The organism is Pseudomonas sp. BN411, from assembly GCF_029871235.1.
Taxonomy (GTDB): Bacteria; Pseudomonadota; Gammaproteobacteria; order Pseudomonadales; family Pseudomonadaceae; genus Metapseudomonas.
The window spans coordinates 1-56,094 of record NZ_SSOM01000027.1 but is presented as its reverse complement, the minus strand read 5'-3'; the positions used below and the strand labels follow the sequence as shown (position 1 = coordinate 56,094).

The window sequence follows — 56,094 nt, the reverse complement described above, 5'->3', positions numbered from 1 at the left end:
AGGGCGTTGACGGTCTTGATGGCCATCATCGGGCCTTCGAAGGTGGACATGCCGTAGAAGGCCAGGGAAACCACCAGGAAGCGCAGGATGGGGTCGGAACGCAGCTTATGCCAGGCGCCGGACAGGCTCATCATGCCGTTGATCATGCCACCCCAGCTCGGAGCCAGCAGGATCAGGGACATGGCCATGCCGAGGGACTGGGCCCAGTCCGGCAGAGCGGTGTAGTGCAGGTGGTGCGGACCGGCCCAGATGTACAGGGTGATCAGCGCCCAGAAGTGCACGATGGACAGCCGGTAGGAATACACCGGTCGCTCGGCTTGCTTCGGAACGAAGTAGTACATCATCCCGAGGAAGCCGGCGGTGAGGAAGAAACCGACCGCGTTGTGGCCGTACCACCATTGGATCATGGCGTCGGTGGCGCCGGAGTAGAGGGAATAGGACTTGGTCAGGGTGACCGGGATCTCCAGGTTGTTCACCAGGTGGAGGATCGCAACGGTCAGGATGAAGCCACCGAAGAACCAGTTGCCCACATAGATGTGCTTGGTCTTGCGCTTGGCCACTGTCCCAAAGAAGACGATGGCGTAGCTAACCCAGACAATGGTGATCAGTATGTCGATCGGCCACTCCAGCTCGGCGTATTCTTTCGAACTGGTCCAGCCCATGGGCAGGCTGATGGCGGCCAGCACGATGACCAGCTGCCAGCCCCAGAAAGTGAAGGCCGCGAGCTTGTCGGAGATCAGGCGGGTCTGGCAGGTGCGCTGCACTGCGTAGTAGCTGGTGGCGAACAGTGCGCATCCGCCGAAGGCGAAGATCACTGCGTTGGTGTGCAGCGGGCGAAGTCGGCCGAAGCTCGTCCAGGGAAGGTTGAAGTTGAGTTCCGGCCAGGCCAGTTGTGCGGCAATGAGAACGCCGAGCCCCATCCCGACGATTCCCCACACCACCGTCATGATGGCGAACTGGCGGACCACCTTGTAGTTATAGGCGGTACTGCTTGCTGTGCTCATGTTATGGGCTTCCGTCCACGGTTTTTAGATAGCGCGGCAAGCATGGTGAAAGCCCATTTGGTGGCTATTGATCTGGATCAATCGCCCACTATCGACGGAGAAGTCTGAATGCTGCTGTGGAGTAGGCCTGTAGGCCCGGTTTCGTACACCCTCATCCTCGCCCATGGTGCGGGTGCGCCGATGGATAGCCCCTTCATGGACGACATCGCGCAAAGGCTCGCCGCTCGTGGCATTGCCGTGGCTCGTTTCGAGTTCCCTTACATGGCTGCCCGTCGGGAGGATGGTCGTCGCCGTCCACCCAATCCCCAAGCCCAGTTGCTGGGCTGCTGGCGGGAGATTCATGCCCTGGTGCGACAGCAGGTCACAGGACCGTTGGCCATCGGTGGCAAGTCCATGGGCGGGCGCATGGCCAGCCTGCTGGCCGATGAGCTGGGCGCTGATGCGCTGGTCTGCCTGGGATATCCCTTCCACGCCGTGGGCAAGGCGGACAAGCCTCGGGTCGCTCACCTGGCGGACCTGAAGACACCGACCCTGATCGTCCAGGGCGAGCGCGATCCCATGGGGGACCGCCTGACGGTGGTGGGTTACAGCCTGTCGGATGCCATTCGCGTGCAATGGCTGGTGGCGGGGGACCACGACCTGAAACCGCTCAAGGCATCAGGTTTCAGCCATGAACAGCACCTGGATGCCGCGGCGGACGCCGTGGCCGTATTTCTGGCGGGCTGAGTCCTGCCTACTTGCGGGCTACGAGCAGGTCCAGCACACCACCACCGTCCTTGATGGTCTGCAGGATGATCTCGGAGCGGATATCGGTGACGCCATTGGCGCGGTTCAGCCGGTTCACGATGAAATCGGAGAACTGCTTCAGGTTGCGCACCTGGACCCGCAGTACGTAGTTGCTGTGCCCGGTGACGATGTAGGCGGCAATCACTTCGGGCCAGCCCTGTACCTTCTGGACGAAGCGTTCATGCCAGCCTTCCTCGTCTTGACGCATGGAAACATGGACCAGCGCTTCCAGCTCGACACCCAGGCGCTCGGCATCCAGTACCGGGCGGTAGCCGCGGATGATGCCTTCGTCCTCCAGGTTGCGTAGCCGGCGCAGGCAGGCCGAAGGCGATAGCGCGACCTTCTCTGCAAGCTCCTGATTGCTGATGCGCCCGTTCTGCTGCAGGCAGAGCAGAATGCGCAGGTCGGTGGTGTCCAGGTTCAATTGAAGAATCTTCTGTTACTAATAGTTTTGGCAGAATTATCTGCGAATAAATGGTGTGAGTGGCGCAAAGATAGCACGAAAATTCGATAGACCTTGCAGCATGATTTTCTCGCTTGAAGAGGAGAACGAACATGCACGACGGCAAGGTCCTGTGGGACATCAGCCCGCCGCTGGACAGCAGTACCCCTACCTGGCCGGGCGACACGCCTTTCCAGGAGGAGCGCTGCTGGCGGATAGACGAACACTGCCCGGTCAATGTCGGGCGTATCACGTTGTCGCCCCACACAGGCGCCCATGCCGACGCGCCGCTGCACTACGACGCTTCTGGTGCGGCCATCGGAGCCGTGGATCTCGAGGTTTACCTCGGTCCTTGCCGGGTCATCCATTGCCTGGATGCCGGGCCGTACGTGCGGCCCGAACAGCTGGTAGCGCACCTTGACGGGGTGCCGCCCCGAGTACTGATCCGCACCTGGCGCCAGTCGCCCCTGGATGCCTGGCCTGAGCACTTCGCCGCCATCCACCCCGACTGCATCGAGCTCATGGCCCATCACGGCGTGATGCTGGTGGGCACTGACACGCCCTCCCTGGACCCGCAGGACAGCAAGAGCCTCGACGCCCACCGCGCGGTGGCACGTCAGCGCATGGCCATCCTCGAAGGCTTGTTGCTGGATGAGGTGCCACCCGGCGACTACGAACTGATCGCCCTCCCTCTCAAGTTCACCCATCTCGATGCCAGCCCGGTTCGTGCCGTGCTGCGTCGTCACTCGAATTAGGAAATGACCATGACAACAAGAGAAGACTGCCTGGCCCTCGATGCCCGCGATCCGCTGGCCGCGTTGCGCGAGGGCTTCGCCCTGCCCGAGGAGGTGATCTACCTGGATGGCAACTCCCTTGGCGCTCGCCCGGTGGCGGCCCTGGAGCGCGCCCGGCAAGTGCTGGCGCAGGAGTGGGGTGAAGATTTGATCGGTAGTTGGAACAGCGCCGGCTGGCGTGGCCTGCCAGAGCGCCTGGGCAACAAGCTGGCTCCGCTGATCGGCGCTGGCGAGGACGAAGTGGTGATCACCGATACCACGTCCATCAACCTCTTCAAGGTGCTGGTAGCCGCCCTGCGCGTGCAGGCCGGACGCGATCCGTCGCGCAAGGTAATCGTCACCGAGACCAGCAACTTCCCGACCGACATCTACATGGTCGAAGGCCTGGCCGACATGCTGCAGCAGGGTTACAGCCTGCGCCTCGTGGACCGTCCGGAGGACCTGCCGGCGGCCATCGGCAATGACACCGCCGTGGTGATGATCACCCAGGTGAACTACAAGACCGGCTACCTGCACGACATGGCCGCGCTCACCGCGCTGGCCCACGAGTGCGGCGCGCTGACCATCTGGGACCTCTGCCACTCTGCCGGCGCGGTTCCCGTCGACCTCAAGGCTGCAGGTGCCGACTACGCCATCGGCTGTACCTACAAGTACCTGAACGGCGGCCCCGGTTCGCCGGCATTCGTCTGGGTTTCCCCGGCGCTGAGGGAGCTTGTCTGGCAGCCGCTTTCCGGCTGGTGGGGGCATGCCCGCCAGTTCGGCATGGAGCCCCGTTACGAGCCGGCGCCCGGTATCGGCCGCTACCTTTGCGGGACCCAGCCCGTCACGTCCCTGGCCCTGGTCGAGTGCGGCCTGGATAGCTTCGCCAAGACCGATATGGCTGCCCTGAGGCAGAAGTCCCTGGCCCTGACCGATCTCTTCATCGAGCGAGTCCAGGCCCGCTGTGCAGGGCATCCGCTGACCCTGGTGACGCCGCTGGAACATGCCCGTCGCGGCAGCCACGTGAGCTTCGAGCACCCCGAGGGCTACGCGGTCATCCAGGCGCTGATCGACCGGGGCGTAATCGGTGACTACCGCGAGCCGCGAATCATGCGTTTCGGTTTCACGCCGCTCTACACCCGCTTCGTCGATGTCTGGGATGCCGCTGAAGTCCTCGGCGAAGTGCTCGACAGTGGCGTCTGGCGCGAAGAGCGCTTCATGACCCGCAAACAAGTGACCTGATCCAGAACCACAAGCCCCTTGCCCGGGCGCCATCCCCAGGGATGTCGCCCAGCCTCGACCCCATAAACACAAAAATAGGTTGAATCCATGAAGCTGAATCCGTCGTCGGCGTGCCTGCTGTTGCTCGGTGCCTTTAGCCCCCACCTGATGGCCGGGGAGGCCGAAGGTGGCTTTTTCGACGACAGTCGCCTGGTCCTTACCCAGCGCAACTTCTACTTCCATCGCAACATCCTGAATAACCCGGGTGGGCAGAACTACCGTGAGGAGTGGGCCCACGGAATGATCCTGGACTACAGCTCCGGCTTTACCCAGGGCACCGTCGGTTTCGGCATCGATGCCTACGCGAACCTCGGTCTGAAGCTCGACAGCAGCCGCGCTCGCACCGGCACCGACCTGCTTCCAGTGGATTCCGAAGGGCAACCCGAGGACGAGTACTCGGAAGTGGGCGCTGCGGTGAAAGTTCGCGCCTCACGCAGCGAGCTGAAGTACGGCAGCCAGGCCCCCATGAACCCGGTGTTTGGTACGGGCAACGCGCGTTTGTTCACTCCCATGGCCATCGGTATCTCCCTCAACAGTCGGGAGGTCGATGATCTGCTGGTGGATGCCGGCCACTTCACCGCGGGCAATGACGGCAATTCCACCAACTCCGACGGGGCGCTCAAGGCGCTCTATGCCCAAGTGGAAACGCGTCGGGTCGATTACGCAGGGCTCAACTGGACGCCCTCCAATGGCACCAGCCTCTCCGCCTACGCCTCGCGCTTCGAGGACATCTGGCGGCAGTACTACGCCAGTGCCAGTCAGCGCCTGGACCTCGACCAGGGCCGGGCCCTGACGTTCGACCTGAATCTCTACCGCACCCTCGACCAGGGCCAGCAGCGTGCAGGTGAGATCGACAACACCACCTGGTCCCTGTCCGGACGCTACAGCCAGGGCCCCCACGCATTGACCCTGGCCTACCAGCGGGTGCATGGCGACGAGCCATTCGACTACCTGGGCTTCGACCGCCAACCGGGCACCTCGATCTTCCTCGCCAACTCGGTGCAGGTGCTCGACTTCAATGCCCCCAACGAACGCTCCTGGCAGCTGCGCTACGACTTGGACCTGGCAGCCTTCGGCGTGCCCGGCCTCAGCTTCATGACCCGTTACATCCGTGGCGACCACATCGACGACAGCCATTACCGGGGCGGCCCGAACGGCGCTTATGGCCGCTATGGCGACGATGGCAAGCGCTGGGAGCGCGATATCGAGATGCGCTATGTGGTGCAGTCCGGTCCGGCGAAGGACCTCTCGCTCCGCCTGCGCCAGGCCAGTATCCGCTCCACCGAAGAGGTGGCCCGTGCCGATACCGCGGACAACAACGAAGTGCGGGTGATAGTCGAGTACCCGCTGCAACTGCTCTGACGCCTGCCACAACGACAAGACATACGAGGCACACATGACCAACAAGACTGGATTCGCCGCGATCGCGGCTCGTGAGCAGGGGCTCAAGCGCCAGCTCACTTCGGCGCAGATGAGCATGATCGCCATCGGTGGCGCCATCGGCACCGGGCTCTTCATGGGCAGCAGCTTCGCCATCGGCTTCGCCGGGCCGGGCGTGCTCATCAGCTATTCCATCGGTGCGCTCATCGCGTTGTTGCTGATGGGCTGCCTGGCGGAAATGACCGTGGCCCATCCCACCTCCGGCTCTTTCGGCGCCTACGCCGAGTACTACGTTGGCCCGATGGCCGGCTTCCTGGTGCGCTATGCCTACTGGGCGGCCATCGTCCTGGCGGTAGGCACCGAAGTCACCGCCATCGCCCTGTATATGAAGTACTGGTTCCCCGAGGTGGCGGGCTGGGTGTGGATCCTGCTGTTCTCCTCGGTGCTGATCCTGACCAACGCCATCAGCGTGAAGGCGTTCGGCCATTTCGAGTACTGGTTCTCGGCGATCAAGATCAGCGCCATCCTCGCCTTCATCCTGCTGGGCGCCTGGCTGGTGTTCGGTGGCCAGCACCCGGAGTACGGATTTCACCATTACGTCGAACATGGCGGCTTCCTGCCCCATGGTCTGTCGGGTGTCTGGGTTGCCGTCATCATCGCCATCTTCAGCTACCTGAGCATCGAGATGATCGCGGTGGCGGCCGGCGAGGCGGAGCAACCGGAGGTGGCGGTGAAGAATGCCTTCCGCGTGACCATGGTGAGGCTGGTGGTTTTCTACATCTTCACCCTGGCGCTGATCCTCGCCATGGTGCCCTGGGACCAGTCGGGGAAGGGCGCCCAGAGTCCCTTCGTCATCGTGATGGAGCAGGTGGGCATCCCCGGTGCCACGGGCCTGATCAACTTCGTGATCCTGGTGGCTGCGCTCTCGGCGATGAACAGCCAACTCTACACCACGACGCGGATGATGTTCAGCCTCTCCCGCGCGGGGCACGCGCCAAAGGCCATGGGCCGGCTGAGCAGTGCTGGCGTGCCGCTGAACGCCCTGGCGATGTCCTGTACCGGTATCGCCCTGGCGACCCTGGTCAACCTGGCGTTCCCCGAAGAGTCCTTCATGCTGATGATGGCCATTTCCATCTTCGGCGCGCTCTTCGCCTGGATGATGATCTTCTTCACCCACTATCGTTTCCGCCGCTACCACGAACGCCGCGGCAGTGCGCGACTGTCCTTCCGCATGTGGGGCTTCCCCTGGGCGACCCTGTTGGGTCTGGGGTTGATGCTGGCGATTCTGGTGACCACCGCCTTCGTACCGGCCTTCCGCATGACCCTGGTGTTCGGCGTGCCTTTCCTTGCATTGCTGGCGCTGGCCTACCAGCTGTATTTCCGCCAGGGCTCGGAAGTGGTCCGGGAAGGGCAGGAGGCGTAATGGTCGTTGTGGGCCCCCGGAGCGGTCCACACGCAGAAAGAAAAAGGGCGCCTCTCGGCGCCCTTTTTCATGGGTGGAGTCAGCGGTTGAACCGGTCCACCAGGGAATATTGCCCCTGAGCGGTGTGGGTCAGTTCTTCGCTAAGCAGTGCCGTGCGCTGGGCTTCGCCAGACGTCTGGTCTGCCAGGTGGGCGATGCTGCTGATGCTCTGGTTGATCTGCTCGGCCACCGCGCTCTGTTCTTCGGTTGCGGCGGCGATCTGGTCAGCCATGTCGGCGATGTTGGCCACCGCCTCGCTGATGCCCACCAGCGCCTGGTCGGCCTGGAGCACGCGCTCGACGCCTTCGTCCGCCTGGCGACGACCATGCTCCATGGTGTGCACGGCTTCCTCGGCGGTCTTCTGCAGTTGGGCGATCAACTGATGGATCTGCCCGGTGGATTCGGCCGTGCGCTGGGCGAGCTGGCGCACTTCGTCGGCGACCACGGCAAAGCCACGGCCCATTTCGCCTGCCCGAGCAGCCTCGATCGCGGCGTTGAGCGCCAGCAGGTTGGTCTGGTCGGCGATGCCTTTGATGACATCCACCACGCCGCCGATCTCGTTGCTGTCCTGGGCCAGGCGCGTGACGGTTTCGCCGGTCTCACCCACGGACTGGGAAAGGCGCTGGATGGCTTCGCGGGTTTCGGCGGCGATGTTGCGGCCCTGGCTGGTCAGGCGGTTGGCTTCCTGGGTGGCATCGGCAGTGCGCTGCACGTTGTTGGCCACTTCCTGGGTCGTGGCGGCCATCTGGTTCACCGCGGCAGCCACTTGTTCGGTTTCCACGCGTTGGCGCTCCAGGCCGTCGGAGCTGTTATGCGCCAGTACATCGGCCTGACGGGCCTGCTGGGTCAGGTGCTCAGCGGTGTCCTGCAGACGGGTCAGGCAGGTCTTCAGCCGCGCTTCCTGGCTGAGCATGGCCATTTCCAGGCGTGCCTGCACACCACGGCTGTCGGTGTACATCTGCGCGATAAGCGGATCGGAGGTGGTCTGCTCGGCCAGTCGCAGCAGGCGCTTGATGCCGCGGTTCTGCCAGGCCAGGCCGGTCAGTCCGAGCGGCACGGAAAGCACGGCGGCAAGGAGGAAGCCCCAGTGGGAGTTCAGCCAGGCACCGATGAGGAAACCGATCTGGCTGATGAGAATGAACGGCAGCCAGTCCTGCACCACCGGCAGCCACTTGTCGCGGCTGGGGATGGCAGCCTTGCCGGTATTGATGCGCTGGTAGAGGGCTTCGGCGCGGCGGATCTGCTCGGCGGTCGGCTTGACGCGCACCGACTCGTAGCCGGTGACCTGGCTGCCTTCGAAGATGGGCGTGACGTAGGCATTCACCCAGTAATGGTCGCCGTTCTTGCTGCGGTTTTTCACCACACCCATCCACGGACGGCCCTTCTTCAGGGTCGACCACATGTGGGCGAACACGGCGGGTGGTACGTCAGGGTGGCGGACCAGATTGTGGGGCGAACGAACCAGCTCGTCGCGGCTGTAGCCGCTGATGTCGATGAAGGCTTCGTTGGCGTAGGTGATGACGCCTTTGCTGTCCGTGGTAGAGATCAGGCGTTGCTCGGCGGGGAAGCTACGCTCCCGCTGGGTGACAGGTTGGTTGTTTCTCATTGGTATCCATCCGCAAGGCTTACAGCATCTATCGGCATCCAGGCGCCAAGGTTGAGCCTTTTTTTGGGGGCGCCAGTGTACTCGGATTTCAGCCTTGTCCGTTCGATGGCCCGCAGTGGAGTGGTTCGATTACCGGCCGGGCCGGGCCGGTGGCGTGACGGGCATCGGCGAGGGACTGCAGCGCCCCGAGTATCGATACACCCCGGGGCATTGCAGGCACGGCGCGCGCCGGGTGTGCTTTAGCCGGCCAGCAACTGCCGTAGCACGTAGTGGAGGATGCCGCCGGCCTTGAAGTACTCGACCTCGTTCTGGGTGTCGATTCGACACAGCAGCTCGGCCTTGTCCTTCGAGCCGTCCTCGCGGGTGATTTCCAGGTGCAGGGTCATCTGCGGACGCAGGCTGGCGCCATCCAGGCCGAGGATGCCCAGGGTTTCCCGGCCGGTCAGGTTGAGGCTCTTGCGGTCTTCGCCGTCCTTGAACTGCAGCGGCAACACGCCCATGCCGACCAGGTTGGAACGGTGGATGCGCTCGAAACTTTCGGCGATCACCGCCTTGACCCCCAGCAGGTTGGTGCCCTTGGCTGCCCAGTCGCGGGACGAGCCGGTGCCGTATTCCTTGCCGGCGATCACCACCAGCGGGGTGCCCTCGGCCTGGTAGCGCATGGCGGCGTCGTAGATGGCCAGCTTCTCACTGCTGGGAACATGCAGCGTGTTGCCGCCTTCCTCGCCGCCGAGCATCTCGTTGCGGATGCGGATGTTGGCGAAGGTGCCGCGCATCATCACTTCATGGTTGCCCCGCCGCGAGCCATAGGAGTTGAAGTCCGCCGGGGCCACGCCGTGTTCGCGCAGGTAGCGTCCGGCGGGGCTGTCGGCCTTGATGTTGCCGGCCGGGGAGATGTGGTCGGTGGTCACCGAATCGCCCAGCAGGGCCAGGATGCGTGCCTGGCGAACGTCCTCGACCTTGGGCGGTGCGCCGGTGATGTCGGCGAAGAAGGGCGGATGCTGGATATAGGTGGAGTCCGCCTGCCACTCATAGGTGTCCGATTCGGGCACCTTGATCGCGCGCCATTTCTCGTCGCCAGCGAAGACTTCGGCGTATTCCTTGCGGAACATCGCGGTGTCCACCTTCTGGATGGCCGCTGCGATTTCCTGCTGGCTCGGCCAGATGTCCTTGAGGTAGACCGGCTGGCCATCCTTGCCCTGGCCCAGGGGCTGGCTGCCGAGGTCCAGGCGCACGCTGCCGGCCAGGGCGTAGGCCACCACCAGGGGCGGGGATGCCAGCCAGTTGGCTTTGACCAGCGGATGCACCCGGCCTTCGAAATTGCGGTTGCCGGAGAGCACCGAGGCCACCGTCAGGTCCGTTTGCTGGATGGCTTTCTCGATGGGGTCGAGCAGGGGGCCGGAATTGCCGATGCAGGTGGTGCAGCCGTAGCCCACGAGGTTGAAGCCGAGCTGGTCCAGATAGGGCGTCAGTCCTGCCGCACGGAAGTACTCGGTCACCACCTTGGAGCCGGGCGCGAGGGAGGACTTCACCCAGGGCTTGCGGGTCAGGCCCTTTTCCACCGCTTTTTTCGCCAGCAGGCCGGCGGCCATCATCACGCTGGGGTTGGAGGTATTGGTGCAGGAGGTGATGGCGGCAATGACCACGGCCCCTTCATCGAGGTCGAAGCTCGCGCCGTCGTCCAGCTTCACTGCGGCACTGCCAGCGCCTGTCGCGCCAGCGGATTTGAGCTGCAGGCCCAGCAAGTCGTCGAAGGCCTTGGGCACCTGGGGCAGCGGCACGCGGTCCTGTGGGCGGCGGGGGCCGGCCAGGCTGGCTTCGACGCTGCCGAGGTCCAGGGACAGGGTGTCGGTGAACACCGGCTCATGGCCGGGCTCGCGCCACAGGCCCTGGACCTTGCTGTAGGCCTCCACCAGTTGCACGGTCTCGTCCGGGCGGCCGGAAAGGCGCAGGTAGCCCAGGGTGATGTCGTCTACCGGGAAGAAGCCGCAAGTAGCACCGTATTCCGGGGCCATATTGGCAATGGTGGCGCGGTCGGCCAGCGGCAGGTCAGCCAGGCCGTCGCCGTAGAACTCGACAAATTTCCCCACCACGCCTTTCTTGCGCAGCATCTGGGTGACGGTTAGCACCAGGTCGGTGGCGGTAATGCCTTCGCGCAGCTTGCCGGTGAGCTTGAAGCCGATGACCTCGGGAATCAGCATCGACACTGGCTGGCCGAGCATGGCGGCCTCCGCTTCGATACCGCCCACGCCCCAGCCAAGTACGCCGAGGCCGTTGATCATGGTGGTGTGGGAATCGGTGCCCACCAGGGTGTCGGGGAAGGCGTAGGTCAGGCCGTCTTCCTCACGGGTCCAGACGGTGCGGCCCAGGTATTCCAGGTTCACCTGGTGGCAGATTCCGGTGCCCGGCGGCACCACGCTGAAGTTGTCGAAGGCCCGCTGACCCCAGCGCAGGAAGGCGTAGCGCTCGCCATTGCGTTGCATCTCGATTTCGACGTTCTGTTCGAAGGCGGATTGGGAGGCGAAGCGATCCACCATCACCGAGTGGTCGATCACCAGGTCCACCGGTGACAGTGGGTTGATCCGCTGCGGGTCGCCGCCGGCTGCCGCAACGGCCGCGCGCATGGCGGCCAGGTCGACCACTGCCGGCACACCGGTGAAGTCCTGCATCAGCACACGGGCGGGACGGTACTGGATTTCGCGATCCGACCGGCGTGGGCCGAGCCAGTCAGCCATGGCCTTGAGGTCAGCGGCGCTGACGGTTTTGTTGTCCTCCCAGCGCAGCAGGTTCTCCAGCAGCACTTTCATCGACATGGGCAGTTTGTCGATCTCGCCCAGCCGCTTGGCGGCTTCGGGCAGGCTGAAGTAGTGGTAGGTGTTGCCGGCGACTTCGAGGCTGCGTCGGCAGTTCAGGCTATCCAGGGAAGGCATCGGGATTTCTCCTTGAGGCCCACACGGCATGGGCCGGCTGCTCGTACGGAAACTGAAAAGCTAGCTCTGGATGGAAGGTCTCGCCATTTCAACCGACCGGCAGGGTGGCGCCGGGTTCCCCTTTTCATGGTGTCCGGCTGTAGGAAATTCCCTTCCAAGCTGTGTGAAAACGGGCGTCGCGCAACTATAGTGCGCGCCCAGGAGGAGCCCATCCGATGAACACCATGCTGTTGCACTGCCGCCCCGGTTTCGAGGGGGAGGTCTGTGCCGAGATTTCCGACCTTGCTGCCCACCTCGATGTGGCCGGCTATGCCAAGGCCAAGCCGAACAGTGCCTGTGCCGAGTTCATTTGCAGCGAGCCCGGCGGCGCCGAGCGGATGATGCGCAAGCTGCGTTTCAACCAGTTGATCTTCCCGCGCCAGTGGGCTCGTGGCGAGTACGTGGAGTTGCCGGAAACCGACCGCATTGGCGTGCTGCTGGAGGCGCTGGCCGACTATCCGGTGTGCGGCAGCCTCTGGCTGGAGGTGCTGGACACCAACGAAGGCAAGGAACTCTCCACCTTCTGCCGCAAGTTCGAAAAGCCCCTGCGCGCCGCCCTGATCAAGGCCGGCAAGCTCAAGGACGACCCCAAGCTGCCGCGCTTGCTGCTGACCTTCCGCAGTGGCCGCGAGGCGTTCGTCGGCCTGGCCGAGTCGAACAACTCGGCGCTCTGGCCCATGGGCATCCCGCGCCTGAAGTTTCCCCGCGAGGCACCAAGCCGTTCCACCCTCAAGCTGGAGGAGGCCTGGCACCACTTCATTCCGCGGGCCGACTGGGACAAGCGCCTGGCGCCGGGCATGACCGCCGTGGACCTGGGCGCCGCGCCGGGCGGCTGGACCTGGCAGCTGGTGCAGCGTGAAATCAAGGTCACCGCCGTCGACAACGGCCCGATGGCCGAGAGCCTGATGTACTCCGGCTTCGTCGAGCACCAGCGTGCCGATGGCTTCACCTTCAAGCCGCGCCGGCCGGTGAACTGGATGGTCTGCGACATCGTCGAGAAGCCTGCGCGTACTGCCGCGATGATCGAAACCTGGCTGGGCGAGGGCTGGTGTCAGGAAGCGGTGGTCAACCTCAAGCTGCCGATGAAGCAGCGCCATGCCGAGGTGCAGAAGCTGCTGGCGCGTATCGATGCAGGGCTGAAGGCCAGGGGACTGAAGGTTTCCATCGCCTGCAAGCAGCTCTATCACGACCGTGAGGAAGTGACCTGCCACCTGCGCAGGTTGTAATCGCGGGAGCTGCAGATCGTTTTCTTGTAGGGGCGAATTCATTCGCCAAGCAGGCCGTAGGTCTGCCCTTCAAGACCTGACAGGGCAGCTGCGCTGCCCTTGGCGAATGAATTCGCCCCTACAGCGACATCCTCTCCACCCAATAGCTCTGTTTGTGCCCCCGCGCCTGGTACTCCGCCATCAGGCGTTCGGCTTCATCGCGGGTCAGCCGATCCCGCAGGACGAACACGTTTCCGTTGTCATCCAGCCGCTTGACGCACCAGCGCTGCACAGGGGAATCCGGCATGGTGTGCCCTCCGGGAAAGCCCCATGCTGCGCCGCATTTCACTGGCTGGCGAGCGGTGGCTCCAGTGACAGCAACGACGGCAGGCTGATCTGGCCCTTGAGTGTCGTCGAGCGTGGACTCCAGGAGCTGTTGAACAGGTACTGGCCACTGAACCCGCTGACCTGCAGGCCCAGTTCATCGCCGGGCTGGAGCAGGGCGCTGGCGGTGGCCAGGTCCACCTGGCGAGCGTTCAGCGGCGTGCTCTGCTCGCTGAGCACCTCGATGCCACCATTGGCGCGGCGTACCGCCAGCGACGCGAACAGCAGTGGCGCATCCTGATCACGGTCCAACTCAAGGCGCGTACTGCCGACCAGGCCGCTGGCCGCTTCGACTTTGCGCAGGGGGATGAAGCTGGACGGGCTGAGCCAGCCGCTGGTGAGCGGGCGGACGCGGGTTTCCGGCAGGGGCTGGGGTGCATCGTCCTGTGGCGGCTGCTGCAGTGCCAGGCCGTGGTCCAGATCGAGGCTGAGGCAGAGGTCCGGCACGCTGTCGGCGGCGCCGGGCCGGCCGCGAAGCTTGTCTTCATACCAGGCGACCACCGCCTGGTAGAGGTTGATGGCACGGTCGCCGCAATGCAGCACCGGCTCGTTGTTGAAGGGCGGCAGGCCGCTCCAACGCTGCAGCGGCGGCGGCAGGATGTGCCCACCCTGCATGCCCAGCAGGCGGACGTCGGCATCGCCCTGATCGAGGCAATCGCGGATGGCCAGGCCCTGGTCGAGGGGGAACAGGGTGTCGCGCAGGCCCTGGATCAGCAGGGCGTCGGCATGTGGCCGCTGCCCGCGCTGGCAGTAGCTGGCGAGGCTGTGGGCCTTGAGTTCGGTCTGTACTTCCGGCGTCATCTCGCCGCCCGCGCTCTTCAGGTAGGGCGCCTGGGTGAACTTGCCCAGGTCATAGCCGGTGGCGAGCCCCAAGCCCAGCAACACGCCGGTCCAGCCCACTTTCATGCGCCCGCCCGGTGCCAGGGCCTCGGACAGGTCATACCAGGTGGCAATGGGCACGATGGCATCAATGCGCGGGTCTTCGGCCGAGGCCAGCAACTGCACGGCGCCGCCGTAGCTCTCGCCGAGCATGCCGACGCGCGGATCGCCAGGGCCGTCCATGGTCAGACGGGGCAGGTGGTCGCCGGCCCAATCGATCACCGCCAGGGCGTCCTGCACTTCGTAGCGCGGGTCCATCATTTCGATATCGCCGTCGCTGCCACCCCAGCCCCGCTGGTCGTAGCTGATTACCCAGAAACCGGCACGCCAGGCCTTGAGCGCGGCACGCCCGGACATCATCTGCTGGCCGTAGAAGCCGTTCGGGCCGGTCACCCGCCAACCTCCCCAGCCGTGGGTGTGGACCACGACAGGAGCCTGCTCCCCTTGTTTGAGGGCGGGTTGGAAGACGGTGGCGGAAAGCCGCGTGCCGTCACGAGCGGTAATGACGGTTTCGAAATGGGTAGCAGGCAGCTCGCGATCGGCGAGGGTGCTGAAGTCGGGCAGCTGTTCGCGGGCGGCACAGCCGTTGAGCAAGAGGAGGGCGAGTAACAGGCTGACGAGGCGCATCGGAGGACCGCTGGCAGGAATGACCGCCTCAGCTTGCCCGAGCGGACGGCGGGAAAGAGCCCATCCAAGGTTGTGCGGCATTGTGGCCAGACGTCGCAGCAAGGGCGACAAGACTGTGCGTCTACCCGGCTTTGCGCCACAATAGCCGGCAGTTTTCGGAGTGCCCCATGTCCCAACAGCCTGATGCCATCCTCGACGCCACCGGCCTGAATTGCCCCGAACCGGTGATGATGCTCCACAACAAGGTGCGCGACCTGCCGGCCGGCGGCCTGCTCAAGGTGATCGCCACCGACCCCTCCACGCGCCGCGACATCCCCAAGTTCTGCGTCTTCCTCGGCCATGAACTGCTGGACCAGTCGGAAGAGGCCGGTACCTACTTCTACTGGATTCGCAAGAAGTCCGACTGATGCCCTTCTACTTCGCCTACGGTTCGAACATGAATCCGGCGCGGATGCGCCATCGTGGCCTGGCTTTCAGCGAAGCCCTCGCCGGGCGCCTGGAGGGTTACGCCCTGTGCTTCGACAAGCGTGCTCACGACCGTCCCGGCCGCTCATACGCCAACATCCGCTACCAGCGGGACGGTGTGGTGGAAGGCGTGCTGTATCGCCTGGCCCATGAAGACGAGATCAGGAAGATGGACCCCTTCGAGGGCACGCCTATCTTCTATAGCCGGGAGCGCATGCCGGTGATGACCGCGCAGGGCGTTCAGCCGGCCTGGGTCTATGTCGCCAATCCGGCTATGCGCGAGGAGGGCCTGTGGCCCACCCGTAGCTACCTGGAGCACCTGTTGGCCGGCCGTGAGTTCCTTTCTTCTGCCTATTGGGAATCCCTGGCGGCAGTGCCCGCCCACGCAGACGAATGAAGCGCAGACTTCGCCAATAAAAAGGGCCGCATCCAGCGGCCCTTTTCCGTTACATCCTGATCCTCGCCCGTGCGCTGCGCGTCAGGCGCACGCTGAGCAGCACCGCGGCGCAGGTCAGACCCACCACCAGGCCCTGCCAGAGCCCCTTGGGTCCGCTCGGTTCGCCCAGCCAGTTGGAGAGGCCCAGGGCGTAGCCCACCGGCAGGCCGATGCCCCAGTAGGCGAATAGCGTGATGATCATGGTCGCGCGGGTGTCCTGGTAGCCACGCAGGGCGCCGGCGGCGGCGACCTGGATGGCGTCGGAGAACTGGAACAGCGCCGAATAGACGATCAGCATGGCTGCCACGGCAATCACCGCAGGATCTGGCGAATACATCTTCGCGATCAGCTCACGGCACAGCAGCATCAGGCTGGCGGACAGGCAGGCATAGGCCAGTGCCACGCCAATGCCGACGCCGGCCGCGAAGCGCGCCGCGCGGGGCTCGCTACGTCCGAGGGCCTGACCAACGCGCACGGTGACGGCCATCGCCAGGGCGTAGGGGATCATGAACACCAGCGCACTGAAGTTCAGGGCGATCTGGTGACCAGCGACCACCGTGGCACCGAGGCCGCCGATCAGCAGGGCGATCACCGCGAAGATGCTCGACTCGGCAAACACCGCGATGCCAATGGGGCCGCCCACCGAGAGCAAACGCTTGATCACCGGCAGTTGCGGCTTGTCGAAGCGTTCGAACAACCGGCTCTGCTTGTAGGCCGGAGCACGGGACACCCAACTCAGCATGCCCAGCAGCATGAACCACATCACAGTGCCACTGGCCCAGCCGCAGCCGACGCCGCCCATGGCGGGCATGCCCAGGTGGCCGTAGATCAGGATGTAGTTCAGCGGAATGTTCAGCAGCAGGCCGCAGATGCCCAGCACCATGCTCGGCCGGGTGCGGCCCAGGCCATCACTGAAGCAGCGAAGCACATAGTAGAGAGCCACGGCGGGGAAGCCGAAGGCGATGCCCTGCAGGTAGCCCATGGCCGGATCGATGAGTTCCGGGTCGACGCCCATCAGCTGCAAAACCGGTCGTGCATTGAGCAGTACCAGCGCGCCGGCCAGGCCCACGACCAGGGCGAGCCACAGGGCCTGGCGAACCAGCGGGCCGATCTCTTCCTGACGGTTGCCGCCGAAGCGCTCGGCCACCTTGGCGGTGGTGGCCAGCAGGGTGCCGGTCATCAGCAGGAATACCGGAATCCAGATGGAGTTGCCGAGCGCTACGGCGGCCAGGTCGCGCGGGCTCACGCGGCCGGCCATCACGGCGTCGACGAATCCCATGGCGGTGTTGGAGAGCTGGGCGACCATGATGGGCATCGCCAGCTTGAGCAGTGCGCGCAGCTCCGCGCTGGCGCGGCTGAAGCGGGATTGAGCGTGGGACACTGAAAGTTCCATATCGATAAGTCATCCTCCGGGCGTACCGGTGGTGTCCATGCAAGAGGTGGCTGAAAGGAATTTGGGGCATTGCCTGGTCGCGACGTGCTCGCGACGGTGCACTGTCCCCGCCTTTGCAGAAGAGGCTGCCGGCGGAACGGGACGTGGAGGCTGAGGGATGGCTAGTCTACGCCCTGACGTAATGGTCAGAAAAGAGGGCGACGGCCCCGTGATGCGGGCGCCCGACGGGGGGATTGCGTAGAATGGCGATCTCTCTGCTGGAGCCTGCCATGCGAATAGTTGCCGACGAAAACATTCCTCTGGTCGATGCCTTTTTCGGCGGCCTGGGCGACATCCGCCGCCTGCCGGGACGCGCCATCGACGCTGCCTCCGTGGCCGACGCCGACCTGCTGCTGGTGCGCTCGGTGACCCGTGTCGATAGCACTCTCCTGGCGGGTACGCCGGTGCGCTTCGTCGGCACCTGCACCATCGGCACCGACCACCTTGATCTCGAATACTTCGCACAGGCCGGCATCGGCTGGTCCAGTGCGCCTGGCTGCAATGCACGCGGCGTGGTGGATTACGTGCTGGGGAGCCTGCTGGTGCTGGCCGAGGACGAGGGCGTGGACCTTGCCTCGCGCACCTTCGGTGTCGTGGGGGCCGGTCAGGTGGGCGGGCGCCTGGTGGATGTGCTGCGTGGCCTCGGCTGGCGGGTGCTGGTCTGCGATCCGCCGCGCCAGGCAGTTGAAGGCGGAGATTACGTCGATCTGGAAACCATTCTCCGCGAGTGCGATGCCATCAGCCTGCACACGCCGCTGGATGCCGGTGGTGACCATCCGACCCGTCACCTGCTGGATGCCAGCCGCCTGGAGCGTCTGCGGCCCGGTGCCTGGCTGGTCAATGCCAGTCGTGGCGCGGTGGTGGACAACCAGGCGCTGCGGGCAGTGCTGGAGCGTCGCACCGACCTGCGTGCGGTGCTGGATGTGTGGGAGGGCGAGCCTCAGGCCGACGTGGCGTTGGCGCACCTGTGCCGCATCGCCACTCCGCACATTGCCGGCTATAGCCTGGACGGCAAGCTGCGTGGTACCGCGCAGGTCTATCAGGCCTGGTGCCGTTTCAGCGGGCAGGCGGAAAGCGTGCAGCTGGACGAGTTGCTGCCCGCGCCCTGGCTGGATGAACTGACCCTGGATGCCGGCACTGACCCGAACTGGGCCCTGGCGACCCTGTGCCGCGCGGTGTATGACCCGCGCCGCGACGATGCGGATTTCCGTCGTAGCCTGCTAGGGGATGAAGGCCAGCGTCGCGCTGCCTTCGATGCCCTGCGCAAGCACTATCCGGTGCGGCGGGAAATCGACGGTCTGCGGGTACGTTTGAAGGGGGATGCGCCGCGCTTGGCGGGAATCGTCCGGGCGCTGGGGGCCGAACTGGTGTAGGAAGCAGCCCGGGATTGCCCCGGGCGCTGGCGTATCAGGCCTGTTTCAGCTCGGATTCCAGTTGCTTGTGCAGCTCCTGGCAGGCGCGCTGGATCATGGTTTCGGTAATCGGAATCTCACGGCCCTGGGCATCGATGATCGCGCCGCCAACCGGGCGGCGTTGCTGCAGCGGGATTACGCGGCGATCGGAAGTGCTGTCGTGCAAGCTCATGGCCTGTCTCCTCTTCAGGTGGTGCGCGCAGTCTAGGAAGGGTAGATGAATACGCGGTGACAGCCGGCGTCAGCATTACGCCGGAAAAACAAAAGACCAGGAAACACTAGCAGTGAATGTGCCAACCGCTAGCGTCCTGGTCCTGATGGGTGGACCCCCTGCGCGGGGCGAGAGTTCAGTTCGAGGTAAGCATGTCCTTGTTCCATATGGGTCTGATCATCAATCCCTTGGCCGGCCTGGGTGGCCCAGCTGCGCTGAAGGGCAGTGACGGTGTTGCCGCAGAGGCCCTTGCCAGAGGCGCTGAGCCTCGGGCGGCCGCCCGCACCCGACTGGCGCTGGAATGTCTGTTGCCGCTTGTCGGGCGTATCCAGTTCCTGACCTTCCCCGGTCCCATGGGCGCCGACTTGCTGACGGAGATGGGCTTCTCCCACAGGGTGCTGGGGCAGCTCGACGGCCCGCTGACGTGCGCCGATGACACCCGTCACGCCGTCGAGGCCCTGCAGGACGCCGGTGTTGCGCTGATTCTCTTCGCCGGTGGCGATGGCACGGCGCGGGATGTCAGTTCCGCCGTGCGTGAAGGGCAGCCGGTACTGGGAATTCCCGCCGGGGTGAAGATCCACTCCGGGGTTTACGCCATCAGTCCGCGCGCGGCCGGTGAACTGGCGCTGCGTCTGGTGGAAGGTGGGTTGGTGCGTCTTGCCAGCGGCGAGGTTCGCGACCTGGACGAAGCCGCCCTGCGCGATGGCAAGGTGGCGGCGCGCTGGTATGGCGAGCTGACGGTCCCCGTGGAAGGCCACTTCATGCAGCACGTCAAACAAGGCGGCATGGAGTCGGAAGAGCTGGTGCTGGTGGATCTGGCTGACTGGCTGAACGACAGCTGGGAAGAGGGCGTGCGTTACGTGTTCGGCCCCGGTTCCACCCTCCACGGGCTGGCGGCCAACCTGGGGCTGGAAACCACGCTGCTGGGGGTCGACGTGATCGAGAACGGCGCGGTGATCGCCCGTGACGTGACCGAGTCCCAGCTTTTCGAGCTGGTGGACGGCCACCCGGCGCGGCTGCTGGTCACCGCCATCGGTGGACAGGGCCACATCATCGGTCGCGGCAACCAGCAGATCAGCCCGCGGGTGTTGCGTGTCATAGGCCTGGATCACATCCGGGTAGTGGCCACCAAACGCAAGCTGGGCACCCTGGAAGGCCGTCCGCTGCTGGTGGACAGTGGCGACCCGGTCCTGGATGAAGCCTTTCCCGACGCAGTACGGGTCTGGGCCGGCTACAAGGAAGAGCTGCTCTATCCCCTGGGCTGGGGCGACCTGGGCTGAGGCCGTTCACCCGCTTGCGGGGAGATCGGCTACCATCGACGACAATTTCCCGAGGTTGCAGGAGCATCGCGATGGATGCCGAGCAATACCCTCCCCATGTCGGCCCCGGAGAGCGCGTCGTGCTCTTCGACGGGGTGTGCAAACTCTGCAATGGCTGGGCGAAGTTCCTGATCCGCCATGACCGGGCGCGAACCATCAAGCTCGCCTCGGTGCAATCGGCGGAAGGGCAGGCGATCCTGCACTGGTTCGGCTTGCCCACCGACAGCTTCGCGACCTTGCTCTATGTCGAGGGGGCCGAGCTGTTCGTCCGCTCCGAGGCCATTGCACGAATCCTGCGCCAGTTGCCGGCGCCCTGGCCGCTGCTGGCGATCTTCCGTTTCCTGCCGCTGGGGTTTCGCGACTGGTGCTATGACCGAGTCGCGCTGAATCGCTACCGTCTCTTCGGCCGATATGACGTCTGTCTGATGCCGTCCCCCGACCATGAGGGGCGCTTCCTGAATGCCGATCGCTGAGTTGCGTCGATTTGCCTTGCTGGCCCGCTGGGGGCTGGCGCTGCTGTTCCTCTACCACGGTCTCGTGCCCAAGCTGCTCTGGCTGAGTGCCGACGAGAAACTGATGATCGCGGCCCACGGGCTGGCCCACGTCGAGCTGGTGGCGACCCTCGCCGGGCTGGCCGAGATCGTCATGGCGCTGATCCTGCTCGTGGTTCGCCAGTCGCGCTGGCCGCTCGTCGTGTCGGCGCTGCTGCTGGCCGGTCTGCTGCTGGACGTGGCGCTGTTCACGCCGGGCCTGCTGATCCAGGCCTTCAATCCCCTGTCCACCAATCTGGTGGCGCTGTGCCTCTGCCTGGTGGGGTGGTGGGCGGAAGCTCCGGTGCGAGGTGGACAATCCCCTGGCCTAGCTGACTGAGACCTTCGATGGCATCTCTCCTTTCCTCTAGGCAGCGTAATGCGCTGCGCATGGCTGCGCGCTTTGTCGCGCCTTACCGCTGGCGAGTGATGGGTGCCCTGTTGGCGCTGCTGTTCACTGCCGCCATTACCCTGTCGATGGGGCAGGGCATCCGTCTACTGGTGGACCAGGGGCTAGCTACCCAGTCAGAAGCGTCGCTGCGGCATTCGATCATGTTGTTCTTCGGCCTGGTGCTGGCCCTGGCGCTGGGTACCTTCACGCGCTTCTACCTAGTCTCGTGGATTGGCGAGCGCTTCGTGGCGGATATCCGCAAGCGCGTGTTCGACCATCTGATCCAGTTGCATCCGGGTTTCTACGAAAGCAATCGCGCGTCGGAAATCCAGTCCAGGCTCACTGCCGACACCACCTTGCTGCAGTCGGTGATCGGCTCCTCGCTGTCCATGGCATTGCGCAACGGCATCATGCTGGTGGGCGGCATCGGCCTGCTGTTCGTCACCAACCCGAAACTGACCGGCATCGTCCTGCTGGCGCTGCCGCTGGTGCTGGCACCCATCCTCCTCTTCGGCCGGCGGGTGCGCCGCCTCTCGCGGCAAAGCCAGGACCGTATCGCCGACGTCGGCAGCTACGTCGGGGAAACCCTGGGGCAGATCAAGACGGTGCAGGCCTACAACCATCAGGCGCAGGATCGCCAGCGTTTTGCTCTTACGGTGGAGGGGGCCTTCGACACCGCGCGCCGGCGTATCACCCAGCGTGCCTGGCTGATCACCCTGGTCATCCTGCTGGTGCTGGGTGCGGTGGGTGTGATGCTCTGGGTCGGCGGTACGGATGTGATCGCCGGGCGCATATCGCCCGGCGACTTGGCGGCCTTCGTCTTCTACAGCCTGATCGTGGGGGCGGCCTTCGGCGCCATCAGCGAGGTGATTGGCGAGCTGCAGAGCGCCGCCGGTGCCGCGGAGCGAATCGCCGAGCTGCTGCAGGCACGAAACGACATTCATGCTCCCGCGCAGGGGCAGGTGTCGCTGCCGGAGCGGGTCAGCGGTCGCATCGAGCTGGACGCAGTGCGCTTCGCCTATCCCGGTCGGCCGGAAGTGAACGCGCTGGACGGAGTCAGCCTGGACGTTCGCCCTGGTGAGACGCTGGCGCTGGTGGGGCCTTCCGGGGCGGGCAAGTCGACGGTCTTCGAGCTGTTGTTGCGCTTCTTCGATCCTCAGGGGGGAAGCATCCAGGTGGAGGGCGTGGAGCTGAAGCAGTTGGAGCCGAGCGATCTTCGTCGCTGCTTTGCGCTGGTTTCGCAGAATCCTGCGCTGTTCTACGGCAGCGTCGAGGACAACATCCGCTACGGTCGTCCCGAGGCCTCTGACGCCGACGTCGAAGCGGCCGCCCGCGCCGCCCATGCCCACGAGTTCATCACCCGCCTGCCGAAGGGTTACCAGACCCATCTGGGAGAGGGTGGCATCGGACTCTCTGGCGGCCAGCGACAGCGCCTGGCCATCGCGCGTGCATTGCTGGTGGACGCGCCCATCCTGCTGCTGGATGAAGCGACCAGCGCCCTGGATGCGGAAAGCGAGCACCTGATCCAACAGGCTCTGCCGGCATTGATGAGTGGGCGCACAACGCTGGTGATCGCCCACCGTCTGGCCACGGTGCAGAACGCTGACCGCATTGCGGTGATGGAGCGGGGCAGGGTGGTGGCGGTCGGTCGTCACGTGCAGCTGGTGGCCAGCAGTCCGCTCTATGCGCGGCTGGCGGAACTGCAGTTCGCGACCCAGGTGGGAGACGAAGTGGAGTAGCGGGCTTCTATATTGCGGGCAAGAAAAAAGGGGATGCCAATGGCATCCCCTTTTTCATTCAGGGCTGGCTTCAGACGACCGGTTTGGTCTCGTCCTTGGCTTCGTCCTTCTCTTCTTCCTCAGCCTTGGTCTCGGCTTCGGCCGGCGCTTGGGCTTCGGTCGCTTCGGCTGCTACTTGCTCAGGCTGTTCAGCCGGAGCTTCCACAACTTGTTCAACAGCTTCCTCGACCTTCTGCTCGGCAGCGACCACTTCCTCTTCCACACCAGCAATAGCGTGGGCGGCAGCGGATACTGGCTCGGCGGCGGCTACGGCTTCAACAGCCTGGGCGGCGCTTGCTTCGGCTTCCTTGGCCAAGCGCTCGGCTTCGCGCTGACGACGACGCACTTCACGCGGGTCGTTGGCGGCGCGGCCAGCGCTGGACGGCGCTTGCGCGGCTTCCTGAGCCTCTGGTGCGGCAACCGGAGCTTCCTCAACAGGAGCTGCGGCAGGGGCCTCTACCACGACTTCGGCGGGTGCTGCTTCAACGACCGGAGCTTCCACCGCAGCCGGGGCTTGCTCTACCACCGGAGCTTGTTCGGCAACCGGGGCGGCTTCAACAACGGTCTCGGCAACCACTGCTTCTGCGGCCGGCACTTCAACGACGGCTTCGGCAGCCGGGGTTTCCACTTGGGCCGGAGCTTCAGCGGTGGCTTCGGCAACCACTTCAGCGGCAACAACAGCGGTGGCGGCTACGGAAGCGGCCTGGACTGCGTCGGCCGGAGCGGCCTGTTCAGCGCCTTCTTCATCCGCGTCCAGCTCTTCGCCATTGGCTTCGCGCTGACGCTCGCGACGGTTGCTGCGACGACGCTGGCCACGGGAGCGGCGACGGGGACGCTCACCATCGGCGCCTTCCTGATCGTCGTCCTGCAGCAGTTCTTCGTTGTTCAGCAGTTCTTCGTCGACCACTTCAGCCTGGGCCACTTCGGCGCGCGGCTGGCGCTCCTCGCGGGGCTGACGCTCTTCACGCGGCTGACGTTCTTCGCGGGCCGGACGCTCAGCGCGCTCGCCACGCTCGCGACGACCTTCCTGGCCTTCGCGGGCTTCACGCGGCTGACGTTCTTCACGCGGCTGGCGCTCTTCGCGGGGTTGACGCTCCTCACGGGGCTGGCGCTCTTCACGCGGTTGACGCTCTTCGCGCGGCTCGCGGGCCTGGCGTTCCTCGCGCGGTTGGCGCTCTTCACGCGGCTGGCGCTCTTCGCGGGCCGGACGCTCAGCGCGCTCGCCGCGTTCGCGACGAGCTTCCTGGCCTTCACGGGCTTCGCGCGGCTGGCGCTCTTCACGCGGCTTGCGATCTTCCTCGCGACGGCCTTCACGACCTTCGCGGCCATCACGGCGGCGGTTCTGCTGGCGGCCGTTGCGACGCTCGTCACCGCGCGGCTGACGCTCGGCGGCAGGCTTCTCGGCTTCGACCTTGGGCTCTTCCTTGCCGGCGAACAGACCCACCAGGGACTTCACCAGGCCTTTGAACAGGCTCGGCTCCGGAGTCGGTGCGGGCGGTGCCAGCGGGGCGGCAGGAATCGGGGCCGGTGCAGGGCGCTCGGGGGATACGGTCTTCACCGCGGCTTCCTGGCGGACCAGAGTGCGGGTGGAGCTGACCTGCTGGACTTCTTCAGCCTCGGCCGGGGTCATTTCGTAGCTGGACTGGTTGCTTTGCACTTCCGGGCTGTCGTCGCGCAGGCGCTGGACTTCGAAGTGCGGGGTTTCCAGGTGGTCGTTCGGCAGGATGACGATGCGCGAACGGCTACGCAGCTCGATCTTGGTGATGCTGTTGCGCTTCTCGTTGAGCAGGAAGGCGGCAACCGGGATCGGCACCTGGGCACGTACTTCGGCGGTGCGGTCCTTGAGGGCTTCTTCCTCGATCAGGCGCAGGATGGCCAGCGACAGGGACTCGACGTCACGGATGATGCCCTGGCCGTCGCAACGGGGGCAGACGATGCCGCTGGTCTCGCCCAGGGACGGACGCAGGCGCTGACGGGACATTTCCAGCAGGCCGAAGCGGGAGATACGGCCGATCTGCACACGGGCGCGGTCGGCTTCCAGGGCTTCGCGGACTTTCTCTTCCACGGCGCGCTGGTTCTTGGCCGGGGTCATGTCGATGAAGTCGATGACGATCAGGCCGCCGATGTCACGCAGGCGTAGCTGGCGGGCGATTTCCTCGGCCGCTTCCAGGTTGGTCTGCAGGGCGGTTTCTTCGATGTCGCCACCTTTGGTCGCGCGCGCCGAGTTGATGTCGATGGACACCAGGGCTTCGGTCGGGTCGATAACGATGGAGCCGCCAGACGGCAGCTTCACTTCACGCTGGAAGGCGGTTTCGATCTGGCTTTCGATCTGGAAGCGATTGAACAGCGGAACGCTGTCCTGGTAGAGCTTGATCTTGCTCTGGTACTGCGGCATCACCTGGCGAATGAAGCTCAGGGCTTCCTCGTGGGCTTCGATGCTGTCGACCAGCACTTCGCCGATGTCCTGGCGCAGGTAGTCGCGGATGGCGCGGATGATGACGTTGCTTTCCTGGTAGATCAGGAACGGGGCGCCACGTTCACCGGAGGCTTCCTTGATGGCGCTCCAGAGTTGCAGCAGGTAGTCCAGGTCCCACTGCAGCTCTTCGCTGGAGCGGCCGAGACCGGCGGTGCGGACGATCAGGCCCATGTCGGCCGGAGCGTTGAGACCGTTCAGCGCTTCGCGCAGTTCGTTGCGCTCTTCGCCTTCGATGCGACGGGAGATGCCGCCGGCGCGGGGGTTGTTCGGCATCAGCACCAGGTAACGACCGGCGAGGCTGATGAAGGTGGTCAGGGCTGCGCCCTTGTTGCCGCGCTCTTCTTTCTCGACCTGGACAATGACTTCCTGGCCTTCGCTGAGCACTTCCTTGATGTTGATGCGGCCTTCAGGGGACTTCTTGAAGTATTCGCGGGAGATTTCTTTCAGGGGCAGGAAGCCGTGGCGCTCAGCGCCGAAGTCGACGAAGGCTGCCTCGAGGCTGGGCTCGATGCGAGTAATTCGGCCTTTGTAGATGTTGGCTTTCTTCTGCTCGCGGGCACCCGATTCGATGTCCAGGTCATACAGGCGTTGGCCGTCGACCAGAGCAACACGCAACTCTTCGGGTTGAGTCGCGTTAATCAGCATTCTTTTCATGTGGTACCAATAGGTTTCCGGGCTGCCGGAAACGGCGATTGGCGCACACGACTCTCGCGGTCGGTGTCAGGTGCGTGTCAGGGGTGGAGGCCACCCCAGTGTCCAGCGATTCCAGCCAAAGGGGCCGGAATCGCGACTACGTCTCCTGCTTGCTGTGTCGTGACAGAAGCACTTGTTCAGGAGGAGGAATCAACGGTCGGTAGCGGACGAAATGAAGCGTCTTGAAACTACGCAGTCCGACGGTTATGCATCTCCACCCTACACTTATCCCTTGAAAATCGGGTGCCGCTCGCTGAATCCGTAGCGGGTTGCATTTACCGCAATCTCCCATTGAAAGGGGCGATCACGCGTCATGGCTCAAGGCTTTGATTTCGGAAAATTCGCGGCCATTGCGGCGAATTTTCTGTCGGACGGCCTTACGTCCTGAAAGGGTTGCAGCGGTTGGGGTGGCAGATATGGCGAACACCCCGAAACCAGGCCGCTTTTGGCGGCGTTCGCGACTATAGCAGTAATCATTAAGTGCTTCAAATCCATAAAAAATTGTTATGATGCCCAGATGAATACTCCCGCCTCTCCAACCTCCGGCGTCCAGCTGCTTGAGGTTGCGCCGGAATATGCCGGCCAACGAATCGACAATTTCCTACGCACCCAGCTGAAAGGTGCGCCCAAGACATTGATTTATCGCATCCTTCGCAAAGGCGAAGTTCGCGTGAACAAGGGGCGCATCAAGCCTGAGTACAAGCTTCAAGCGGGCGACATCGTGCGGGTTCCTCCGCTGCGCCTGTCCGAGCCGGACGAGCCGGCTCCGGTTGCCCAGGGGATGCTGGAACGGCTGGAGGCCGCCATCGTCTACGAGGACAAGGCGCTGATCGTGCTGAACAAGCCGGCTGGCATCGCAGTCCACGGTGGCAGCGGTCTCAGTTTCGGCGTGATCGAGGCCTTTCGTCAGCTGCGTCCCGAAGCCAAGGATCTGGAGCTGGTGCACCGCCTGGATCGCGACACCTCCGGCCTGCTGATGATCGCCAAGAAGCGCAGCATGCTGCGTCACCTTCACGAGGCGCTGCGTGGCGATGGTGTCGACAAGCGTTACCTCGCGCTGGTGCGCGGCAGTTGGCCGACCTCGAAGAAGAAAGTCAGTGCGCCGTTGTTGAAGAACAACCTGCGCTCCGGCGAGCGGATGGTCGAGGTGAATCCCGAGGGCAAGGAAGCGCTGACCGAGTTCCGCGTCGTGCGTCGTTTCGGCGAGTTCGCCACGCTGGTGGAAGCCAGTCCGATCACTGGGCGTACCCACCAGATTCGTGTGCACGCCAAGCATGCCGGCCATTCCATCGCTGGTGACCCCAAGTACGGTGATGAGGATTTCACTCGCGAGATTCGCGAGCTGGGCGGCAAGCGCCTGTTCCTGCACGCACATTCCCTGGCGATCAGTCTTCCCGATGGCGGCGAACTGAAGCTGGAGGCTCCGGTAGACGAGATGTGGGAGAAAACCCTGGAGCGTCTCGGTGCCTGATTACCAGCTGCTTATCTTTGACTGGGACGGCACGCTGGTTGACTCCATTGCCCGTATTGTCGAGTCCATGCGTGTGGCGGCCGACGTGTCCGGACTGCCCTGGCGTGATGATGTCGCAATCAAGGGCATCATTGGTCTCGGTTTGCCGGAAGCCATCGCCACTCTCTATCCAGAGCTCGAGGATTCGCGCTGCATAGATGCATTCCGCCAGCGTTACGGTGAGCACTACGGTGCCCTGGAGCGCCAGCCTTCGCCCCTGTTCGAGGGGGTGGCGGAGGCGTTGGAGGCGTTTCGTGAGGAGGGCTATCGTCTGGCGGTGGCCACCGGCAAGAGTCGTCGCGGCCTTGATCAGGTGTTGGCGGGGCGCGGATGGCTGGAGTATTTCGACGTTACTCGCTGCGCGGATGAAACCGCGAGCAAGCCTGATCCGCGCATGTTGCAGGAAATCCTGGCGCATTGCGGGGTGGTGGCAGAGCTGGCTGTGATGGTGGGGGATTCGCCCTTCGATCTGCGCATGGCGCATCGGGCTGGGATGGATTCCGTGGCAGTGGGCTATGGTGCCCAGCCGCTTGCAGAGTTGCTCAAGGAGTCGCCGAAGTTGGCGATCGAGCGTTTCGAGGAACTGCGACACTGGCTGAGCGGTGATCTGAGCCGGCAATCCCGAGAGGTGGAGACCTATGTCTGACGAATGGAAAGAACCGGCTGCCGAAAAGACTGAAGAGAAGAGCTGGAAGCTGCTGGAAAAGGCCGTTCTGGCCGGTGTTCAGGAACAGCGTCGTGCGCGGCGCTGGGGTATTTTCTTCAAGCTTTTGACCTTCATTTACCTGTTTGTCGCCCTGGTGATGCTATCGCCGGCCTTCGATCTGCAGAAAAGTGCGGCGCGCGGCCAGGAGCACACTGCCCTGGTGGAAGTTCGCGGCATGATCGCCGATCAAGAGGCGGCCAGTGCCGACAACATCGTGACCAGTCTGCGCGCGGCCTTCGAAGACCCGAAGACCAAGGGTGTGGTGCTGCGCATCAATAGTCCGGGCGGCAGTCCGGTGCAGTCCGGCTATGTCTACGACGAGATTCGCCGGCTGCGCGAGGCGCACAAGGACATCAAGGTTTACGCCGTGATCGCTGATCTGGGGGCATCTGGTGCCTACTACATCGCCAGTGCTGCGGATGAGATCTATGCCGACAAGGCCAGTCTTGTCGGGTCCATTGGTGTTACCGCGGCGAGCTTTGGATTCGTCGATGCCATGGGCAAGCTGGGTGTTGAGCGCCGTGTCTATACCTCGGGCGAGCACAAGGCGTTCCTGGATCCTTTCCAGCCGCAGAAGCAGGAAGAAACCGAGTTCTGGCAAAACGTCCTGGACACCACTCACCAGCAGTTCATCGAGAGCGTGAAGAAGGGGCGTGGTGATCGGCTCAAGGTCGATGGCCATCCCGAATTGTTCAGTGGTCTGGTCTGGTCCGGTGAGCAGGCGCTGGAGCTGGGGTTGGTGGATAAGCTCGGCAATACCAGCTTTGTTGCTCGCGAAGTCATTGGTGCGAAGGAGATCGTCGACTACACCGTCCAGGAGTCTCCCTTCGATCGCTTCTCGAAGAAGTTCGGTGCCAGCGTGGCTGAGCGTCTCGCGCTTTGGATGGGGTTCCAGGGACCGAGTCTGCGTTGACGCTGGTAGTTGTCCTTTTGAAGAAAGCCCGGCCAGTGTCGGGCTTTCCTTTATATAGGGATCAGGGAATCTGCACGCCTTCGGCGAGCAGCATATCCACCAGTCGAATCAGGGGGAGGCCGACCAGGCTGGTGGCGTCCGCGCCTTCGGTGGCGCGGAACAGGCTCACGCCAAGGCCTTCTGCCTTGAAGCTGCCGGCGCAGTCGTAGGGTTGTTCCGCTTCCAGGTAGCGGCTGATGCGCGCTTCGTCCAAGTTGCGGAAGTGCACGGTGAATGGCACGCAATCGACTTGGTGTTGTCCGGTTTCGCTGTTCAGCAGTGCGAGGCCGGTCAGGAAGCTGACGCTGGTGCCGCTCGCGGCCAGCAATTGGTCGCGGGCGCGTTCGAAGTCGTGAGGCTTGCCGAGGATCTGTTCGCCCAGCACGGCGACCTGGTCGGAGCCGACGATCAGGTGATTCGGGTGTTGGCTGGCGAGGGCTCGGGCCTTCCCCAGGGCGAGGCGGCGCACCAGTTGTTCGGCGGATTCCTCAGGTTGGCGGCTTTCGTCGATAGCTGGAGCGCTCCAGGTAAAGGGGAGGCGCAGGCGTTCGAGCAGTTCGCGGCGATAGGGGGAGCTGGATGCGAGCACCAGGGGCAGCATTGGCGATCTCCGGGCTTGTGGGGTGGGCGATTCTATAGATGCGCTCCGGCTGCGGACAATGCGGAAATTCCTTTGACAGGGGAGGGGGTCATCCCTAGAATGCTGCGCCTATGTTGAATGGGCCGATTCCACCTCATGTAGATCCGCGCAAGTTGGCGGACCGCGAAGTCACTCTAGAGGGTGAGATCGCGCTCGCCAGCCTGGAGCGACTCTGCGACCCCCTTGCGGACAATGCGGGCAGCATTCATGCACGCTTGGCGTTTGGCCGTGATGAGCGTCGCGCTGTGGTCATCCACAGTCGGATCGACGTTGAGGTCAAGATGGTTTGCCAGCGTTGTCTAGAGCTGGTCGCCCTGAACATCCACAGCGAATGTGATTACGCCGTGGTGAGGGAAGGGGCTGACAGTCAGTCGCTGCCGAAGGGCTATGACGTGCTGGAAGTGGGAGAAGATCCGCTGGATCTGATGACTCTGGTCGAGGATGAGCTGTTGCTCGCCCTCCCCATAGTTCCGGCCCATGACCCTGAAGATTGCCAGCAGCCGGCGGGTCTCGATGAGCCCGAGCCGAGCGAGAACGAGGTTTCGCGGTCCAACCCGTTCAGCGTACTGGCGCAGTTAAAGCGTGACCCAAACGTTTAGGAGTTAATTGATTATGGCTGTTCAGCAGAACAAAAAATCCCGCTCGGCACGCGATATGCGTCGTTCCCACGATGCCCTCGAAGCCAACGCACTGTCCGTAGAGAAGAGCACCGGTGAAGTTCACCTGCGCCACCACGTTTCTCCGGACGGTTTCTACCGCGGTCGCAAAGTGGTCGACAAGGGCGCTGCCGAGTAATCCTTGGCTGCCTCGATCGTCGCGATTGATGCAATGGGCGGGGACTTCGGTCCCCGCTGCATTGTTCCAGCCAGCATCGCCTGTCTGGCTGAATTCCCCTCGCTTCACCTGGTCCTCGTCGGCCAAGCTCCCCTTCTTGAAGAACTAGTCGCCCGCATTCCAGCGGTTGATCGCCAGCGCTTGCAAATCGAGCATGCCAGCGAAGTGATCGCCATGGATGAGCGCCCGGCGCAAGCCTTGCGTGGCAAACCGGATGCCTCGATGCGCGTCGCGCTCGATCTGGTGCGAAACGGTCGTGCCCAGGCCTGCGTCAGTGCCGGCAACACCGGCGCATTGATGGCGCTTTCCCGCTATGTTCTGAAAACCTTGCCCGGCATCGATCGTCCGGCCATGGTCAGCGCCATTCCCACGGCTCGTGGCCACTGCCACCTGCTGGATCTGGGTGCCAATGTCGATTGCAGTGCCGAACATCTCTATCAGTTTGCGGTGATGGGGGCGGTCGCTGCCGAGGCTTTGGGCACTGCTAGTCCTCGGGTGGCGCTGCTGAACGTCGGCACCGAAGACATCAAGGGCAACCAGCAGGTCAAGTTGGCGGCGAGCCTGCTGCAGCAGGCCGAGGGTCTTAACTACATCGGCTACATCGAGGGCGACGGCCTGTATCGTGGTGATGCAGACGTGGTGGTGTGTGACGGTTTCGTCGGCAACATCCTGCTGAAGTCCAGCGAGGGGTTGGCTTCGATGATCTCCTCGCGCATGGAGGCCTTGTTCAATGAGAGTCTCGGCTCGCGCATGGTGGGTGCATTGGCGCTGCCGTTGTTGCGCCGCCTGCGTACCGATCTGACGCCTGCGCGCCACAATGGAGCCAGCTTCCTCGGGTTGCAGGGCATCGTCATCAAGAGCCATGGCTCGGCTGGTTCGGATGGTTTCCAGAGTGCCATTCGTCGCGCGTTGATCGAGGTTCGGGAGAATCTGCCGCAGCGTCTTCACGGCCGTCTGGAGCATCTGTTGCTGTAGGATGTGACCACTATCGGCAGCTTGTCATCCAACTGTCAGTTTCCTGCGCTTGGCTATGCCGGGCGTCAATCTCCCTATACCGACAGATAAGGGACCTCACTTAATGTCCGCATCCCTCGCTTTCGTTTTTCCCGGTCAGGGCTCCCAGTCTCTGGGCATGCTGGCCGAGCAGGGGGGCCAGCAAAAGCTGGTCCTGGATACCTTTGCCGAAGCCTCCGAGGCACTCGGTTATGACCTCTGGGCGCTGACCCAGCAAGGTCCGGAAGAACAGCTCAATCAAACCGACAAGACCCAGCCCGCCATCCTCACCACCTCCATTGCCCTGTGGCGCCTGTGGCTGGCTGAAGGCGGTGCGCGTCCCGCCTACGTTGCTGGTCATAGCCTGGGCGAATACTCCGCCCTGGTAGCTGCGGGCAGCCTGGGCTTCGCCGATGCGGTGAAGCTGGTCGAGCGCCGCGGTCAGCTGATGCAGCAGGCCGTACCGGCAGGGCAGGGCGGCATGGCTGCCATTCTCGGCCTGGAAGATGCTGACGTGCTGGCCGCCTGTGCCGAAGCCGCCCAGGGCGAAGTGGTCAGTGCCGTGAACTTCAACGCGCCTGGTCAGGTGGTGATCGCTGGTTCCGCTGCCGCGGTCGAGCGTGCCATCGAGGCTTGCAAGGCTCGTGGCGCCAAGCGCGCCATGCCGCTGCCGGTGAGTGTCCCGTCCCATTGCGCGCTGATGAAGCCTGCTGCCGAACGCTTCGCCGAATCGGTCGAAGCCTTGGCCTGGCAATCTCCGCAGATTCCGCTGGTGCAGAACGTCAGCGCGGCAGTAGTGGCCGATCTTTCCGAGCTCAAGCGTGACCTGCTGGCCCAGCTGTACAGCCCGGTTCGCTGGGTCGAGTCGATGGTGAGCCTGTCCGAGCGTGGCGTTACCGACCTTGTCGAGTGCGGCCCGGGCAAGGTGCTGTCTGGCCTGAACAAGCGCTGCGTGAAGGGTGTCAACACCCACAACCTGGATACCCCTGATGCTTTCGCAGCCGCCCGTGCTGCGCTGGCCTGAACAAGGAGAAGACCTATGAGTCTGCAAGGTAAGGTGGCATTGGTCACCGGTGCGAGCCGTGGCATTGGCCAGGCTATCGCCCTCGAACTGGGCCGTCAGGGCGCCGTGGTAATCGGCACTGCGACCTCCGCTTCCGGCGCTGAGCGCATCGCCGAGTTCCTCAAGGAAAACGGCATCGAAGGTGCCGGTCTGGTACTCGACGTCAGCAGTGACGAATCGGTCGCCAGCACCCTGGAACACATTCAGCAGCACCTCGGTCAGCCGCTGATCGTGGTGAACAACGCCGGCATCACCCGCGACAACCTGATGCTGCGCATGAAAGACGACGAATGGTTCGACGTCATCAACACCAACCTCAACAGCCTGTACCGCCTGTCCAAGGCCGTCCTGCGTGGCATGACCAAGGCTCGTTGGGGGCGCATCATCAACATCGGTTCGGTGGTGGGTGCCATGGGTAACGCCGGCCAGACCAACTACGCCGCAGCCAAGGCCGGCCTGGAAGGTTTCAGCCGCGCTCTGGCGCGTGAAGTCGGCTCCCGCGCCATCACCGTCAACTCGGTGGCTCCGGGCTTCATCGACACCGACATGACCCGTGAGCTGCCAGAAGCCCAGCGCGATGCGCTGCTCACCCAGATTCCGCTGGGTCGTCTGGGCCAGGCCGAAGAGATCGCCAAGGTAGTGGGATTCCTCGCTTCCGACGGCGCTGCCTATGTCACCGGCGCTACCATTCCGGTGAACGGCGGCATGTACATGAGCTGAATGTGACGAATCCCTTCAGGAAGCTGTCATATGCCCTGTCTAGAATTCGCTATAAGAGTGCAGTCGGGTTATAGACATTTCGTTGCGGCGATCCTGAAAGGGTTCAGGCGTTCAGCTTGAAATGCGGAAAACCCTTTCTATACACTGCAGCCCCAGCTGCACGGATTTTTCCATAGGAGTGAAAACAAGGTATGAGCACCATCGAAGAACGCGTCAAGAAAATCGTCGCCGAGCAACTGGGCGTCAAAGAAGACGAAGTCACCAACAGCGCTTCCTTCGTTGAAGACCTGGGCGCCGACTCCCTTGACACCGTTGAGCTGGTGATGGCTCTGGAAGAGGAATTCGAGACCGAAATCCCGGACGAGCAAGCCGAGAAGATCACCACCGTTCAGGAAGCCATCGACTACATCAACGCCCACGCGCAGTAATGTAGTCGTCGGTTACCCGACGCGGAAAAGCCGCACGACCCGATTGGGCGTGCGGCTTTTCTTTAGCCGATTGTTGAAAAACCACGGATTGCGCGTTACCTGCCGGGCTTTTCAACAGTCTGTTAATCCGAATCAACCGCCGTGTAGAGATTGAAGAAGGAGATCGCTGTGTCGCGTAGACGCGTCGTGGTCACTGGCCTTGGCATGCTGTCGCCGCTGGGTACCGATGTATCGAGCAGCTGGCAGGGAATTCTGGCTGGCCGTAGTGGCATTGGCCTGATCGAGCATATGGACCTGTCTGCCTATTCCACCCGTTTCGGTGGTTCGGTGAAGGGGTTCAATGTCGAGGAGTATCTGTCGGCCAAGGAAGCGCGCAAGCTCGACTTGTTCATCCAGTATGGCCTCGCAGCGAGCTTCCAGGCTGTTCGTGATTCCGGTCTCGAAGTCACCGACGCCAATCGCGAGCGCATCGGTGTGGCCATGGGCTCCGGCATCGGCGGCCTGACCAACATCGAGAACAACTGCAAATCCCTGCACGAGCAAGGGCCGCGCCGGATCTCCCCGTTCTTCGTTCCGGGCTCGATCATCAACATGGTGTCCGGCTTCCTGTCGATCCACCTGGGCATCCAGGGACCGAACTACGCCATTGCCACCGCGTGCACCACAGGCACCCACTGCATCGGTATGGCCGCTCGCAACATCGCCTATGGCGAGGCGGACGTCATGGTCGCCGGTGGTTCCGAAATGGCCGCCTGCGGCCTCGGCCTCGGTGGCTTCGGCGCAGCCCGTGCGCTGTCGACCCGCAATGACGATCCGACCCGCGCCAGCCGTCCATGGGACAAGGGTCGCGACGGATTCGTGCTGTCCGACGGTGCCGGCGCGCTGGTCCTCGAGGAGCTGGAACACGCCAAGGCACGTGGCGCGACCATCTATGCCGAGCTCATTGGTTTCGGCATGAGTGGCGACGCCTACCACATGACTTCTCCGCCGGAAGATGGCGCCGGTGCCGCCCGTTGCATGAGCAATGCCCTGCGCGATGCCGGCCTGAATGCCGACCAGGTGCAATACGTCAACGCCCACGGAACCTCCACTCCGGCCGGCGACGTGGCTGAAGCCATGGCGCTCAAGTCGGTGTTCGGCGATCACGCCTACAAGTTCGCGGTCAGCTCCACCAAGTCCATGACCGGCCACCTGCTGGGTGCGGCGGGCGCGGTGGAGGCGATCTTCAGCGTGCTGGCCCTGCGCGACCAGGTTGCGCCGCCCACCATCAACCTGGAAGAGCCGGACGAAGGCTGCGATCTCGACTTCGTGCCTCACGAAGCGCGTTCCATGCCTATGGATATCGTGCTGTCCAACTCGTTCGGCTTCGGCGGCACCAACGGTTCCCTGGTATTCCGCCGGTTCATCGGCTGATGCCGAACTGGGTCGACGGTCACCCGGCCGAGTCTCTTTCCATCAAGGATCGCGGCCTGGCTTACGGCGATGGGCTTTTCGAGACCATCGCCGTGCGTGCCGGACGACCCCCGCTTCTCGAGTACCACATGGCCCGCCTGGCCGAAGGTTGCCGGCGCCTCGGTATTCCACTGGATCTCCAACTGATGCGCACCGAGCTGCTGGCTTTTTCAGCCGGGCTGGGTGAAGGCGTCGCCAAGTTGATGATCACCCGCGGCGAAGGCTTGCGCGGCTATGCGCCACCCCCTGTGGCGTTGCCTCGACGCATCCTGCAGAGCAGTCCGTTCCCGGCTTATCCGGACGGTAATGGGGAAGAGGGCGTCCAGCTCTTTCCCTGCACGACTCGTCTTGCCGAGCAGCCCCTGCTTGCCGGTCTCAAACACTTGAATCGACTGGAGCAGGTGTTGGCCCGGAACGAATGGCAGGGCAGCGAGTTTGCCGAGGGTCTGATGCGTGACCAGTCCGGTCGCGTAATCGAAGGTGTTTTCAGCAACCTGTTCATCGTGCGTGGTGGCGTGCTGGTCACTGCGGACCTTTCGCGCTGTGGCGTGGCCGGCGTGATGCGAGCAGCCTTGCTCGACAGCGCCAGGGCGGAAGGCCTGAAGGTCGAAGTACGTGATATCCCTTTCGAGGACTTCCTCCAGGCTGACGAGGTGTTCCTCTGCAACAGCCTCTTCGGCATTTGGCCGGTGCGTTCTGTAACAGGCCATCACTGGCCGGTCGGCCCGCTGACCCGTAAACTTCAGGCCATCGCCCGCGATCTACTGGACATCTGATTCGTGATACGCAAATTCCTGCTGATGCTGGAGGCAGGCCTGCTTCTGGCTGGCTTGCTCGTCGCCTTTGCCGGCTGGCAGCAGAGCGTCACCCTTGAGCAACCCCTGAACATCTCCGCCGAAAGGATGCTGGACGTGCCGGCCGGCGCCACGCCAGGCGGCCTGCTCAACCGTCTGGAAGAGGAGGGGGTGCTGAACAATGCCTTCTGGCTCCGCCAATACTGGCGCTTCAACCTGGCCAACGAGTCCTTGCACAGCGGTGAATACCGTCTGACTCCGGGAATGAGCGCCGGCGACCTGCTGGGGCTCTGGCAGCGCGGTGACGTGGTGCAGTACAGCCTTACCCTGGTTGAAGGCTGGAACTTCCGTCAGGTGCGTGCGGCCTTGGCCAAGCAGGCCAAGCTGGAGCAGACCCTGGCCGATGTCAGCGACGCCGAGCTGATGGCTCGTCTCGGCCGCCCGGGCGAGTACCCGGAAGGCCGCTTCTTCCCCGATACCTATCGCTTTGTGCGTGGCATGCGCGATATCGACCTGCTGAAGCAGGCGCGTGATCGTCTCGACCAGGTCCTCGCCGAGGAGTGGGGCAAGCGCGCGGATCGGCTGCCCTATAACGATTCCTACCAGGCGTTGATCATGGCTTCCCTGGTTGAGAAGGAAACCGGCGTCCCGGCCGAGCGCGGGCAGATCGCCGGTGTCTTCGTACGCCGCCTCAATACCGGGATGCTGCTGCAGACTGACCCGACTGTGATCTATGGTCTAGGTGAGCGCTACAACGGCAACCTGACTCGCGACCATCTGCGCGAGCCGACGCCTTACAACACCTACGTCATCAGTGGTCTGCCGCCGACTCCGATTGCCCTTGCCGGCCGCGAGGCCATCCACGCCGCATTGCATCCGGCTGCGGGCAAGAGCCTCTATTTCGTCGCCCGCGGCGACGGCAGCCATGTATTCTCCGAGACCCTGGGCGAGCACAACCAGGCCGTGCGTGACTTCCAGTTGAAGCGCCGCAACGGCTACCGCTCCAGCCCAACCCCGCAATGAAAAAGGACACCCAGTGAGCGGTCTGTTCATCACATTGGAAGGCCCGGAAGGTGCCGGTAAAAGCACCAATCGCGAATACCTCGCCGAGCGTCTGCGCAGTCACGGCATCGAGGTCGTGCTGACCCGCGAGCCGGGCGGTACGCCGCTGGCCGAGCGCATCCGCGAGCTGCTGCTGACCCCCAGCGACGAAACGATGGGTGTCGATACTGAATTGCTGCTGGTATTCGCCGCTCGCGCCCAGCACCTGGAAGGTGTGATCAAACCTGCGCTGGCCCGTGGTGCTGTGGTGCTCTGTGATCGTTTCACCGATGCCACCTACGCCTATCAGGGTGGTGGTCGTGGCTTGCCCAAGGAGCGCATCGCACTGCTGGAAAATTTCGTCCAGGGCGACCTTCGTCCCGATCTGACTCTGGTGTTCGATCTGCCCGTGGAGATCGGCCTGACCCGCGCGGCTGCTCGTGGCCGCCTCGATCGCTTTGAGCAGGAGAAACGCAGTTTCTTCGAGGCCGTGCGCCAGACCTACTTGCAGCGTGCACAGGCCGCCGCCGACCGCTACAAGGTGATCGACGCTTCGCTGCCGCTGGCCGAGGTGCAGGCCAATCTCGACAAATTGCTGCCTGAGTTGCTGGAGCGTTGCGATGGCTGAGGCCTATCCTTGGCAGGACGCACTTTGGCAGCAGCTGGCGGGCCGTCCGCGGCACGCCCATGCCTATCTGCTGCACGGTCCTTCCGGCATTGGCAAGCGCGCTCTGGCCGATCGTCTGATGGCGCGCCTGCTCTGCCAGAACCCGGCTGGGCTTGATGCCTGCGGCCAGTGCAAGGCCTGTCTGCTACTGGCAGCCAACACCCATCCGGACGCCTTCGTGTTGGAACCGGAGGAGGTCGACAAGGCCATTCGAGTCGACCAGGTGCGCGAACTGGTTGGGTTCGTGGTCCAGACCGCGCAGCTCGGTGGGCGCAAGGTGGTGCTGCTGGAACCGGCCGAGGCGATGAACATCAACGCTTCCAATGCCCTGCTCAAGAGTCTGGAAGAACCCTCGGGCGATACCGTGTTGCTGTTGATCAGCCACCAGCCCAGCCGCCTCCTTCCGACCATCAAGAGCCGTTGCGTGCAACAGGCTTGCCCATTGCCCAGCGCCGCCCAGAGCTTGGCCTGGCTGGGAAGCGCGTTGCCGGACGCATCCCCCGACGAACTGCGTGAATTGCTGGTGCTGGCCGGCGGCTCGCCGTTGTCGGCCCTGCGCCTGGAAGGGCAGGGTGTGCGGGCTCAGCGCGGCGAAGTGGTGGAGGGCGTGAAGAAGCTGCTCAAACAGCAAGTAGGCGCCAGCCAGTTGGCCGAGGGCTGGAATGCCGTGCCTCTGCCCCTGCTGTTCGACTGGTTCTGCGACTGGGCACAGCTGATGCTGCGCTTCCAGCTCACCCGTGATGAGGCGGGGCTGGGGTTGAACGATATGCGCAAGGTGGTGCAGTACCTCGCGGAGAAGGCCCCGCAGCACAAGGTCCTGGCCATGCAGGACTGGTTGCTGCAGCAGCGGCAGAAAGTCCTGAACAAGGCCAACCTCAATCGTGTGTTGCTTCTCGAAGCGCTACTGGTGCAGTGGGCAAGCCTGCCCGGGCCGGGCTAGAATCGTTGGCTGAACCAGCTTTCCAGGAAAACCGCATGAGCCTGCCGCCGAATCTGGGCCCGCGTAACGGGATCCTGTCCTTGACCATCAAGGACAAGTCCGTGCTGTATGCCGCCTACATGCCGTTCATCAAGAACGGTGGCCTGTTCATTCCGACCAACAAGACCTACAAGCTGGGCGACGAAGTATTCATGCTGCTCAACCTGATGGATGAGCAGGAGAAAATCCCGGTCGCCGGCAAAGTGGTCTGGATCACCCCCAAGGGCGCCCAGGGCAACCGCGCCGCGGGCATCGGCGTCCAGTTCAACGATGGCGACAGCGGCGCACGCAACAAGATCGAGACCTACCTCGCCGGCGCCCTCAAGTCCGACCGTCCCACCCATACGATGTAACCGGCCGTCGGGCTCCGGCTGCAAGCGGCAGGCTTGAAGCTTGGCGCCTGCGCCTGGAGCTTGAAGCATGTTGATCGACTCCCATTGCCACCTGGACCGCCTCGACCTGGCGGCCCATGATGGCTCCCTCGATGCCGCCCTCGACGCCGCCCGTGCTCGCGGTGTCAGCCAGTTCCTCTGCATTGGCGTGAGCGCCGATAACGCGGCGGCGGTGAAGTCCCTCGCCGAGCGTTACGACGACGTGCATTGCTCCGTCGGCGTTCACCCACTGGACCTGCAGCCGGGCGAATCCCTCGCGCTGGACTGGTTGCTTGGGGAGCTGGAACACCCGCGTGTAGTAGCAATCGGTGAGACGGGCCTGGACTATTACTACGAGCCTGAAGCCGCCGAACTCCAGCAGCAGGCATTCCGTCTGCACCTGGAGGCTGCGAAGGTGACTGGCAAGCCGGTCATCGTGCATACCCGTGAAGCCCGTGCCGACACCCTTGCCCAGCTGCGCGATGCGGCGCTGCCCCAGGCCGGTGTGCTGCATTGCTTCACCGAGGATTGGGAGATGGCCCGCGCCGCGCTCGATCTCGGTTTCTATATTTCGCTCTCCGGCATCGTCACGTTCCGCAATGCAGATGCCCTGCGAGAAGTGGCCCGCCAGGTACCGGCCGACCGTCTGCTGGTGGAAACCGATTCGCCTTATCTCGCCCCGGTGCCTTACCGCGGCAAGCCCAACCTGCCGCAATACGTGCGTGAGGTGGCAGAGTTCCTTGCCGATTTGCGAGGCGTTTCGTACGAAGCATTCGCCGAGCAGACCGGCGAGAACTATCTGCGCTTGTTCCCCCTCGCGCGACGCGGCTGAAGCGGTCTCCCTCGGCTGCCGACAAAAGCCGCGCGCAAAAAAAACCCGGGTTCTGGGGGATGAATCCGGGTCAAGACCATTAGGAGTAAAACAAAGGAACGCGATCCACGGTTCCTCGACTGGCTGGGCACTTGGGGGGAGATGCCGCGCGCCAGTAAGAAGAAGTATTGGCCATTATCCCCACGCGTCCAGATAGCCCAGTGGCGTTTCTTAAACCTATTTGGAATACAGCGGCCTCGGCTGAGTCCTCATGTGTCTGCCATCTGGCGTACCAGCCCAAGCGTCTCGTCCAGCACGCGGAATTCGGTGTAGAAGTGCGGCGAGAAGCGGATTCCGCCACCGCGCTGGGCGCAGACCACCTGCTCGGCGCGCAGGCGTTCGAACAGCGCCTGGTTGTCCCATCCGTCCAGGCGGAAGCTGAGAATGCCGGCACGGCGCAGCGGATTCAGCGGGCTCAGCAATTGCACGCCAGGAATCCGGACGAGACCGTCCTGCAGCCATTGCACGCGCTCGGCCAGGTCTTTCGCCACTTGTTCCATACCGACCTCTTCCAGCAGGGACAGGCTCGCCTCCAGCGCCATGGCGCCCAGCATATTGGGGCTGCCGCATTCGAAACGGCGTGCGGTGCGTGAGGGCTCCCAGTCGGAGCGTTCGTAGTCACCGGGATGTTCCAGCATGTGCCAGCCGTACTCGTGGAGCTTCAGTTGATGGCGCAGGTCGGCGCGGCAATAGAAGACTCCGAGGCCTTCCGGACCCAGCATCCACTTGTGCCCATCGGCCATGGCGAAGTCGCAATCGATGGCCTGGACGTCAAAGGGCAGGGCGCCCAGTTGCTGGATGGCGTCGACGCAGAAGAGCACCCCACGCTTGCGGCACTCCTGGCCGAGGCGGTGGAGGTCCAGGCGCAGGCCGCTGGCATATTGCACAGCGCTGATGGACATCAGGCGGGTGCGGGGGCCAATGGCGGCGATCAGGGCTCCTTCCGGATCGGGGCCATTCAGTGGCACCTGGAGGGTATCCACGCCGAAGCGTTTCAGTGCTTCCCAGACGACCCGGTTGGAGGGGAACTCCTGGTCGCTGATGACGACCTGATCGCCTGCACTCCAATCCAGACCAAAGGCAACGAAAGACAGGGCTTCCGATGTATTCTTGACCAGTGCAAGATCGGCCGTGGTCGGAGTGTTCAGCAGTCTGGCCAGACGTTCGCGCAGACGACGCTCTACTATCAACCAGTCTGGATAGTCCCTTGCGCCAAGGCGACAGTTCTCTTCGGCGAAGCTCTGGACCGCGCGGGTCGCGCGTTTCGGCCAGGGCGCGACGGCGGCATGGTTGAGATAGCGGAGCCCATCGGCGTGGGCAAACTCATCTTGCAATAAGCTCATAGTCGGATGATCCGTGCATTTTTACGCCAGATAGGCATAATACGCGGCTTGATTTTTGACCCCACAGTCCCTTTATGCAGAAAGAACCCCGTAAAGTCCGTGAGTTCCGCCGCCGCGAGCAGGAAATTCTCGACACCGCCCTGAAGCTCTTCCTCGAAGAGGGCGAAGACAGCGTTACCGTCGAGATGATCGCCGACGCAGTGGGTATCGGCAAAGGCACCATCTACAAGCATTTCAAGTCCAAGGCGGAGATCTATCTGCGCCTGATGCTCGACTACGAGCGTGACCTGAACGCGCTGTTCCATTCCGCTGATGTGGACCGTGACAAGGAGGCGCTATCGCGCGCTTACTTCGAGTTCCGCATGCGTGACCCGCAGCGCTATCGCCTGTTCGACCGCCTGGAAGAGAAGGTGGTGAAGAACAGCCAGGTTCCGGAGATGGTCGAGCAGCTGCACAAGATCCGCGCGTCCAACTTCGAGCGACTCACCCAGCTTATCAAGGGCCGTATCGCCGAAGGCAAGCTGGAAGACGTGCCGCCGTACTTCCATTACTGCGCTGCCTGGGCCCTGGTGCATGGCGCTGTCGCGCTCTACCACTCGCCGTTCTGGAGCAACGTGCTGGAGGATCAGGAAGGCTTCTTCCAGTTCCTCATGGACATCGGCGTGCGCATGGGCAACAAGCGCAAGCGCGAGGCCGAGTCGCCCGCCGGCTGACGTATTCAGTGCGCCTATAACGCGGTCTCGGATATGTGCTGTAGAGGCCGCGGGGATATACTCCGGTGTACCACATGCCGGAGCGTCCCATGATCGTCGACCGCCAAGGCAGGCGCTTCCGCAACCTGCGAATCAGTCTGACTGCCGCCTGCAACTACGCCTGTACTTACTGCGTGCCAGACGGCAAACGACTGGTGGCGGCACAGGATGAACTCTCCGCCGAGGCCATGGTTCGTGGCGTGGCCTACCTCATCGAAGCCGCCGGCATAGAACGCCTTCGGATCACCGGCGGCGAACCGCTGGTGAGTCCCAAACTCGATCCTTTCCTCCGCGAAGTCAGCAAGCTCGGCCTCGATGACATCAGCATCACCAGCAACGGTCAGCTGCTGTCCCGCAAATTGCCGCTGCTGTTGGACTGCGGCATCCGCCGCCTGAATATTTCCCTCGATACCCTGAACGCCGACGAGTTCCGCAGCATCGCCCGAGGCGGTGACCTCGCCACGGTGCTCAAGGGGCTCGACGAGGCGAGGGCGGCCGGCCTCAAGATCAAGATCAACATGGTCCCGCTGCGCGGCAAGAACCTCGACCAGGTGCTGCCGTTGCTGGACTACTGCCTGGAGCGTGGCTTCGAGCTGCGCTTTATCGAGCTGATGCGCATGGGGCATCTGGCTCGCGATCCCAACACGTTCCACCAGCAGTTCGTGGGACTGGAAGAGTTGCTGGCGCTGATCCGCGCCAGCCATGAGTTCGTCCAGGCCGATGCGCCGCTGGACGCCACGGCCATTCGTTATCGCGTTCCGGGTGAGGGCTACTTCGGGGTGATCGCCAACGAGAGCGTGCCGTTCTGTCGGACCTGTTCGCGCCTTCGCCTGTCTTCCACTGGGTGGCTGCATGGCTGCCTTTCTTCGAGCAATCGCCATTACGTCGGCGACCTACTGGAGAAGCCCCGGCACGAAGCACTACCGGCGTTGCAGCGACTGCTGGTAAAGGCCTTGGCCGACAAACAGGACATCGCGTTTTCAGGCGGCGTCACTGTGATGAAGATCATCGGCGGTTGATGGCGCGGAAGCTGCATTGGTTCTCTATCCGCCGGTTTTTCGTCGCCGGCGCCTGGAGGACACACGATGCGTAGTTTGATTCTGTTGTTGGCGCTTCTCGGCCTGGCCGGCTGCATGAAGGTCAGCGACATGGCCGAGGGCACTCGCGAGCAGCTGAGCGATGCTGGATTCCTGGACCACAGTGAGACCCGCCGCGCCAGCCCGTGGCGCCTGCAGCCTGACTCCTTCATCTTCATTGCCCAGGGCTACTTCGTACCGCCGGGTTCCGCTTACCCGCGCCCCAATGTGGTGGCCGAGGAGGCGTTCAACGGCTTCGTCGAGTACTTCCCCATGGTGCGCCGTGCAACGGGGCCGGCCGGCCTGGAAGAGGCCATGGGCCAGGCTCGTGCGGTTGGTGCGCACTACCTGCTGTACGCACGCTTCGCCAGCGCCGACGACCGCATTGGCACGGTCGAGGAGTGGGAAGATCAGGAAGCGCTGGACCGTCTCGGTCGCGACCGTGGCGTAATCCAGCTGATGCTGATCGAAACCAATACCCGTTATCTGGTGGACTCCGCGCGAATCCGCAATCGTGGCGGTTTTCTGACGTTCTACGACTCCAAACCTGAGGACCTGATCGGGCCGCCGCTGGAGGAGTATGCTCGCAGCCTGATCGGATTGAGTCGTTGAGGAGATTGAAATGAGCGATCCCGGCAAGGCCGGCGACCTGCTGGCGCAGATACCCAAGGGCGACAAGCCCGGCGGCGCGCCCGTTCATCTGTGGAACCCGCCGTTCTGTGGCGACATCGATATGCGCATCGCCCGGGACGGCACCTGGTTCTATTTGGGCACGCCGATCGGCCGCAAGCCCATGGTCAAGCTGTTTTCCAGTGTGATCCGCAAGGATGGCGCGGACTATTTCCTGGTCACGCCCGTCGAGAAGGTGGGTATCCAGGTGGAAGACGCACCCTTCGTGGCCGTTCAACTGCAGGTCGAGGGGGCAGGGGAGGAGCAGCAGCTGCGCTTCATTACCAATGTGGAGGACGAGGTAGTGGCGGGTGCGGTGCATCCGCTACGGGTCGAGCTGGACCCGGAGACCCAGGAGCCCTCACCCTATGTGCTGGTGCGTACCAACCTGGAGGCGCTGATCCATCGCAATGTCTTCTATCAGCTGGTGGAGTTGGCAGAGCCGCGTGAGATCGATGGCATCACGTGGCTTGGTGTGTGGAGCGGTGGGGAGTTCTTCCCTATCGGACCGCTGCCGGAATAGCCGGAAGGCGGACATGAAAAAGGCTCCCGAGGGAGCCTTTTTCGTGCCTGCATTACATGTTGGGGTAGTTCGGGCCGCCGGTGCCTTCCGGGGCTACCCAGGTGATGTTCTGGGCTGGGTCCTTGATGTCGCAGGTCTTGCAGTGGACGCAGTTCTGGGCGTTGATCTGGAAGCGCTTGGCGCCATCTTCCTGAGTCACCACTTCGTACACGCCAGCCGGGCAGTAGCGCTGCGCCGGTTCATCGTACAGCGGCAGGTTCTTCGCGATCGGGATGCTCGCGTCGGCCAGCTTCAGGTGGCAGGGTTGTTCCTCTTCATGGTTGGTGTTGGAGAGGAATACCGAGCTCAGCTTGTCGAAGCTGATCTTGCCGTCCGGCTTCGGATAGTCGATGCGCTGGGACTGGGCTGCCGGCTTCAGGCAGGCATAGTCCGGCTTGTTGTCGTGCAGGGTGAACGGGAGCTTGCCGCCGAACCAGTTCTGGTCGACGTAGTTGAACGCACCGCCAACCAGGGCACCGTACTTGTGAATCGCCGCGCCAAAGTTACGGCTGCGGAACAGTTCGTCGTACAGCCAGCTGGACTTGAAGGCGTCGACATAGTTGGTCAGCTCGTCACCACCTTCCTTGCCAGCGGCCAGGGCGGCGGCCACGGATTCGGCGGCCAGCATGCCGGACTTCATGGCGGTGTGGCTGCCCTTGATCTTGGCGAAGTTCAGGGTGCCCAGGTCACAGCCGATCAGCGCGCCGCCCGGGAAGACCATTTTCGGCAGCGAGTTCAGGCCGCCTTTGCAGATGGCGCGGGCGCCGTAGGCAACGCGCTTGCCGCCTTCCAGGTACTGCTTGATCACCGGGTGGTGCTTGTAGCGCTGGAACTCGTCGAAGGGCGACAGGTAGGCGTTGGCGTAGGACAGGTCGATGATCAGGCCTACGACCACCTGGTTGTTTTCCAGGTGATAGAGGAAGGAGCCACCGGTATTCTCGGTGCCCACGATGTCCATCGGCCAGCCGGCGGTGTGGACTACCAGGCCGGGTTGATGCTTGGCCGGGTCGATGTCCCAGATTTCCTTGATGCCGATGCCGTAGTGCTGGGCGTCGGCTTCGGAGTCCAGGTTGTACTTCTTGATCAGCTGCTTGCCGATGTGGCCACGGCAGCCTTCGGCGAACAGGGTGTACTTGGCGCGCAGTTCCATGCCGGGGGTGTAGTAACCCTCTTTCGGGTTGCCTTCACGGTCCACACCGAGGTCGCCGGTGATGATGCCGCGTACCACGCCATTCTCGTCGATCAGCGCTTCCTGGGCGGCGAAGCCCGGGTAGATCTCAACGCCCAGGCCTTCGGCCTGCTGGGCCAGCCAGCGGCAGAGATTGCCCAGGGAGATGATATAGTTGCCCTCGTTGTGCATGGTCTTGGGCACGAACAGATCGGGAACCTTGATTGCGGAGTCGGCATCCTTGAGCATATAGATGTCGTCGCGGGTTACCGGGGTGTTCAGCGGGGCGCCCAGTTCTTTCCAGTCAGGGAAGAGTTCGTTCAGGGCTCGCGGTTCGAATACGGCGCCAGAGAGAATGTGGGCGCCCACTTCGGAACCCTTCTCGACCACGCATACGCTGATCTCTTGACCAGCTTCCGCGGCCTTCTGCTTCAGTCGGCACGCGGCGGACAGGCCAGCAGGGCCAGCGCCGACGATGACGACGTCGAATTCCATGTATTCGCGTTCCACAGTCAATCTCCTCAAGGCTCTTCGATATTTTGTGTTGGAGGGCTAGGCTCGATCCCTGACCTGAGCTGGCGCATTATATCCAGAGCCTGTGGCTGGTCCAATACAAACGTTTGTTTGAATTTTGTGAAGCCCTGATAGGATAAGGCTCTGCGGCTTATGGCGGGGCATTTTGCTGTATTGACCGGAATAGGCGATCCGGTCAAGATACGGGCGGTTTTGCGCTCGCTGTCTGGGCTGAGAGTCGGTTCCGGCCGACCTGCATCACTGGCCAGGCTCGTCTTGGCGACATTCTTATTAACCGGAGAGTAACGAGGAATCCATGAAGGTTCTTGTAGCTGTCAAACGAGTGGTCGACTACAACGTCAAGGTCCGCGTCAAGGCGGACAACTCCGGCGTCGACCTTGCCAACGTGAAGATGTCGATGAACCCCTTCTGCGAAATTGCCGTGGAAGAAGCCGTCCGTCTGAAAGAAAAAGGCGTAGCGAGTGAAATCGTCGTCGTCACCATCGGCCCGAACACCGCTCAAGAGCAGCTGCGTACTGCCCTGGCCCTGGGCGCTGACCGCGCCATCCTGGTCGAGTCCGCCGACGAGCTGAACTCCCTGGCCGTGGCCAAGGCGCTGAAGGCTGTGGTCGACAAGGAGCAGCCGCAACTGGTCATCCTCGGCAAGCAAGCCATCGATAGCGACAACAACCAGACCGGCCAGATGCTGGGCGCCCTGACTGGCTATGCCCAGGGCACCTTCGCCTCCAAGGTTGAAGTTGCTGGCGACAAGGTCAACGTCACCCGCGAAATCGACGGCGGTCTGCAGACCGTTGCACTGAACCTGCCGGCGATCGTCACCACCGACCTGCGCCTGAACGAGCCGCGCTACGCGTCGCTGCCGAACATCATGAAGGCCAAGAAAAAGCCGCTGGACGTGGTTACCCCGGACGCCCTGGGTGTTTCCACCGCTTCCACCGTCAAGACCCTGAAAGTCGAAGCGCCGGCCGCCCGCCAGGCTGGTATCAAGGTCAAGTCCGTGGCCGAGCTGGTCGAGAAACTGAAGAACGAAGCGAAGGTGATCTGAGATGGCCGTCCTTGTAATCGCTGAACACTCCAATGCCGCGCTGGCGGCCGCCACCCTCAACACCGTTACCGCCGCTCAGAAGATCGGTGGCGACATCCACGTTCTGGTTGCCGGTCAGGGTGCAGGCGCTGCCGCCGAAGCCGCTGCCAAGATCGCTGGCGTGTCCAAGGTGCTGGTAGCCGACAACGCTGCCTATGCGCACCAACTGCCGGAAAACGTCGCTCCGCTGATCGCCGAGCTGGGCAAGGGCTACAGCCACGTGCTGGCCCCCGCTACCACCAACGGCAAGAACTTCCTGCCGCGCGTAGCCGCGCTGCTGGACGTTGACCAGATCTCCGAGATCATCGCCGTTGAAAGCGCCGACACCTTCAAGCGTCCGATCTACGCCGGCAACGCCATCGCCACCGTGCAGTCCTCGGCTGCCGTGAAGGTGATCACCGTGCGTACCACCGGTTTCGACGCCGCTGCCGCTGAAGGCGGTTCCGCTGCTGTTGAAGCTGTGGGCACCGTGTCCGACGCTGGCAAGTCCGCCTTCGTTGGCGAAGAGCTGGCCAAGTCCGACCGTCCGGAACTGACTGCTGCCAAGATCGTCGTCTCCGGCGGCCGTGGCATGCAGAACGGTGACAACTTCAAGCACCTGTACGCCCTGGCCGACAAGCTGGGCGCTGCTGTTGGTGCTTCCCGTGCCGCTGTCGACGCCGGCTTCGTGCCGAACGACATGCAGGTCGGCCAGACCGGCAAGATCGTTGCCCCGCAGCTGTACATCGCCGTGGGCATCTCCGGTGCCATCCAGCACCTGGCCGGTATGAAGGACTCCAAAGTCATCGTCGCCATCAACAAGGACGAAGAAGCCCCGATCTTCCAGGTGGCTGACTACGGCCTGGTGGCTGACCTGTTCGAAGCCGTACCGGAACTGGAAAAGCTGCTGTAATAGCGCTTCCCGGCTTGCCGTACAGAAAACCCGCTCCTCGGAGCGGGTTTTTTTATGGCTATGTCTGAATTAGCTGCAAGAGCCATGTGGGAGCTAGCTTGCTAGCGAAAAGGGACCATTCGCTGGCAAGCCAGCTCCTACGGGCAATACAGCTACTTGCAACCCTTAATGCAGACACAGCATTTTTACTGTCTGTCAGCCGCGGCTAGCGTCGAGGAAGGCCTGGTAGTGGCGGGCGGTTTCCTCGGGGCGCTCGATCATGGGCGCGTGGCCGCAGTCCCGCATGATCACCACACTGGGTTTCTTCAGTAGCGGCTTCATCACCTCGATGCTGGACACATCCAGCACCCGGTCGCGATCGCCCCAGAGCAGCAGGGTAGGGGCCTCGATTCGCGGCAGTTCGGGCTCCAGCGGAACGTAGCGCTCGCGAAGCTGGCGGAAGACTTCATCGTAGTGCGCTTCATTGGTCATGGACTGCTCGGCCAGGTAGGACTTCACCGACTCAGGCAGGGGCGGCGGCTCGACGAAGACGAAATCCAGCATGCGCTGGAAGTCCCCAGCGCTGCGCACCACCAGCGGATTGGGCTGGCCGCTTTCGATCAAGTTGAACAGCTCGCTCTTGTTCGGCGCCGTGATGCCGCCGTTGTCGAACATCGCCAGGCTGCGCACCTGCTGCGGGTAGCGGGCCGCGAAGAGGCCGGCAATATGGCCGCCCATGGAGTTGCCTACCAGGTGGACCTTGCCCAGCTCCAGCGTCTTGATGAAAGACTCCAGGCGCTCGGCCTGGGTGCCGACGTCGTAGCTGCCAGCAGGCCGGTCGCTGTCCCCGAAGCCGGGCAGGTCCAGGGCGATGACGTGATAGCGCTGGGTGAAATGGCGGGCGAATCGCAGCCAGTTGTCCTTGTTCGCGCCGAATCCATGAATCATCACGATGGTTTCGCCCTTGGCCGGGCCGCCCTCGTAGTAATGGATGCTAAGATCGCCCAGCGCGACCTGCCGCTCCGACAAACCGGCGAGCTGGCGTTCCACCAGGCGCACGCTGGCGGTCAGCGTAGCGGGGGAGAAGTAGAGGGTTGCCGCCGCAGCCGCCAGCAGCATGACGACTGCGATGATGAATTTCTTCATGGCCTGTCCTTATCACGAATAGTTCTAGAAGCCGCCTGTACGCTAGCATGAAGCTCGTTCCAGGCGATGCCGCCCACGCTGCGGCCAATCGAATGTCCAGTCCGGGAAACCTCAGATGCCAAGATTCCACCGCTCGTTCCTTCTCCTCGTGCTGTGCCTGCTTCCCGGACTCGGGCAGGCGGCTGGGAAATGCGAGCGCCTGGTGGCCACCGGCAATCCCGAGTACCCGCCCTACCTCTGGCGTGACCCAGAGAACCCCAAGCAACTGATAGGCGCCAATGCTGACCTGCTCAAGCAGATCGCCAAGGAGCTCGGGCTGAAGGTGGAAATCCTCTACACCGGTCCCTGGTCCCGCGCCCAGGATGAAGTCCGCACCGGCCGGGTCGATCTGATCGCCGGAGCCTTCCTCACGCTTCCGCGCCTGGAAACCATGGACTACGTCCATCCGGCGTTTCTCGAAACCCAGAGCGTCGTCTGGGTGAAGCGCGACAAGGCATTCCCCTACAGCGGCTGGGACGACCTGCGCAGCCATACCGGTGGCACCCTGGTGAAGAACAGCTTCGGCCAAGCCTTCGACCAGTTTGCCAGGGAAAACCTCAAGCTCGAGGAGGTCCCCAGCCTGACCCAGGCCTACCAGAAGCTTCTGCTTGAGCGCACCGAGTATGTGCTCTACGAGCGCTACCCCGGCCTGGTGCTGGCCGACACCCTGGGCATGGCCGACGATCTGGTCGCCCTGGAACCGCCGATTTCCAGTGAAGGTCTGTACCTGACCCTGTCCCACAACTCGGCCTGCAACGATCCCTGGCTGCGCGGACAGTTGGCCAAAAAGATGACAGAATTGGTCGCCGCCGGAGTGCCGGAAACCCTGCTGCAGCGCAACCTGGAACGCTGGAAGGCACTGCAGATGCAACCGGTCGCCACGCCCGAATGATTAGGAACCCTCTAGTGAGCAAGACACCCCTGTTTGCAGCCGGTCTGGCTGTGCTGGCCCTGGCCGGCTGCGCCAACGACCCGGCGCCCATCGAACAGATGCGCCTGACCCACAAGGCGGTGGAGCAGGCCACGGCCGTTGGCGCCACCGATCAGATCGAGGAAATGAAGCTTGCCCAGGAGAAGCTCGCCCTGGCCGAGAAGAACATGGGTGAGCAGGACTACAAGCGCGCCCGCATCCTCGCCGAGGAAGCCGAACTGGACGCGCGCCTGGCCGAGGCCAAGGTGTTGACCAAGAAGAGCCAGGACCAGTTGGCCGAGCTGACGTCGCGGATCAATCGCCTGCGCAAGCAGTTGGGAGATGTGCAGTGAAGCGGACTCATGCTTTGACCGCCGGCCTGTTGATCGGCCTCGGCCTGCTTGGCGGTTGCGCCAACCAGCAGCAGACCGAACAGAGCCTGGAGCAGGCCCGGCAGATGTTCCAGAAGGTCAAGGAGGACCAGAGCGTCCTCAGCGCCGCACCCAAGGACGTGATCCGGGCCGGCGAATCCCTGGCCCGCGCCGAGCGACTGTCCAGCTACTGGGGCAACGATGTCGACGTCGTCCATTACGCCTACCTGAGCCAGCGCTACAGCGAAATCGCCAGCCAGAACAGCGAGCAGAGCCAGAACCAGGCCCGCGCCGCCAAGCTGCAACTGGAACGTGAGCGCCTGCAACTGGCACTGCGTGAAGCCAAGATGCTCAGCGTTCAGCAGCAGGGAAAATGGCTGGAAGAGCAGATGATTGCCCTGGCCGCTACCGAAACCGATCGCGGCCTGGTGATGACCCTGGGTGACGTGCTGTTCGATACCGGTCACGCCGACCTCAAGGCTTCGGCCAACCGCACCGTGCTCAAGCTAGTGCAGTTCCTCCAGCTCAACCCGCGACGCGTTGTGCGCATCGAGGGCTACACCGACAGCAGCGGCACCAAGCCGGACAACCTCAGGCTTTCCACCGACCGTGCGCAAGCGGTGGCCGACGCCCTGGTTGACCTCGGCATCGATGCCAAGCGCATCCAAGTCCAGGGTTATGGGGAAGCCTTCCCGGTGGCGGAAAACGCTTCCAACCGGGGCAGGGCGCAGAACCGCCGCGTGGAGATCGTCTTCTCCAACGAAAAGGGCGAGCTCGGCCCGACACGCTGATGCCCGTAAACAAGGGCCCCGGTTGCCGTTCGGCACCGGGGCTTTTTAGTGCCTGGACAAATTCACTGTAACGGCCACAATTTCCCGATCTGTACCGGTGCAGTTACAGAGTGTTCGGATAGTGTTTCGGTCCAGTGATACAGGTGCCGCCTACATGACCAATCTGTTGCTTTACCAGCGCATCGCCCAGCAACTGGCCGATGACATTCGCCGTGGCGTCTACCAGCCCGGCGAACGCGTACCCTCGGTGCGCAAGCTCAGCTCCCAGCTCAATGTCAGCCACGCCACGGTGCTGCAGGCCTACGCCAGCCTGGAAGACCAGGGTCTGATCCGCGCTCGCCCGCAGTCCGGTTTCTACGTGCACCAGACGCCGGCCCTGACCGCATCTACCCCGGATATCGCTCGTGTCGAACGCCCGGGCCTCGTCACCCGCGCCAGCATCATCCAGCAGGTACTGGCCGAATCCCGCCGCGAAGGTGTGTTCCCCCTGGGGGCGGCGGTTCCCCATGTCGATTACCTGCCGGTGCGCACCCTGCACCAGCAACTGGCCAAGGTCACCCGTTTCCATAGCCCGCGTGCCTTCAGCTACATGTTCAGCCCTGGCTTCGAACCGCTGCGTCGCCAGGTGGCCATCCGCATGCGCGATGCCGGCGTGGTGGTGGACCCGAGCGAAGTGGTGATCACCCACGGCTGCGTGGACGCACTGCAGATGAGCCTGCGGGTGCTGACGCGTCCCGGCGACCTGATTGCTACCGAGTCGCCGACCTATTACGGCCTGCTGCAACTGGCCGACCTGCTCGGCCTGAAGGTGATCGAGATTCCCAGCGACCCCACCACCGGCATCAGCCTGGAGGCCCTGCAACTGGCCGCCAACCAGTGGCCGATCAAGGCGCTGGTGTTGACCGCGCGACTGAGCAATCCCTTGGGTGGCACCATTCCCGAAGAGCGCCAGAAGCAGCTGCTGCGCCTGTCCTCGGACTTCGACATCCAGATCATCGAAGACGATATCTACGGCGAGCTGATGTTCGACCAGGGGCCGTCCAAGGCGATCAAGGCCTACGACCTCGATGACCGGGTGATCTACTGTTCCAGCTTCTCCAAGACCCTGTCGCCTGGGGTGCGCATCGGCTGGATGATCGCCGGCAAGTACCAGGCGGAAATCCAGCGCCTGCAGACCTTCAGCACCCACTCGGCGTGCAGCGTTACCCAGATGGGGGTGGCCGCCTACCTGGAGAATGGCGGCTACGACCGGCACCTGCGCTACATCCGCCAGGAGTACCGGAAGAACCTCACCGCATTCCAGCTGGGCGTGCAGCAGTACTTCCCCGAAGGCACCCAGATCACCCGTCCCAACGGCGGCTTCATCCTCTGGATCAGCCTGCCCGCCAAGGTGAACACCAAAGACCTGCACGTGCGCGCCCTGCAGCAGGGCATCAGCATCGCGCCGGGGCTGATCTTCAGTAACACCGAGCAGTTCAACCACTGCGTGCGGCTGAACTGCGGCATCCCGTGGAATCGTGAGGCCGAGCGGGCCATCATGACCCTCGGCATGCTGGCCAAGCAGCTCTGCCAGGAGGCCGGTCTGTAGGGGCGAATTCATTCGCCAAGGGCTACAAGGCAGCCTTTCAGAAATCCACGCAGCCTTAACCCGTTTGGCAAGGCGCCTCCGTCTACTGGTGCGAATGGCTCATTCGTTCCCAGGAGGCGTCCCATGTCCAGCCACAGTTTCCTTCAGCACCAACCCCTGGCAGCCGGCTTCACCGCCGGCCTGCTGCTGGCCCTGGCCGCCTGCAGTGCGCAGGATGCGTCTGCACCCGCCAGCGGCAAGGCCGAGGCGCCGCCGCCCGCATCGATCCAGGTCGAGCCTGAACTGCGCGAGGAGAGCAAGGCCAGCGCGCCGGCAGCCATGGCCAAGCGCGCCGACTACGCCGCCGAGGTCAGGCAGATGCCCATGATCGCGCCTGCACCCATGGCGGATGCGTTGCAGCCGGGCTATCGCGATGTTCCCCGCGAGCAGTACCAGCATGTTCCCGATAACCCGGTTCACGCGGTTGCCAGCGATCCGGTCTCTACCTTCAGCATCGATGTCGACACCGGCAGCTACGCCAATGTGCGGCGCTTCCTGAACGGCGGGCAGCTGCCGCCGGCCGATGCCGTGCGGCTGGAGGAGATGGTCAACTACTTCCCGTACCACTATCCGCTGCCGGAAGGCGACGTGCCCTTCGGCATCGGTATCGAGCAGGCGCAGACCCCCTGGAATCCGCAAACCCGCCTGTTGCGCGTGGCGATAAAGGCCTCCGACAGCAGCGTCGAACAGCTCCCGCCGGCTAACCTGGTATTCCTGGTGGACGTCTCGGGCTCCATGGACCGCCGCGAAGGCCTGCCCATGGTGCAGGGCACCCTCAAGTTGCTGGTGGACCAGTTGCGCCCGCAGGATCGAGTCTCCCTGGTCACCTATGCCGGGGAGGCGAGGGTGGTACTGGGCTCCACGCCCGGCAACGAGAAGGCGAAGATCCGCGCGGCCATCGAACAGCTGAGCGCTGGCGGCTCCACGGCGGGCGAATCGGGCATCCAACTGGCCTATGCCGAAGCGCAGAAGGGCCTGATCCCGGAAGGCATCAACCGCATCCTCCTGGCCACCGACGGCGACTTCAATGTCGGCATCAGCGATTTCGATAGCCTCAAGCAACTGGCCGCGCAGAAGCGCAAGGGCGGGGTTTCCCTGACCACCCTGGGTTTCGGCGTGGACAACTACAACGAGCGGTTGATGGAGCAACTGGCCGACGCTGGCGACGGCAACTACGCGTACATCGACAACCTGCGCGAAGCGCGCAAGGTGCTGGTGGACCAGCTCGGCTCCACCCTGTCGGTGGTGGCGCGGGACGTGAAACTGCAGCTGGAGTTCAACCCCGCCGAAGTGAGTGAGTACCGCCTGCTGGGCTATGAAAATCGTGCTCTGAAGCGGGAAGACTTCAGCAATGACAAGGTGGATGCCGGCGAGATCGGAGCCGGGCATACAATCACCGCGCTCTACGAGGTCGTGCCCGCCGGTGCCAAGGGCTGGCTGGAGCCGCTGCGCTACCAGAGCGCAGCGAAAGCCGAGGGCAAGGCTGGCGAACTGGCCTGGTTGCGGGTGCGCTACAAGGCACCGGGCTCGGAGCAGAGCCGCTTGCTGGAGCGCCCCATCGCAGTTGGCAAGGTCCTCCCGCTGGACCAGGCCAGCGAGGACCTGCGTTTCGCCGCTGCGGTTGCGGCCTTCGCCCAGCAACTCAAGGGTGGTCAGTACACCGGAGACTTCGGTCTGGCCGACAGCGCCGGGCTCGCCCGTGGAGCCCGTGGCGACGATCGCTTCGGCCTGCGCGGCGAGTTCGTGCAACTGGTGGAACTCGCGCAAAGCTTGCAAACTCCTGCCCCATCCCACGCGCGGAAGGAATGACGTGAACGCGACTCTCACGGATGACGACGCCGCCTTGCTGCGGCGTTACCGGAATGGCGATGCCGAGGCCTTTGGCGTGCTTTACGCGCGCCATCGCCTCGGTCTCTACCGTTTTCTCTGCGGCCTGTGCGGCGACGGCGCGCTGGCCGAGGAAATCTTCCAGGAGACCTGGCTGAACCTGATCCGCAGCGAGTCATCGCCACTCGGGCAGGCCAGCTTCAAGACCTGGCTCTACCAGATCGCCCGCAATCGCCTGATCGACCATTGGCGCAAGCACGGCCGCCTCCAGGGCCGTGAAGAAGCCTTCGATGAGACGCTGCACGGCGAGGCGCTGCCGGGGGAGAGCCCGGACCCCGAGCGGGAACTTTCCCTCAGCCAGGACCAGCAGCGCCTGCGCGCGGCCCTGGACGAACTGCCGGGTGAGCAGCGCGAGGTATTCCTGCTGCGCGCCCACGGTGACCTGGAATTGACCGAGATCGCCGAACTTACCCGCACCCCCGCAGAGACGGTGAAGAGCCGCCTGCGCTATGCGTTGCAGAAGTTGCGTCGGCTGTTGGCCGACCCGGCTGCGGCCGAGGAGGTATCCGCATGAACCAAGACCCGCACAAGCCGGACGCCATGGAACGGGAACTGCTCGAACACTATCGCCGCCACAGCCACGATGAACCGTCGGCGTCGCTGGACCAGCGCATCCTCGCCGCGGCGACTGCCCAGGCCGCCCAGAACCGGCCTGAACGTCGCCCGTCGCTCAGTGAGCGTCTGCACGCCTGGCTGTTTGGCGCTGGCGGCCGGCAGCGTTGGGCGGTCGCCGTGGCTGGCTTCGCCACCCTGGGCATCGGCCTGAGCCTGACCTTGCGCACCCAGGACGAGGCCCAGCAGCGCTTCGACGCGCCGCCTGCCAGCCCCGCGCAGTACTCCGCGCCGGCCCCGGCCGCCGCGCCCATGTCCAGAGCCGCACCGGCCACGCTCGCCAGCCCCCCGGCCCAGGCTGAGAAGAAGGCGTCGGCCATGGCCGATAGCGTCAGTGAAGAGGCACGCCAGGCGGAGTCCATGCACCTGGAGGAGACGGCACCCAAGACGGAGATGGCCAAGGCCAAGGCGGCGCCTGCCGAACTCGACGCTGACCTGCGCCGCGTGCTGGAACTGGAGAAGGCGGGTAAGCGCGAGGAAGCGCACAAGCTGCTGGACGAACTGCAGGCGCGCTATCCGCAGCGAGATATTGCGGCAGAACTGCGTGAGCTGGAAGGTGAGCGCTGAAGGCGATCATGGCGGACTTGCCACGATGCTGGCCAAGGTGGAGCATTGCGCCATCTTCACCCTGGCAAGTGCTTTCATGCGTTCGATTCATCTGCTTTGTGCCGCTCTGGCACTGACCCTGCT

General features: G+C 63.6%; 55 protein-coding genes. 42 read left to right on the top strand and 13 right to left on the bottom strand.

Features of this window, described 5'->3' with window-relative positions; translation table 11 throughout:
• Nucleotides 1–1,004 (bottom strand): cbb3-type cytochrome c oxidase subunit I (locus E8F06_RS02700; RefSeq protein ID WP_280363940.1); only part of this gene is annotated, 1,004 nt, incomplete at its 3' end.
• A gap of 108 nt (nt 1,005–1,112) precedes the next feature.
• On the opposite strand from E8F06_RS02700, the gene E8F06_RS02695 reads away from it, so the two are divergent.
• On the top strand, nt 1,113–1,730 hold the full coding sequence (locus E8F06_RS02695) for an alpha/beta family hydrolase (RefSeq protein ID WP_280363938.1): 618 nt from the start codon (nt 1,113–1,115) through the stop codon (nt 1,728–1,730).
• Between the two features lie 7 nt (nt 1,731–1,737).
• Here the strand turns inward: E8F06_RS02695 and E8F06_RS02690 are convergent, their stop codons facing one another.
• The gene (locus tag E8F06_RS02690) at nt 1,738–2,214 is read right to left on the bottom strand and encodes an Lrp/AsnC family transcriptional regulator (protein WP_190829889.1); all 477 of its coding nucleotides are present in this window, start codon (nt 2,212–2,214) and stop codon (nt 1,738–1,740) included.
• A 131-nt stretch (nt 2,215–2,345) separates the two neighbouring features.
• On the opposite strand from E8F06_RS02690, the gene kynB reads away from it, so the two are divergent.
• From kynB to E8F06_RS02670, 4 genes are all read left to right on the top strand, one after another.
• Nucleotides 2,346–2,987 carry an arylformamidase gene (gene kynB, locus E8F06_RS02685; RefSeq protein WP_280363933.1) on the top strand — a complete coding sequence of 214 codons (642 nt, stop codon included), beginning with the start codon at nt 2,346–2,348 and terminating at the stop codon, nt 2,985–2,987.
• A gap of 9 nt (nt 2,988–2,996) precedes the next feature.
• Nucleotides 2,997–4,247 (top strand): kynureninase, encoded by a 1,251-nt coding sequence (gene kynU / locus E8F06_RS02680; RefSeq protein WP_280363931.1) that lies wholly within the window; start codon nt 2,997–2,999, stop codon nt 4,245–4,247.
• An 87-nt stretch (nt 4,248–4,334) separates the two neighbouring features.
• The gene (locus E8F06_RS02675) at nt 4,335–5,648 is read left to right on the top strand and encodes an OprD family porin (RefSeq protein ID WP_280363929.1); all 1,314 of its coding nucleotides are present in this window, start codon (nt 4,335–4,337) and stop codon (nt 5,646–5,648) included.
• A 34-nt stretch (nt 5,649–5,682) separates the two neighbouring features.
• A complete protein-coding gene (locus tag E8F06_RS02670) occupies nt 5,683–7,089 on the top strand; it encodes an amino acid permease (protein WP_280363927.1) in 1,407 nt (468 codons plus the stop codon).
• 79 nt (nt 7,090–7,168) lie between these two features.
• Here E8F06_RS02670 and E8F06_RS02665 read toward each other — a convergent pair whose 3' ends face one another.
• Together E8F06_RS02665 and acnA are read right to left on the bottom strand one after the other, a co-directional pair.
• The gene (locus E8F06_RS02665; protein ID WP_280363926.1) at nt 7,169–8,734 is read right to left on the bottom strand and encodes a PAS domain-containing methyl-accepting chemotaxis protein; all 1,566 of its coding nucleotides are present in this window, start codon (nt 8,732–8,734) and stop codon (nt 7,169–7,171) included.
• A 239-nt stretch (nt 8,735–8,973) separates the two neighbouring features.
• Entirely contained in the window at nt 8,974–11,664 is a 2,691-nt protein-coding gene (acnA, locus tag E8F06_RS02660) for an aconitate hydratase AcnA (RefSeq protein WP_280363924.1), read from the bottom strand.
• 215 nt (nt 11,665–11,879) lie between these two features.
• Between acnA and rlmM the strand changes: the two genes are divergently transcribed.
• Nucleotides 11,880–12,929 carry a 23S rRNA (cytidine(2498)-2'-O)-methyltransferase RlmM gene (rlmM, locus tag E8F06_RS02655; RefSeq protein ID WP_280363922.1) on the top strand — a complete coding sequence of 350 codons (1,050 nt, stop codon included), beginning with the start codon at nt 11,880–11,882 and terminating at the stop codon, nt 12,927–12,929.
• 118 nt (nt 12,930–13,047) lie between these two features.
• On the opposite strand, the gene E8F06_RS02650 is transcribed toward rlmM, so the two are convergent.
• On the bottom strand, nt 13,048–13,215 hold the full coding sequence (locus tag E8F06_RS02650; protein WP_280363920.1) for a hypothetical protein: 168 nt from the start codon (nt 13,213–13,215) through the stop codon (nt 13,048–13,050).
• Nucleotides 13,216–13,253: 38 nt separating this feature from the next.
• A complete protein-coding gene (locus E8F06_RS02645) occupies nt 13,254–14,798 on the bottom strand; it encodes an alpha/beta fold hydrolase (RefSeq protein WP_280363917.1) in 1,545 nt (514 codons plus the stop codon).
• Between the two features lie 167 nt (nt 14,799–14,965).
• On the opposite strand from E8F06_RS02645, the gene tusA reads away from it, so the two are divergent.
• On the top strand, nt 14,966–15,205 hold the full coding sequence (gene tusA / locus E8F06_RS02640; protein ID WP_077526325.1) for a sulfurtransferase TusA: 240 nt from the start codon (nt 14,966–14,968) through the stop codon (nt 15,203–15,205).
• Nucleotides 15,205–15,660, top strand: a complete 456-nt coding sequence (locus E8F06_RS02635; protein WP_280363914.1) for a gamma-glutamylcyclotransferase — start codon at nt 15,205–15,207, stop codon at nt 15,658–15,660. The genes tusA and E8F06_RS02635 overlap by 1 nt, the downstream gene beginning before the upstream one ends.
• Before the next feature lie 49 nt (nt 15,661–15,709).
• Here the strand turns inward: E8F06_RS02635 and E8F06_RS02630 are convergent, their stop codons facing one another.
• Nucleotides 15,710–17,092 (bottom strand): MATE family efflux transporter, encoded by a 1,383-nt coding sequence (locus E8F06_RS02630; protein ID WP_280363913.1) that lies wholly within the window; start codon nt 17,090–17,092, stop codon nt 15,710–15,712.
• Nucleotides 17,093–17,361: 269 nt separating this feature from the next.
• On the opposite strand from E8F06_RS02630, the gene pdxB reads away from it, so the two are divergent.
• On the top strand, nt 17,362–18,504 hold the full coding sequence (gene pdxB / locus E8F06_RS02625) for a 4-phosphoerythronate dehydrogenase PdxB (protein WP_280363910.1): 1,143 nt from the start codon (nt 17,362–17,364) through the stop codon (nt 18,502–18,504).
• Between the two features lie 34 nt (nt 18,505–18,538).
• On the opposite strand, the gene E8F06_RS02620 is transcribed toward pdxB, so the two are convergent.
• On the bottom strand, nt 18,539–18,715 hold the full coding sequence (locus E8F06_RS02620; RefSeq protein WP_280363908.1) for a PA1571 family protein: 177 nt from the start codon (nt 18,713–18,715) through the stop codon (nt 18,539–18,541).
• A gap of 191 nt (nt 18,716–18,906) precedes the next feature.
• On the opposite strand from E8F06_RS02620, the gene E8F06_RS02615 reads away from it, so the two are divergent.
• The 4 genes from E8F06_RS02615 (at nt 18,907) to E8F06_RS02600 (ending at nt 22,733) form a co-directional block, all read left to right on the top strand.
• Nucleotides 18,907–20,034 carry an ATP-NAD kinase family protein gene (locus E8F06_RS02615; RefSeq protein WP_280363905.1) on the top strand — a complete coding sequence of 376 codons (1,128 nt, stop codon included), beginning with the start codon at nt 18,907–18,909 and terminating at the stop codon, nt 20,032–20,034.
• Nucleotides 20,035–20,105: 71 nt separating this feature from the next.
• Nucleotides 20,106–20,546 (top strand): thiol-disulfide oxidoreductase DCC family protein, encoded by a 441-nt coding sequence (locus E8F06_RS02610; protein ID WP_271471385.1) that lies wholly within the window; start codon nt 20,106–20,108, stop codon nt 20,544–20,546.
• Nucleotides 20,533–20,943, top strand: coding sequence for a DoxX-like family protein (locus tag E8F06_RS02605; RefSeq protein WP_280363900.1), 411 nt, complete (start codon nt 20,533–20,535; stop codon nt 20,941–20,943). Before E8F06_RS02610 ends, E8F06_RS02605 begins: the two co-directional genes overlap by 14 nt.
• 8 nt (nt 20,944–20,951) lie before the next feature.
• Nucleotides 20,952–22,733, top strand: coding sequence for an ABC transporter transmembrane domain-containing protein (locus E8F06_RS02600; RefSeq protein WP_280363898.1), 1,782 nt, complete (start codon nt 20,952–20,954; stop codon nt 22,731–22,733).
• A gap of 70 nt (nt 22,734–22,803) precedes the next feature.
• Here E8F06_RS02600 and rne read toward each other — a convergent pair whose 3' ends face one another.
• A complete protein-coding gene (gene rne, locus E8F06_RS02595; RefSeq protein WP_280363895.1) occupies nt 22,804–25,902 on the bottom strand; it encodes a ribonuclease E in 3,099 nt (1,032 codons plus the stop codon).
• A gap of 556 nt (nt 25,903–26,458) precedes the next feature.
• On the opposite strand from rne, the gene rluC reads away from it, so the two are divergent.
• The 3 genes from rluC to sppA are packed head-to-tail and all read left to right on the top strand — an operon-like array spanning nt 26,459 to nt 29,070.
• On the top strand, nt 26,459–27,412 hold the full coding sequence (rluC, locus tag E8F06_RS02590) for a 23S rRNA pseudouridine(955/2504/2580) synthase RluC (protein WP_280363893.1): 954 nt from the start codon (nt 26,459–26,461) through the stop codon (nt 27,410–27,412).
• Nucleotides 27,405–28,097 (top strand): HAD-IA family hydrolase, encoded by a 693-nt coding sequence (locus E8F06_RS02585; protein ID WP_280363891.1) that lies wholly within the window; start codon nt 27,405–27,407, stop codon nt 28,095–28,097. The genes rluC and E8F06_RS02585 overlap by 8 nt, the downstream gene beginning before the upstream one ends.
• The gene (sppA, locus tag E8F06_RS02580) at nt 28,090–29,070 is read left to right on the top strand and encodes a signal peptide peptidase SppA (RefSeq protein WP_280363889.1); all 981 of its coding nucleotides are present in this window, start codon (nt 28,090–28,092) and stop codon (nt 29,068–29,070) included. Before E8F06_RS02585 ends, sppA begins: the two co-directional genes overlap by 8 nt.
• Nucleotides 29,071–29,131: 61 nt before the next feature.
• Here sppA and E8F06_RS02575 read toward each other — a convergent pair whose 3' ends face one another.
• On the bottom strand, nt 29,132–29,710 hold the full coding sequence (locus tag E8F06_RS02575; protein ID WP_280363887.1) for a nucleoside triphosphate pyrophosphatase: 579 nt from the start codon (nt 29,708–29,710) through the stop codon (nt 29,132–29,134).
• 110 nt (nt 29,711–29,820) lie between these two features.
• Between E8F06_RS02575 and E8F06_RS02570 the strand changes: the two genes are divergently transcribed.
• The 13 genes from E8F06_RS02570 (at nt 29,821) to E8F06_RS02510 (ending at nt 39,923) form a co-directional block, all read left to right on the top strand.
• On the top strand, nt 29,821–30,348 hold the full coding sequence (locus E8F06_RS02570; protein ID WP_190829848.1) for a YceD family protein: 528 nt from the start codon (nt 29,821–29,823) through the stop codon (nt 30,346–30,348).
• A 13-nt stretch (nt 30,349–30,361) separates the two neighbouring features.
• Nucleotides 30,362–30,544: a 50S ribosomal protein L32 gene (gene rpmF, locus E8F06_RS02565; RefSeq protein ID WP_069084611.1), complete on the top strand. Its 183-nt coding sequence runs from the start codon at nt 30,362–30,364 to the stop codon at nt 30,542–30,544.
• A 3-nt stretch (nt 30,545–30,547) separates the two neighbouring features.
• Nucleotides 30,548–31,558 (top strand): phosphate acyltransferase PlsX, encoded by a 1,011-nt coding sequence (gene plsX, locus E8F06_RS02560; RefSeq protein ID WP_280363884.1) that lies wholly within the window; start codon nt 30,548–30,550, stop codon nt 31,556–31,558.
• Between the two features lie 103 nt (nt 31,559–31,661).
• Nucleotides 31,662–32,600, top strand: coding sequence for an ACP S-malonyltransferase (gene fabD / locus E8F06_RS02555; protein WP_280363882.1), 939 nt, complete (start codon nt 31,662–31,664; stop codon nt 32,598–32,600).
• Nucleotides 32,601–32,615: 15 nt separating this feature from the next.
• Nucleotides 32,616–33,359: a 3-oxoacyl-ACP reductase FabG gene (gene fabG, locus E8F06_RS02550; RefSeq protein WP_077522399.1), complete on the top strand. Its 744-nt coding sequence runs from the start codon at nt 32,616–32,618 to the stop codon at nt 33,357–33,359.
• Nucleotides 33,360–33,550: 191 nt separating this feature from the next.
• A complete protein-coding gene (gene acpP, locus E8F06_RS02545) occupies nt 33,551–33,787 on the top strand; it encodes an acyl carrier protein (protein WP_016493661.1) in 237 nt (78 codons plus the stop codon).
• Nucleotides 33,788–33,955: 168 nt separating this feature from the next.
• The gene (gene fabF, locus E8F06_RS02540; RefSeq protein WP_280363878.1) at nt 33,956–35,200 is read left to right on the top strand and encodes a beta-ketoacyl-ACP synthase II; all 1,245 of its coding nucleotides are present in this window, start codon (nt 33,956–33,958) and stop codon (nt 35,198–35,200) included.
• Nucleotides 35,200–36,015, top strand: a complete 816-nt coding sequence (gene pabC / locus E8F06_RS02535) for an aminodeoxychorismate lyase (RefSeq protein WP_280363876.1) — start codon at nt 35,200–35,202, stop codon at nt 36,013–36,015. Before fabF ends, pabC begins: the two co-directional genes overlap by 1 nt.
• Before the next feature lie 3 nt (nt 36,016–36,018).
• Nucleotides 36,019–37,056, top strand: a complete 1,038-nt coding sequence (mltG, locus tag E8F06_RS02530) for an endolytic transglycosylase MltG (protein ID WP_280363874.1) — start codon at nt 36,019–36,021, stop codon at nt 37,054–37,056.
• Between the two features lie 13 nt (nt 37,057–37,069).
• Nucleotides 37,070–37,702 (top strand): dTMP kinase, encoded by a 633-nt coding sequence (gene tmk / locus E8F06_RS02525; RefSeq protein WP_280363872.1) that lies wholly within the window; start codon nt 37,070–37,072, stop codon nt 37,700–37,702.
• Nucleotides 37,695–38,681 carry a DNA polymerase III subunit delta' gene (locus E8F06_RS02520; RefSeq protein WP_280363870.1) on the top strand — a complete coding sequence of 329 codons (987 nt, stop codon included), beginning with the start codon at nt 37,695–37,697 and terminating at the stop codon, nt 38,679–38,681. The genes tmk and E8F06_RS02520 overlap by 8 nt, the downstream gene beginning before the upstream one ends.
• Nucleotides 38,682–38,716: 35 nt before the next feature.
• A complete protein-coding gene (locus E8F06_RS02515; RefSeq protein ID WP_028627861.1) occupies nt 38,717–39,073 on the top strand; it encodes a PilZ domain-containing protein in 357 nt (118 codons plus the stop codon).
• Between the two features lie 67 nt (nt 39,074–39,140).
• Nucleotides 39,141–39,923, top strand: a complete 783-nt coding sequence (locus tag E8F06_RS02510; RefSeq protein WP_280363867.1) for a TatD family hydrolase — start codon at nt 39,141–39,143, stop codon at nt 39,921–39,923.
• Between the two features lie 248 nt (nt 39,924–40,171).
• On the opposite strand, the gene E8F06_RS02505 is transcribed toward E8F06_RS02510, so the two are convergent.
• Nucleotides 40,172–41,305, bottom strand: coding sequence for an aminotransferase class V-fold PLP-dependent enzyme (locus E8F06_RS02505; RefSeq protein WP_280363864.1), 1,134 nt, complete (start codon nt 41,303–41,305; stop codon nt 40,172–40,174).
• 74 nt (nt 41,306–41,379) lie between these two features.
• Here E8F06_RS02505 and E8F06_RS02500 point away from each other — a divergent pair, with 74 nt between their 5' ends.
• From E8F06_RS02500 to E8F06_RS02485, 4 genes are all read left to right on the top strand, one after another.
• Entirely contained in the window at nt 41,380–42,018 is a 639-nt protein-coding gene (locus E8F06_RS02500; RefSeq protein ID WP_151135132.1) for a TetR/AcrR family transcriptional regulator, read from the top strand.
• An 89-nt stretch (nt 42,019–42,107) separates the two neighbouring features.
• A complete protein-coding gene (locus E8F06_RS02495; protein WP_280363861.1) occupies nt 42,108–43,076 on the top strand; it encodes a radical SAM protein in 969 nt (322 codons plus the stop codon).
• Between the two features lie 66 nt (nt 43,077–43,142).
• The gene (locus E8F06_RS02490) at nt 43,143–43,745 is read left to right on the top strand and encodes a DUF4823 domain-containing protein (RefSeq protein WP_280363859.1); all 603 of its coding nucleotides are present in this window, start codon (nt 43,143–43,145) and stop codon (nt 43,743–43,745) included.
• 10 nt (nt 43,746–43,755) lie between these two features.
• Nucleotides 43,756–44,325 (top strand): DUF1285 domain-containing protein, encoded by a 570-nt coding sequence (locus E8F06_RS02485; protein WP_280363856.1) that lies wholly within the window; start codon nt 43,756–43,758, stop codon nt 44,323–44,325.
• A 52-nt stretch (nt 44,326–44,377) separates the two neighbouring features.
• Here the strand turns inward: E8F06_RS02485 and E8F06_RS02480 are convergent, their stop codons facing one another.
• A complete protein-coding gene (locus E8F06_RS02480) occupies nt 44,378–46,042 on the bottom strand; it encodes an electron transfer flavoprotein-ubiquinone oxidoreductase (RefSeq protein WP_280363853.1) in 1,665 nt (554 codons plus the stop codon).
• Nucleotides 46,043–46,361: 319 nt separating this feature from the next.
• On the opposite strand from E8F06_RS02480, the gene E8F06_RS02475 reads away from it, so the two are divergent.
• Nucleotides 46,362–47,111 carry an electron transfer flavoprotein subunit beta/FixA family protein gene (locus E8F06_RS02475; RefSeq protein ID WP_280363850.1) on the top strand — a complete coding sequence of 250 codons (750 nt, stop codon included), beginning with the start codon at nt 46,362–46,364 and terminating at the stop codon, nt 47,109–47,111.
• 1 nt (nt 47,112) lies between these two features.
• Entirely contained in the window at nt 47,113–48,042 is a 930-nt protein-coding gene (locus E8F06_RS02470; RefSeq protein ID WP_190829816.1) for an FAD-binding protein, read from the top strand.
• A 195-nt stretch (nt 48,043–48,237) separates the two neighbouring features.
• On the opposite strand, the gene E8F06_RS02465 is transcribed toward E8F06_RS02470, so the two are convergent.
• On the bottom strand, nt 48,238–49,167 hold the full coding sequence (locus E8F06_RS02465; RefSeq protein WP_280363846.1) for an alpha/beta hydrolase: 930 nt from the start codon (nt 49,165–49,167) through the stop codon (nt 48,238–48,240).
• Between the two features lie 115 nt (nt 49,168–49,282).
• Between E8F06_RS02465 and E8F06_RS02460 the strand changes: the two genes are divergently transcribed.
• From E8F06_RS02460 to E8F06_RS02430, 7 genes are all read left to right on the top strand, one after another.
• Nucleotides 49,283–50,098 (top strand): transporter substrate-binding domain-containing protein, encoded by an 816-nt coding sequence (locus E8F06_RS02460; protein ID WP_280363844.1) that lies wholly within the window; start codon nt 49,283–49,285, stop codon nt 50,096–50,098.
• A gap of 14 nt (nt 50,099–50,112) precedes the next feature.
• Nucleotides 50,113–50,469 (top strand): DUF4398 domain-containing protein, encoded by a 357-nt coding sequence (locus E8F06_RS02455; protein WP_190829810.1) that lies wholly within the window; start codon nt 50,113–50,115, stop codon nt 50,467–50,469.
• Entirely contained in the window at nt 50,466–51,278 is an 813-nt protein-coding gene (locus E8F06_RS02450; protein ID WP_280363840.1) for an OmpA family protein, read from the top strand. Before E8F06_RS02455 ends, E8F06_RS02450 begins: the two co-directional genes overlap by 4 nt.
• Before the next feature lie 154 nt (nt 51,279–51,432).
• On the top strand, nt 51,433–52,866 hold the full coding sequence (locus E8F06_RS02445; protein WP_226282285.1) for a PLP-dependent aminotransferase family protein: 1,434 nt from the start codon (nt 51,433–51,435) through the stop codon (nt 52,864–52,866).
• A gap of 123 nt (nt 52,867–52,989) precedes the next feature.
• Entirely contained in the window at nt 52,990–54,714 is a 1,725-nt protein-coding gene (locus E8F06_RS02440) for a VWA domain-containing protein (RefSeq protein WP_280363836.1), read from the top strand.
• A gap of 1 nt (nt 54,715) precedes the next feature.
• On the top strand, nt 54,716–55,306 hold the full coding sequence (locus E8F06_RS02435) for an RNA polymerase sigma factor (protein ID WP_280363833.1): 591 nt from the start codon (nt 54,716–54,718) through the stop codon (nt 55,304–55,306).
• On the top strand, nt 55,303–55,971 hold the full coding sequence (locus E8F06_RS02430; RefSeq protein WP_280363832.1) for a hypothetical protein: 669 nt from the start codon (nt 55,303–55,305) through the stop codon (nt 55,969–55,971). Before E8F06_RS02435 ends, E8F06_RS02430 begins: the two co-directional genes overlap by 4 nt.
• Nucleotides 55,972–56,094: the final 123 nt, after the last annotated feature.

Bases quoted from the DNA above. Each gene is read 5' to 3' on its own strand.
- E8F06_RS02695 (WP_280363938.1), top strand. From the start codon at position 1,113: ATGCTGCTGTGGAGTAGGCCTGTAGGCCCGGTTTCGTACACCCTCATC.
- kynB (WP_280363933.1), top strand. From the start codon at position 2,346: ATGCACGACGGCAAGGTCCTGTGGGACATCAGCCCGCCGCTGGACAGC.
- kynU (WP_280363931.1), top strand. From the start codon at position 2,997: ATGACAACAAGAGAAGACTGCCTGGCCCTCGATGCCCGCGATCCGCTG.
- E8F06_RS02675 (WP_280363929.1), top strand. From the start codon at position 4,335: ATGAAGCTGAATCCGTCGTCGGCGTGCCTGCTGTTGCTCGGTGCCTTT.
- E8F06_RS02670 (WP_280363927.1), top strand. From the start codon at position 5,683: ATGACCAACAAGACTGGATTCGCCGCGATCGCGGCTCGTGAGCAGGGG.
- E8F06_RS02665 (WP_280363926.1), bottom strand. From the start codon at position 8,734: ATGAGAAACAACCAACCTGTCACCCAGCGGGAGCGTAGCTTCCCCGCC.
- acnA (WP_280363924.1), bottom strand. From the start codon at position 11,664: ATGCCTTCCCTGGATAGCCTGAACTGCCGACGCAGCCTCGAAGTCGCC.
- rlmM (WP_280363922.1), top strand. From the start codon at position 11,880: ATGAACACCATGCTGTTGCACTGCCGCCCCGGTTTCGAGGGGGAGGTC.
- E8F06_RS02650 (WP_280363920.1), bottom strand. From the start codon at position 13,215: ATGCCGGATTCCCCTGTGCAGCGCTGGTGCGTCAAGCGGCTGGATGAC.
- E8F06_RS02645 (WP_280363917.1), bottom strand. From the start codon at position 14,798: ATGCGCCTCGTCAGCCTGTTACTCGCCCTCCTCTTGCTCAACGGCTGT.
- tusA (WP_077526325.1), top strand. From the start codon at position 14,966: ATGTCCCAACAGCCTGATGCCATCCTCGACGCCACCGGCCTGAATTGC.
- E8F06_RS02635 (WP_280363914.1), top strand. From the start codon at position 15,205: ATGCCCTTCTACTTCGCCTACGGTTCGAACATGAATCCGGCGCGGATG.
- E8F06_RS02630 (WP_280363913.1), bottom strand. From the start codon at position 17,092: ATGGAACTTTCAGTGTCCCACGCTCAATCCCGCTTCAGCCGCGCCAGC.
- pdxB (WP_280363910.1), top strand. From the start codon at position 17,362: ATGCGAATAGTTGCCGACGAAAACATTCCTCTGGTCGATGCCTTTTTC.
- E8F06_RS02620 (WP_280363908.1), bottom strand. From the start codon at position 18,715: ATGAGCTTGCACGACAGCACTTCCGATCGCCGCGTAATCCCGCTGCAG.
- E8F06_RS02615 (WP_280363905.1), top strand. From the start codon at position 18,907: ATGTCCTTGTTCCATATGGGTCTGATCATCAATCCCTTGGCCGGCCTG.
- E8F06_RS02610 (WP_271471385.1), top strand. From the start codon at position 20,106: ATGGATGCCGAGCAATACCCTCCCCATGTCGGCCCCGGAGAGCGCGTC.
- E8F06_RS02605 (WP_280363900.1), top strand. From the start codon at position 20,533: ATGCCGATCGCTGAGTTGCGTCGATTTGCCTTGCTGGCCCGCTGGGGG.
- E8F06_RS02600 (WP_280363898.1), top strand. From the start codon at position 20,952: ATGGCATCTCTCCTTTCCTCTAGGCAGCGTAATGCGCTGCGCATGGCT.
- rne (WP_280363895.1), bottom strand. From the start codon at position 25,902: ATGAAAAGAATGCTGATTAACGCGACTCAACCCGAAGAGTTGCGTGTT.
- rluC (WP_280363893.1), top strand. From the start codon at position 26,459: ATGAATACTCCCGCCTCTCCAACCTCCGGCGTCCAGCTGCTTGAGGTT.
- sppA (WP_280363889.1), top strand. From the start codon at position 28,090: ATGTCTGACGAATGGAAAGAACCGGCTGCCGAAAAGACTGAAGAGAAG.
- E8F06_RS02575 (WP_280363887.1), bottom strand. From the start codon at position 29,710: ATGCTGCCCCTGGTGCTCGCATCCAGCTCCCCCTATCGCCGCGAACTG.
- E8F06_RS02570 (WP_190829848.1), top strand. From the start codon at position 29,821: ATGTTGAATGGGCCGATTCCACCTCATGTAGATCCGCGCAAGTTGGCG.
- rpmF (WP_069084611.1), top strand. From the start codon at position 30,362: ATGGCTGTTCAGCAGAACAAAAAATCCCGCTCGGCACGCGATATGCGT.
- fabD (WP_280363882.1), top strand. From the start codon at position 31,662: ATGTCCGCATCCCTCGCTTTCGTTTTTCCCGGTCAGGGCTCCCAGTCT.
- fabG (WP_077522399.1), top strand. From the start codon at position 32,616: ATGAGTCTGCAAGGTAAGGTGGCATTGGTCACCGGTGCGAGCCGTGGC.
- acpP (WP_016493661.1), top strand. From the start codon at position 33,551: ATGAGCACCATCGAAGAACGCGTCAAGAAAATCGTCGCCGAGCAACTG.
- pabC (WP_280363876.1), top strand. From the start codon at position 35,200: ATGCCGAACTGGGTCGACGGTCACCCGGCCGAGTCTCTTTCCATCAAG.
- E8F06_RS02520 (WP_280363870.1), top strand. From the start codon at position 37,695: ATGGCTGAGGCCTATCCTTGGCAGGACGCACTTTGGCAGCAGCTGGCG.
- E8F06_RS02515 (WP_028627861.1), top strand. From the start codon at position 38,717: ATGAGCCTGCCGCCGAATCTGGGCCCGCGTAACGGGATCCTGTCCTTG.
- E8F06_RS02510 (WP_280363867.1), top strand. From the start codon at position 39,141: ATGTTGATCGACTCCCATTGCCACCTGGACCGCCTCGACCTGGCGGCC.
- E8F06_RS02505 (WP_280363864.1), bottom strand. From the start codon at position 41,305: ATGAGCTTATTGCAAGATGAGTTTGCCCACGCCGATGGGCTCCGCTAT.
- E8F06_RS02500 (WP_151135132.1), top strand. From the start codon at position 41,380: ATGCAGAAAGAACCCCGTAAAGTCCGTGAGTTCCGCCGCCGCGAGCAG.
- E8F06_RS02495 (WP_280363861.1), top strand. From the start codon at position 42,108: ATGATCGTCGACCGCCAAGGCAGGCGCTTCCGCAACCTGCGAATCAGT.
- E8F06_RS02490 (WP_280363859.1), top strand. From the start codon at position 43,143: ATGCGTAGTTTGATTCTGTTGTTGGCGCTTCTCGGCCTGGCCGGCTGC.
- E8F06_RS02485 (WP_280363856.1), top strand. From the start codon at position 43,756: ATGAGCGATCCCGGCAAGGCCGGCGACCTGCTGGCGCAGATACCCAAG.
- E8F06_RS02475 (WP_280363850.1), top strand. From the start codon at position 46,362: ATGAAGGTTCTTGTAGCTGTCAAACGAGTGGTCGACTACAACGTCAAG.
- E8F06_RS02470 (WP_190829816.1), top strand. From the start codon at position 47,113: ATGGCCGTCCTTGTAATCGCTGAACACTCCAATGCCGCGCTGGCGGCC.
- E8F06_RS02465 (WP_280363846.1), bottom strand. From the start codon at position 49,167: ATGAAGAAATTCATCATCGCAGTCGTCATGCTGCTGGCGGCTGCGGCG.
- E8F06_RS02460 (WP_280363844.1), top strand. From the start codon at position 49,283: ATGCCAAGATTCCACCGCTCGTTCCTTCTCCTCGTGCTGTGCCTGCTT.
- E8F06_RS02445 (WP_226282285.1), top strand. From the start codon at position 51,433: ATGACCAATCTGTTGCTTTACCAGCGCATCGCCCAGCAACTGGCCGAT.
- E8F06_RS02440 (WP_280363836.1), top strand. From the start codon at position 52,990: ATGTCCAGCCACAGTTTCCTTCAGCACCAACCCCTGGCAGCCGGCTTC.
- E8F06_RS02430 (WP_280363832.1), top strand. From the start codon at position 55,303: ATGAACCAAGACCCGCACAAGCCGGACGCCATGGAACGGGAACTGCTC.